General features: G+C 71.4%; 52 protein-coding genes, 1 rRNA gene and 1 pseudogene (1 of these 54 only partly in view). 19 read left to right on the top strand and 35 right to left on the bottom strand.

Going from position 1 to position 56,340, the window contains the following annotated elements; genetic code table 11:
* The 3 genes from ACWCRJ_RS23325 to ACWCRJ_RS23315 form a co-directional block, all read right to left on the bottom strand.
* Positions 1–137: the 5' end (the start) of a histidine phosphatase family protein gene (locus tag ACWCRJ_RS23325; protein ID WP_450941084.1), read on the bottom strand. Its footprint begins 538 nt before the window's first position; 137 of the gene's 675 nt are visible here — the first part of the coding sequence; the start codon lies at positions 135–137; its stop codon lies off the left edge, out of view.
* Positions 134–1,453, bottom strand: coding sequence for a glutamate-1-semialdehyde 2,1-aminomutase (gene hemL, locus ACWCRJ_RS23320; protein WP_450941083.1), 1,320 nt, complete (start codon positions 1,451–1,453; stop codon positions 134–136). Before hemL ends, ACWCRJ_RS23325 begins: the two co-directional genes overlap by 4 nt.
* Positions 1,454–1,940: 487 nt before the next feature.
* Positions 1,941–2,225, bottom strand: coding sequence for a hypothetical protein (locus tag ACWCRJ_RS23315; protein ID WP_450941082.1), 285 nt, complete (start codon positions 2,223–2,225; stop codon positions 1,941–1,943).
* Between the two features lie 204 nt (positions 2,226–2,429).
* Between ACWCRJ_RS23315 and ACWCRJ_RS23310 the strand changes: the two genes are divergently transcribed.
* The 4 genes from ACWCRJ_RS23310 (at position 2,430) to ACWCRJ_RS23295 (ending at position 5,863) form a co-directional block, all read left to right on the top strand.
* The gene (locus tag ACWCRJ_RS23310; RefSeq protein WP_003974483.1) at positions 2,430–2,867 is read left to right on the top strand and encodes a hypothetical protein; all 438 of its coding nucleotides are present in this window, start codon (positions 2,430–2,432) and stop codon (positions 2,865–2,867) included.
* 256 nt (positions 2,868–3,123) lie between these two features.
* Entirely contained in the window at positions 3,124–4,059 is a 936-nt protein-coding gene (gene bla / locus ACWCRJ_RS23305; RefSeq protein WP_450941081.1) for a class A beta-lactamase, read from the top strand.
* A gap of 92 nt (positions 4,060–4,151) precedes the next feature.
* Complete coding sequence (locus ACWCRJ_RS23300; RefSeq protein ID WP_450941080.1) at positions 4,152–5,399, top strand: pyridoxal phosphate-dependent aminotransferase; 1,248 nt, start codon at positions 4,152–4,154, stop codon at positions 5,397–5,399.
* 68 nt (positions 5,400–5,467) lie between these two features.
* Positions 5,468–5,863, top strand: a complete 396-nt coding sequence (locus tag ACWCRJ_RS23295; RefSeq protein WP_005476487.1) for a TOBE domain-containing protein — start codon at positions 5,468–5,470, stop codon at positions 5,861–5,863.
* A gap of 22 nt (positions 5,864–5,885) precedes the next feature.
* Here ACWCRJ_RS23295 and ACWCRJ_RS23290 read toward each other — a convergent pair whose 3' ends face one another.
* Both ACWCRJ_RS23290 and ACWCRJ_RS23285 read right to left on the bottom strand, forming a co-directional pair.
* Complete coding sequence (locus tag ACWCRJ_RS23290; protein WP_450941079.1) at positions 5,886–6,869, bottom strand: phosphotransferase enzyme family protein; 984 nt, start codon at positions 6,867–6,869, stop codon at positions 5,886–5,888.
* Positions 6,870–6,873: 4 nt separating this feature from the next.
* A complete protein-coding gene (locus tag ACWCRJ_RS23285) occupies positions 6,874–7,368 on the bottom strand; it encodes an ATP-binding protein (RefSeq protein ID WP_450941078.1) in 495 nt (164 codons plus the stop codon).
* Positions 7,369–7,800: 432 nt separating this feature from the next.
* On the opposite strand from ACWCRJ_RS23285, the gene ACWCRJ_RS23280 reads away from it, so the two are divergent.
* Complete coding sequence (locus ACWCRJ_RS23280) at positions 7,801–8,550, top strand: transglutaminase domain-containing protein (RefSeq protein WP_450941077.1); 750 nt, start codon at positions 7,801–7,803, stop codon at positions 8,548–8,550.
* A 136-nt stretch (positions 8,551–8,686) separates the two neighbouring features.
* On the top strand, positions 8,687–9,199 hold the full coding sequence (locus ACWCRJ_RS23275) for a hypothetical protein (protein WP_450941076.1): 513 nt from the start codon (positions 8,687–8,689) through the stop codon (positions 9,197–9,199).
* Between the two features lie 51 nt (positions 9,200–9,250).
* Here the strand turns inward: ACWCRJ_RS23275 and ACWCRJ_RS23270 are convergent, their stop codons facing one another.
* Both ACWCRJ_RS23270 and ACWCRJ_RS23265 read right to left on the bottom strand, forming a co-directional pair.
* Complete coding sequence (locus ACWCRJ_RS23270; RefSeq protein ID WP_450941075.1) at positions 9,251–10,849, bottom strand: HAMP domain-containing sensor histidine kinase; 1,599 nt, start codon at positions 10,847–10,849, stop codon at positions 9,251–9,253.
* Between the two features lie 12 nt (positions 10,850–10,861).
* A complete protein-coding gene (locus ACWCRJ_RS23265) occupies positions 10,862–11,596 on the bottom strand; it encodes a response regulator transcription factor (RefSeq protein ID WP_450941178.1) in 735 nt (244 codons plus the stop codon).
* 304 nt (positions 11,597–11,900) lie between these two features.
* Here ACWCRJ_RS23265 and ACWCRJ_RS23260 point away from each other — a divergent pair, with 304 nt between their 5' ends.
* Positions 11,901–13,205, top strand: a complete 1,305-nt coding sequence (locus ACWCRJ_RS23260; RefSeq protein WP_450941074.1) for a glycosyltransferase family 4 protein — start codon at positions 11,901–11,903, stop codon at positions 13,203–13,205.
* Positions 13,206–13,232: 27 nt separating this feature from the next.
* Here ACWCRJ_RS23260 and ACWCRJ_RS23255 read toward each other — a convergent pair whose 3' ends face one another.
* Both ACWCRJ_RS23255 and ACWCRJ_RS23250 read right to left on the bottom strand, forming a co-directional pair.
* On the bottom strand, positions 13,233–13,832 hold the full coding sequence (locus ACWCRJ_RS23255; protein ID WP_005476502.1) for a CE1759 family FMN reductase: 600 nt from the start codon (positions 13,830–13,832) through the stop codon (positions 13,233–13,235).
* Positions 13,829–14,971: an LLM class flavin-dependent oxidoreductase gene (locus ACWCRJ_RS23250; RefSeq protein WP_450941177.1), complete on the bottom strand. Its 1,143-nt coding sequence runs from the start codon at positions 14,969–14,971 to the stop codon at positions 13,829–13,831. Before ACWCRJ_RS23250 ends, ACWCRJ_RS23255 begins: the two co-directional genes overlap by 4 nt.
* 142 nt (positions 14,972–15,113) lie before the next feature.
* On the opposite strand from ACWCRJ_RS23250, the gene ACWCRJ_RS23245 reads away from it, so the two are divergent.
* Positions 15,114–15,932, top strand: coding sequence for a DUF6597 domain-containing transcriptional factor (locus ACWCRJ_RS23245; protein ID WP_450941073.1), 819 nt, complete (start codon positions 15,114–15,116; stop codon positions 15,930–15,932).
* Here ACWCRJ_RS23245 and ACWCRJ_RS23240 read toward each other — a convergent pair.
* Both ACWCRJ_RS23240 and ACWCRJ_RS23235 read right to left on the bottom strand, forming a co-directional pair.
* Complete coding sequence (locus ACWCRJ_RS23240; RefSeq protein ID WP_450941072.1) at positions 15,916–16,086, bottom strand: hypothetical protein; 171 nt, start codon at positions 16,084–16,086, stop codon at positions 15,916–15,918. The genes ACWCRJ_RS23245 and ACWCRJ_RS23240 overlap by 17 nt on opposite strands.
* A complete protein-coding gene (locus ACWCRJ_RS23235) occupies positions 16,086–16,862 on the bottom strand; it encodes an SDR family NAD(P)-dependent oxidoreductase (RefSeq protein ID WP_450941071.1) in 777 nt (258 codons plus the stop codon). Before ACWCRJ_RS23235 ends, ACWCRJ_RS23240 begins: the two co-directional genes overlap by 1 nt.
* Before the next feature lie 103 nt (positions 16,863–16,965).
* On the opposite strand from ACWCRJ_RS23235, the gene ACWCRJ_RS23230 reads away from it, so the two are divergent.
* On the top strand, positions 16,966–17,409 hold the full coding sequence (locus ACWCRJ_RS23230; RefSeq protein ID WP_450941070.1) for an ester cyclase: 444 nt from the start codon (positions 16,966–16,968) through the stop codon (positions 17,407–17,409).
* A 73-nt stretch (positions 17,410–17,482) separates the two neighbouring features.
* Here the strand turns inward: ACWCRJ_RS23230 and ACWCRJ_RS23225 are convergent, their stop codons facing one another.
* Positions 17,483–17,818, bottom strand: coding sequence for a YnfA family protein (locus tag ACWCRJ_RS23225; RefSeq protein ID WP_005476508.1), 336 nt, complete (start codon positions 17,816–17,818; stop codon positions 17,483–17,485).
* A 62-nt stretch (positions 17,819–17,880) separates the two neighbouring features.
* On the bottom strand, positions 17,881–19,074 hold the full coding sequence (locus tag ACWCRJ_RS23220; protein ID WP_450941069.1) for an RtcB family protein: 1,194 nt from the start codon (positions 19,072–19,074) through the stop codon (positions 17,881–17,883).
* Between the two features lie 205 nt (positions 19,075–19,279).
* On the opposite strand from ACWCRJ_RS23220, the gene ACWCRJ_RS23215 reads away from it, so the two are divergent.
* From ACWCRJ_RS23215 to ACWCRJ_RS23205, 3 genes are all read left to right on the top strand, one after another.
* Positions 19,280–20,146: a DUF3558 domain-containing protein gene (locus ACWCRJ_RS23215; RefSeq protein ID WP_450941068.1), complete on the top strand. Its 867-nt coding sequence runs from the start codon at positions 19,280–19,282 to the stop codon at positions 20,144–20,146.
* A gap of 173 nt (positions 20,147–20,319) precedes the next feature.
* Entirely contained in the window at positions 20,320–21,255 is a 936-nt protein-coding gene (locus tag ACWCRJ_RS23210; protein WP_450941067.1) for a hypothetical protein, read from the top strand.
* A gap of 162 nt (positions 21,256–21,417) precedes the next feature.
* Positions 21,418–22,791, top strand: coding sequence for a DUF2637 domain-containing protein (locus ACWCRJ_RS23205; protein ID WP_450941176.1), 1,374 nt, complete (start codon positions 21,418–21,420; stop codon positions 22,789–22,791).
* Positions 22,792–22,815: 24 nt separating this feature from the next.
* On the opposite strand, the gene ACWCRJ_RS23200 is transcribed toward ACWCRJ_RS23205, so the two are convergent.
* From ACWCRJ_RS23200 to lysS, 3 genes are all read right to left on the bottom strand, one after another.
* A complete protein-coding gene (locus ACWCRJ_RS23200; RefSeq protein ID WP_450941066.1) occupies positions 22,816–25,638 on the bottom strand; it encodes an NACHT domain-containing protein in 2,823 nt (940 codons plus the stop codon).
* Complete coding sequence (locus tag ACWCRJ_RS23195; protein ID WP_450941065.1) at positions 25,635–26,333, bottom strand: toll/interleukin-1 receptor domain-containing protein; 699 nt, start codon at positions 26,331–26,333, stop codon at positions 25,635–25,637. Before ACWCRJ_RS23195 ends, ACWCRJ_RS23200 begins: the two co-directional genes overlap by 4 nt.
* A gap of 371 nt (positions 26,334–26,704) precedes the next feature.
* Positions 26,705–28,450, bottom strand: coding sequence for a lysine--tRNA ligase (lysS, locus tag ACWCRJ_RS23190; protein ID WP_450941064.1), 1,746 nt, complete (start codon positions 28,448–28,450; stop codon positions 26,705–26,707).
* 694 nt (positions 28,451–29,144) lie between these two features.
* On the opposite strand from lysS, the gene argS reads away from it, so the two are divergent.
* Positions 29,145–30,914 carry an arginine--tRNA ligase gene (argS, locus tag ACWCRJ_RS23185; RefSeq protein ID WP_450941063.1) on the top strand — a complete coding sequence of 590 codons (1,770 nt, stop codon included), beginning with the start codon at positions 29,145–29,147 and terminating at the stop codon, positions 30,912–30,914.
* A 97-nt stretch (positions 30,915–31,011) separates the two neighbouring features.
* Entirely contained in the window at positions 31,012–31,812 is an 801-nt protein-coding gene (locus ACWCRJ_RS23180; protein WP_450941062.1) for a DUF4253 domain-containing protein, read from the top strand.
* 10 nt (positions 31,813–31,822) lie between these two features.
* Here the strand turns inward: ACWCRJ_RS23180 and ACWCRJ_RS23175 are convergent, their stop codons facing one another.
* Positions 31,823–33,103: an aminotransferase-like domain-containing protein gene (locus tag ACWCRJ_RS23175; protein WP_450941061.1), complete on the bottom strand. Its 1,281-nt coding sequence runs from the start codon at positions 33,101–33,103 to the stop codon at positions 31,823–31,825.
* A gap of 128 nt (positions 33,104–33,231) precedes the next feature.
* Here ACWCRJ_RS23175 and ACWCRJ_RS23170 point away from each other — a divergent pair, with 128 nt between their 5' ends.
* Positions 33,232–34,164, top strand: coding sequence for a phosphotransferase family protein (locus ACWCRJ_RS23170; RefSeq protein WP_450941060.1), 933 nt, complete (start codon positions 33,232–33,234; stop codon positions 34,162–34,164).
* Positions 34,165–34,179: 15 nt separating this feature from the next.
* Here ACWCRJ_RS23170 and ACWCRJ_RS23165 read toward each other — a convergent pair whose 3' ends face one another.
* Complete coding sequence (locus ACWCRJ_RS23165; protein ID WP_450941059.1) at positions 34,180–35,082, bottom strand: SAM-dependent methyltransferase; 903 nt, start codon at positions 35,080–35,082, stop codon at positions 34,180–34,182.
* A gap of 135 nt (positions 35,083–35,217) precedes the next feature.
* Positions 35,218–36,747 (bottom strand): helix-turn-helix domain-containing protein, encoded by a 1,530-nt coding sequence (locus ACWCRJ_RS23160; RefSeq protein ID WP_450941058.1) that lies wholly within the window; start codon positions 36,745–36,747, stop codon positions 35,218–35,220.
* A 277-nt stretch (positions 36,748–37,024) separates the two neighbouring features.
* Here ACWCRJ_RS23160 and ACWCRJ_RS23155 point away from each other — a divergent pair, with 277 nt between their 5' ends.
* Positions 37,025–37,783, top strand: coding sequence for a DUF4232 domain-containing protein (locus ACWCRJ_RS23155; RefSeq protein WP_450941057.1), 759 nt, complete (start codon positions 37,025–37,027; stop codon positions 37,781–37,783).
* A gap of 42 nt (positions 37,784–37,825) precedes the next feature.
* Here ACWCRJ_RS23155 and hemB read toward each other — a convergent pair whose 3' ends face one another.
* From hemB to ACWCRJ_RS23125, 6 genes are all read right to left on the bottom strand, one after another.
* Positions 37,826–38,818 (bottom strand): porphobilinogen synthase, encoded by a 993-nt coding sequence (gene hemB, locus ACWCRJ_RS23150; protein ID WP_450941056.1) that lies wholly within the window; start codon positions 38,816–38,818, stop codon positions 37,826–37,828.
* Between the two features lie 120 nt (positions 38,819–38,938).
* Positions 38,939–40,690: a uroporphyrinogen-III synthase gene (locus ACWCRJ_RS23145; protein ID WP_450941055.1), complete on the bottom strand. Its 1,752-nt coding sequence runs from the start codon at positions 40,688–40,690 to the stop codon at positions 38,939–38,941.
* Complete coding sequence (gene hemC / locus ACWCRJ_RS23140; RefSeq protein ID WP_450941054.1) at positions 40,687–41,655, bottom strand: hydroxymethylbilane synthase; 969 nt, start codon at positions 41,653–41,655, stop codon at positions 40,687–40,689. Before hemC ends, ACWCRJ_RS23145 begins: the two co-directional genes overlap by 4 nt.
* On the bottom strand, positions 41,652–43,415 hold the full coding sequence (locus ACWCRJ_RS23135) for a glutamyl-tRNA reductase (RefSeq protein ID WP_450941053.1): 1,764 nt from the start codon (positions 43,413–43,415) through the stop codon (positions 41,652–41,654). Before ACWCRJ_RS23135 ends, hemC begins: the two co-directional genes overlap by 4 nt.
* Positions 43,412–44,167 (bottom strand): redox-sensing transcriptional repressor Rex, encoded by a 756-nt coding sequence (locus tag ACWCRJ_RS23130; RefSeq protein WP_450941052.1) that lies wholly within the window; start codon positions 44,165–44,167, stop codon positions 43,412–43,414. Before ACWCRJ_RS23130 ends, ACWCRJ_RS23135 begins: the two co-directional genes overlap by 4 nt.
* A gap of 317 nt (positions 44,168–44,484) precedes the next feature.
* Positions 44,485–44,772 carry a glutaredoxin family protein gene (locus ACWCRJ_RS23125; RefSeq protein ID WP_450941051.1) on the bottom strand — a complete coding sequence of 96 codons (288 nt, stop codon included), beginning with the start codon at positions 44,770–44,772 and terminating at the stop codon, positions 44,485–44,487.
* A gap of 197 nt (positions 44,773–44,969) precedes the next feature.
* Between ACWCRJ_RS23125 and ACWCRJ_RS23120 the strand changes: the two genes are divergently transcribed.
* From ACWCRJ_RS23120 to ACWCRJ_RS23110, 3 genes are all read left to right on the top strand, one after another.
* The gene (locus ACWCRJ_RS23120) at positions 44,970–45,905 is read left to right on the top strand and encodes an HAD family hydrolase (protein WP_078531388.1); all 936 of its coding nucleotides are present in this window, start codon (positions 44,970–44,972) and stop codon (positions 45,903–45,905) included.
* 385 nt (positions 45,906–46,290) lie between these two features.
* Positions 46,291–47,067, top strand: a complete 777-nt coding sequence (locus ACWCRJ_RS23115; protein WP_020113793.1) for an ECF subfamily RNA polymerase sigma factor, BldN family — start codon at positions 46,291–46,293, stop codon at positions 47,065–47,067.
* 287 nt (positions 47,068–47,354) lie between these two features.
* Positions 47,355–48,590 carry a DUF5667 domain-containing protein gene (locus ACWCRJ_RS23110; RefSeq protein ID WP_450941050.1) on the top strand — a complete coding sequence of 412 codons (1,236 nt, stop codon included), beginning with the start codon at positions 47,355–47,357 and terminating at the stop codon, positions 48,588–48,590.
* Between the two features lie 277 nt (positions 48,591–48,867).
* Here ACWCRJ_RS23110 and ACWCRJ_RS23105 read toward each other — a convergent pair.
* From ACWCRJ_RS23105 to rrf, 10 genes and pseudogenes are all read right to left on the bottom strand, one after another.
* A pseudogene (locus ACWCRJ_RS23105) lies at positions 48,868–48,963 on the bottom strand (glycerol acyltransferase); the annotation flags it as partial.
* A gap of 103 nt (positions 48,964–49,066) precedes the next feature.
* Positions 49,067–50,146: a lysophospholipid acyltransferase family protein gene (locus tag ACWCRJ_RS23100; RefSeq protein ID WP_097249577.1), complete on the bottom strand. Its 1,080-nt coding sequence runs from the start codon at positions 50,144–50,146 to the stop codon at positions 49,067–49,069.
* Positions 50,147–50,160: 14 nt separating this feature from the next.
* Positions 50,161–51,228 carry an NAD-dependent epimerase/dehydratase family protein gene (locus tag ACWCRJ_RS23095; RefSeq protein ID WP_450941049.1) on the bottom strand — a complete coding sequence of 356 codons (1,068 nt, stop codon included), beginning with the start codon at positions 51,226–51,228 and terminating at the stop codon, positions 50,161–50,163.
* 290 nt (positions 51,229–51,518) lie between these two features.
* On the bottom strand, positions 51,519–51,617 hold the full coding sequence (locus ACWCRJ_RS23090) for a 30S ribosomal protein bS22 (protein WP_003948845.1): 99 nt from the start codon (positions 51,615–51,617) through the stop codon (positions 51,519–51,521).
* A gap of 167 nt (positions 51,618–51,784) precedes the next feature.
* Positions 51,785–51,997, bottom strand: a complete 213-nt coding sequence (locus tag ACWCRJ_RS23085; RefSeq protein WP_004984898.1) for a helix-turn-helix domain-containing protein — start codon at positions 51,995–51,997, stop codon at positions 51,785–51,787.
* 129 nt (positions 51,998–52,126) lie between these two features.
* Positions 52,127–52,942: a phosphatase gene (locus ACWCRJ_RS23080; protein ID WP_450941048.1), complete on the bottom strand. Its 816-nt coding sequence runs from the start codon at positions 52,940–52,942 to the stop codon at positions 52,127–52,129.
* Between the two features lie 201 nt (positions 52,943–53,143).
* Complete coding sequence (locus ACWCRJ_RS23075) at positions 53,144–54,319, bottom strand: acetoin utilization protein AcuC (protein ID WP_450941047.1); 1,176 nt, start codon at positions 54,317–54,319, stop codon at positions 53,144–53,146.
* A complete protein-coding gene (locus tag ACWCRJ_RS23070) occupies positions 54,270–55,487 on the bottom strand; it encodes an MFS transporter (protein ID WP_450941046.1) in 1,218 nt (405 codons plus the stop codon). The genes ACWCRJ_RS23075 and ACWCRJ_RS23070 overlap by 50 nt, the downstream gene beginning before the upstream one ends.
* Before the next feature lie 54 nt (positions 55,488–55,541).
* Positions 55,542–56,186, bottom strand: coding sequence for an HAD family hydrolase (locus ACWCRJ_RS23065; protein WP_450941045.1), 645 nt, complete (start codon positions 56,184–56,186; stop codon positions 55,542–55,544).
* Positions 56,187–56,258: 72 nt separating this feature from the next.
* Positions 56,259–56,340: ribosomal RNA gene (rrf, locus tag ACWCRJ_RS23060) — 5S ribosomal RNA — on the bottom strand; the annotation flags it as partial.

Here is a 56,340-nt window from a genome sequence, read left to right as displayed (position 1 = left end):
AGATGCTCGGCGACCCGGTCGGCCATCCGGCGCCCGAGGTCGGAGAGGTGGTAGCCGTCGAGGCGCCCGTAGAGAATCCCGTCCGGATTGGCGACCTCGCCGTGCCGCATCAGGTGGACGACCGTGATGTCACTCATGCTGCCGAAGCCTCCGCTGCTGCCCGCGCCGCCGCCGGAAGGGCGTCGGCGATCCGCTGAACCGCCCGATCGTCGTGCGCGGTCGACACGAACCACGACTCGAACGACGACGGCGGCAGATAGACGCCCTGCGACAGCATCGAGTGGAAGAACGCGTTGAAGCGGAAGGACTCCTGCGCCTTGGCCTCCTCGTAGTTCCGCACGGGCGTGTCCGTGAAGAACACGGAGAACATGTTGGAGGCGTTCTGCACCGTGTGCGCGACGCCCTCCTTGGTGAGCGCCTCCGAGACGAGCCCCTGGATCCGCCGCGACACGGCGTCGACGACGTCGTAGGCCGCCGCGTCCAGCAGCCGCAGCTGCGCGAGCCCGGCGGCGGTCGCGACCGGGTTCCCGGAGAGCGTGCCGGCCTGGTAGACGGGTCCGGCGGGCGCGAGGTACGCCATCACGTCGGCCCGCCCCCCGAAGGCGGCGGCGGGGAAGCCACCGCCCATGACCTTGCCGAAGGTCATGAGGTCGGGGACGACCCCGTCGATGCCGAACCATCCGGCCCGGCTGGTGCGGAACCCGGTCATGACCTCGTCGGAGACGAACAGGGCGCCGTGCTCGGCACACACGTCCTTGAGGCCCTGGTTGAAGCCCGGCAGCGGCGGTACCACGCCCATGTTGCCCGGGGAGGCCTCGGTGATGACGCAGGCGATCTCGCCGGGGTGGGCGGCGAACGCGGCCCGTACGGCGTCGAGGTCGTTGTAGGGCAGCACGATGGTGTCGGCGGCCTGGGCGCCGGTGACGCCCGGGGTGTCGGGGAGCGCGAACGTGGCGACCCCGGAGCCGGCGGCGGCGAGCAGCGAGTCGACGTGACCGTGGTAACACCCGGCGAACTTCACGACCTTGCCGCGGCCGGTGAAGCCGCGGGCGAGCCGGATCGCGGACATGGTGGCCTCGGTCCCGCTGGACACCAGCCGCACCTGCTCCAGCGGCCCGACCCGGTCCACCATCTCCTCGGCGAGCGCGACCTCGCCCTCACCGGGCGTACCGAAGGAGGTGCCGCGCGAGACGGCCTCCTGAACAGCGGCGATGACCTCGGGACGGGAGTGCCCGAGGATCATGGGACCCCACGAACACACAAGATCTACATACTCGCGGCCGTCGGCGTCCGTCAGATACGGACCGGTACCCGACACCATGAACCGGGGCGTACCGCCCACGGCGCGGAAGGCGCGCACGGGAGAGTTCACGCCGCCGGGCGTGACGGCCGCCGCGCGCTCGAAAAGAGTCTGCGAAACTGGGGCTTCGTACGGATAGCTCACACAGGCCATGGTGTCAGAGGCTCCGGAGATCCCGCCGACTGGTGTTTGCGCACACGTTTCGGCGAGCGGTCGCGGGGGAGGTCACTGACACGATGATCGGGTTGCGCGGCGGGGGTCACGCGGCCCAGAAATGCGTTCGGGTGGAGATATGCATCGCGGTGGCGGACTGGGCGACGGGACCGGTGACCTCGGTCCTCGTCGTGCCCGGCGGGGCAGGCACCGACGCGAGGCGGAGGAGGCCGCGGAGACCCGGCAGGAGCGCGGCGCGTCCACCGACCGGGGCGCCTCGGCCGACCGCGGCGGCCCTCCGGACCGCGCCGCGCCCACGGAGCGGAGCACACCGGGTGAGCTGACCGGATCGGCGACGCCCGGTCCGCAGGTCCCGACGCCGGTGCCGCCTTCCGCACCCGTCGTTCCCGTGGTGCCCCCCGTACCTCCGGTGCCTCCCGTGCCGCCGGCCCCGGTCGCACCACCCGCGCCCTCGGGGTCATCGGGGTCACAGCCCCCGTACACCCCGCAGGGTCGGCCGGGCGTGTACGGTCCGCAGGGTGCACACGGCACCCACGACGCACACGGTCAGCAGGGCGACGCCGACCGTACCGACCACACCGAGCGCAAAGCGGCGGATACCGACCGCTCCGAGACCGGTGGCGACCGTATACAGAGCGGTTCCGACCGGGTCCCGTCCAATGGCTCCGACCGGATCCAGAGCGGTGGGCCTGAGCGGATCGGGCGCCGCAGCCGTATGGACGGTATGGACCGTATGGATCGTGCCGATCATGTGGATCGCGTCAATCGTGTGGACGGAATGGATCAGACGGACCGGATGGACCGGCCTGACCTGGTGGATCGCAGGAGTCGCGCGGAGCGCAGGAGCCGCGCGGACCGCAAGGACCGTACGGACCGCATCGAGAGTGCGGACCGGGTGGACGGCCTGGACCACGTGGTCAACCGGCTCCGGGCGGGGAGCGGGAATGGTGGTCGGGTGGGGGTGACGTACAAATACTTCGGCGCGCCCGACGGCGCGACCGCGGCCCGTGTCCCGATCTCGATGCGCCCCGAGGAACTCGGCGGCGACGAACTCGGGATGAACGGCATGTTCACCAAGATCAAGCCGGAGACGATGGCCGCGATGGTGCTGACCGGCATCGAAGGCGTCCCCCTGCACAAGGTGCCCCCGCTCGAACTGGTCGTCCTGCACCCCGACTACGCCGTGGTGAAGCTCCCGATGACCGTCGTCGACCCGCTCAGGGGCATCGGCGAGGAAGCGGTCGGCGCGGCCGCGTTCATCTGGTCGACGGTCCCGGACCGGGGTGGCCCCCGCGACGCCTTCAACGTCTACCAACTCCTCCACGAGTGGCAGGACTTCAGCCACCGCCTGCACGAGGCGGGCCACCAGCCGTACTGCCTGGTCTGGCCGTGAGCTGACCTCCACGAGGTCCGGGCGGGGTTCTCGCGACCCCGCCCTCGTCATGTGCCGGATCGGCGCGCCCGCGGCCGGTCGGCTCCGCGGCGGCCGGGTCGGGCGGAGCGGCATCCCGGCGGCCAGGGCCGTCCGGGCCGGGACCACCGGTCTGGGTGCGTTCCGCGCGCCCGCCCTGTGGTGAGGGGAACCCTGTGTGGCGGGAGTGACGTCTCCGGAGTCGGGACAGAGATCACGACCACGTAGGGAGAAGACCTTGGAAAGCAAGGGATCAGGCCTCCGCCGTCGCACGGTGCTCGGTCTGGGCGGCTTGAGCGGTCTGAGCGCCGTGGGTGCGCTCGGCACGCTCGGTGCCGGGGCGGCGCACGCCTCGGCGCCGGGCGGTACGGGGCTCGCGGGCCGACTGGGCGAGCTGGAGCGGGAGTACTCCGCGCGGCTGGGGGTCTTCGCCCACGACACGGCCACCGGGCGCACGGTGGCGTACCGGGCGGACGAGCGGTTCCCCCTCTGCTCGGTGTTCAAGACGCTCGCGGCGGGGGCCGTGTTACGGGACCTCGACCGCGACGGCGAGTACCTCGCCCGGCGGATCCACTACACGAAGGAGTACGTCGAGGCGGCGGGCTACCACCCCGTCACGGGTACGGCCGAGAACGTCGCGGCCGGTATGACCGTCGGGGAGCTGTGCGCCGCGACCGTCTCGCACAGCGACAACGGGGCCGGCAATCTGCTGCTGCGCGAGCTGGGCGGGCCCACCGCGATCACCCGCTTCTGCCGCTCGCTGGGCGACCGGACGACCCGCCTCGACCGCTGGGAGCCCGAGCTGAACACGGCGGAACCGTGGCGGACGACGGACACCACCACCCCGCGGGCGATCGGCGGGACCTACGCGCGGCTCCTCCTGGGACGGGTCCTGCCGGACGCGGACCGGGACCTGCTGACCGGCTGGCTGGTCGCCAACTCGACGAACGTCGAGCGGTTCCGGGCCGGTCTCCCCGCCGACTGGACGCTCGCGGACAAGACCGGCGGCGGATCGGCGTACGGGGTCGCCAACGACGTCGGCGTCGTCCGGCCGCCCGGCCGCCCACCCCTCGTCCTGTCCGTGCTGTCGACCAAGTACGACCCCGAGGGCCCCACGGACAACCCGCTGGTGGCCAGGGCGGCGGGGCTGGTCGCGGGGGCGCTCACGGCGTAGCCGCGTCCACCGGCCGGGGGTCGGGCCGGCGTGCCGTCCGACCCCCGGCCGCCGCTGGCCCCGAGCCCCCTGTGGGCCGCAGCATGAGGGGCATGAGCGATGTGAACGACGCGAGCGGCATCAGTGACATGAGCGGTACGGGTGGTCCAGGAGGCGTCGGCGGCATGCGGGTCTCGCGGCGGGCCCGCGCCGTCGCCCCCTTCTACGCCATGGAGTTCGCCAAGCAGGCCGCCTCGCTGACCGCGCGGGGCCATGACGTCGTCAAACTCAGCCTCGGGGAACCGGACTTCGGCGCTCCCCCGGCCGTCGTGGCGGCGATGCGGGACGTCATGGACGGCCGGCCGATGACGTACACCGCGGCGCTCGGACTGCCGGCCCTGCGGGAGGCCGTCGCGGGGTTCTACCGCGATCAGCACGGCGTCGAGGTCGACCCGGGCCGGATCGTCGTCACGGCGGGCGCCTCGGCCGCGCTCGTGCTGGCCACCGCCGCCCTCGTGGACCCCGGTGACGAGGTACTCATCGGCGACCCCTCCTACCCCTGCAACCGGCAGATCGTCGAGAGCTTCGGCGCCGAGGTCACCCTCGTGCCCACCACCGCCGCGAGCCGGTTCCAGCTGGACGCGGCGGCGGTGCGGGCGCACTGGACGGACCGTACGCGCGGGGTGATGGTCGCCACCCCCTCCAACCCCACCGGCACCTCCGTCCCCGCCGACGAGCTGGCCGCGCTCTGCGACCTGGCCCGTGAGCGCGACGCCTGGCGACTCGTCGACGAGATCTACCTCGACCTCGGCGACCACGACGAGCGGGGCCGCCCGCCGCGCAGCGCGCTGTCGTTCGACCCCGGGGCCGTCGTGATCAACAGCTTCTCGAAGTACTTCGGCATGACCGGCTGGCGGCTCGGCTGGTGCGTCGTCCCCGAGGCCCTCGTACCGGCTCTGGAACGCCTCGCGCAGAACTACTTCCTCTGCGCATCCGCCCCCGCCCAGCACGCCGCCCTCGCCTGCTTCACCCCCGAGTCGCTGGCGGTCTGCGAGGCCCGCCGGGTGGAGTTCGGCGCGCGGCGCGCGCTCGTCCTGGACGGGCTGGCGCGGATCGGGCTGCCGGTCCCGGTGCCTCCCGACGGAGCGTTCTACGTCTACTTCGACGTCAGCGGGACCGGCCTCACGTCCTGGGAGTTCTGCGAGCGGGCGCTGCGGGAGGCGCACGTCGCGCTGACGCCCGGCCGGGACTTCGGCACGCACACCGCCGACACCCACGTCCGCCTCTCCTACGCGGCCTCGGCGGACGAGCTGCGCGAGGGCATCGCCCGGCTGGGGAAGTTCCTGACGACGCTGCGGTGACCGGGGCGTCCGTCCGGTTCACCGGTGGCGGGGCCGAGCGGGCGTCCGGCGGCGCATATCTTGGCGCCATGCAGTCCTACACGATCGGTCAGGCCGCGCGGCTGCTGGGGATCAGCCCCGACACCGCGCGGCGATGGGCGGACGCGGGCCGGGTGGCGACCCGCCGCGACGAGAACGGCCGGCGGCTCATCGACGGCAGGGACCTCGCCGCCTTCTCCGTGGAACTGGCCTCGGACACCGCCGACGAGGCCGACGCCCCGTACACGTCGGCCCGCAACGCCTTCCCCGGCATCGTCACCGCCGTGAAACTCGGTGACGTGGCGGCCCAGGTCGAGATCCAGGCGGGCCCGCACCGCCTGGTCTCCCTGCTCACCCGGGAGGCCGTGGAGGAGCTGGGCCTGGAGGTCGGCATGGAGGCCACGGCCCGCGTGAAATCGACGAACGTGCACATCGACCGCACCTGAACGAGCCCTCGACGGGCCGGCCTCACCACTCGGGAGCCAGCGCCTCCACCAGCCGGGAGACGGCAGCCGGGTCGGTCAGCCTCCCCAGCAGGCCCACGACCTGCTCGCTCGCGAACGCCCGCTGCGCCTCGGTCACCTCCGGATCGACCGCGCACGCGGCCTGCACGCGGACGTAGTTCAGCTCCGTCGCGAAGAGCATGGAGAACGACTCCGTCCCCCGGACGACCGCGCGGCCCCCGGCCTCCCGGTAGCCGCGCACCAGCCGCCGGGCGGCATCGGCGCGGAAGTCGTTGCCGCCGGCCCACACGTGGACGGCGCGGGCCAGTTCGCGCTCCGCCGACACGGGCCCCGCGTTGTCCCAGTCGAGGAGGACCGGCCCGGACCGCCCCACCAGCACGTTCTGCGGCCGCATGTCGAGATGCGAGGTCACCATGTCACCGCCTTCGGAGGGGGTGACGTACGCCGCCAGCTCCGTCGCCGGGCCGGCGACGAACCGCTCCAGCGCGTGTGCCCAGGGCACCCGGGCCCGCCCGACCTCCTCGCACAACGCGGCCCAGTCGCCCTCACCGGGACAGCGCTCGTACCACCCGTCGGGCGTCTCCTTCGTCCCCTCCCCGGCCCGGTGCAGCAGAGCGAGCGTCCGCCCGCACCACTCCAGTACCTCCGGATCGGCCGGGTCCGCCTCGCTCCCGTCGACCCAGTCGTACACCTTCACGTACGCCCCGCCCATCGAGTCGGGCAGCCGTGACACATACGCCCCGTCCCGGTCCGCGAAGAGCCGGGGTGCGGAGATCCCCAACTCCTCGGCCGCGTCCCGTAAGGCCGCCTCCCGCCCCACCTGCTCCCCATCACACCCGAACAGCAACTCCTTCACCGCCCACGATCCCCCGCCGCCACCCGACAGCCTCCAGACCTGGCCCAACGCCCCCCGGGCGACTGGCACCATGTCCCACGCCCGGCCCTCGAGGCCATACACATTCGCGACGAATCCCGCTCTGCTTCGCATGGGATCACCCCAGCACGGACCGGCCCGGCGCCGCCAGGTCGAACCACACCGCCTTGCCGTCGGGGTGGGTGAGGCCGTCGCCCTGGGGGACGGTGGTGGACGTCCCCCAGTGGCCGTCCGTGAGGGCGTCGACCAGGTAGAGACCGCGGCCGCCCTCCTCCCAGCCGCCCGGGGTCAACTCCCGCATGACGGGCGGGTTCTCGTCGCCGTCGTAGACGATGACCCGGACCCGCCAGGACTCGACCGTCAGCCGGAGCACCGACCCTCCGCCCTTGGCGTGCACACAGGCGTTCGTGACCAGCTCGGATGTGCACAGGGCGGCGGCGTCGACGAGGGTGTCGAGGCCGAGGGCGCGCAGGACGGTCGCGACGAAGTCGCGGGCGATGTGGGGGGAGGTGTCGAGGGAGGGACAGGAGAGGGTGTAGGTCGTCGCCGCGGGCGAGAGCCAGGGGGCGGTGTCCGGGATCGGGGCGGCGACGTCTGGGGCGGTTTCGGTCATGGGCGATCAACTCCGTTGCGACGAGAAGGGATTGCTCGGCTCCCTACCGCGTCGGTGGCTCCTCCTCGGGTGTCGACGGCCCGGGGTGCGCTTTCAACTTGCGGTACGCAGGGGATGGAGTCTGAGTGTTCCAGTGCAGGGCTCGGTACAGGCAGGATGTGTCTGAGTAATCAGATGCGCACTCTCCGTGAGGGCAGGTACGACCGTAGTCGGCGTGTTCGCGGCGCCGCAATGGGGTCGATGGAAGTACTACGAAAGCGCGCCGCCGGGACCCCCGGCGGCCGCGGCCCCGGCCGCCGCCCCGCCTCCCCCTCCTGAGTGGCCCGCGGTGTCGCCGGGCCGTCGTGTGATGATGGGCGCCGGGCGCCCGTAGGGGACGGGCGGCGCTCCCCGGGGGAGCGGAAACCGAACGGGCACGGGGACGGAACTGTCATGACCAGTCGACTGCTCATGTCGTACAACGCGCAGGCCAAACGGGCCGGGGTGCCCGCCCGGGAGTCGGCGGGCGTGGCGGGGTCCACGCGGGCCACGGCGATCCTGGACCACGACGATCCGCTGGTGGGCGCCCTCGCGCGCCGGGTGCTGAGCGAGGCGACGCCGCGTGACGCGCTGCGGACCGCGCACCGGATCATCGCGCGGGACGTCCGCCCGGTGTACTCGGTGGAGGACCGCCGGCGCGTGTCGCGGACGCTGCGGCTGCGGCGCGGCTCGTGCAGTCAGCGGATGGCCGCGCTGGAGGCCGTCGCCCGGGCCGTACGCGTACGCACACGGGTGCGCGGGCTGCTGGTGGACGGGACCTTCTGGTATCCGAGGTTCCCGCGGCTGAAGCCGTTCGTGCCGGAGCAGGTCCTGCTGGCCTGGCCGGAGTTCAGGATCAGCGGCGCGTGGCTGCCGATCGGCGACCTCTTCGACGCCCCCGCCCCGGGCGGCGACGGCTTCGCCAACCGGGGCGGCGAGACCCTCTTCGACGCGATCGCCCGTACCGGCGTCCAGTGGGACTCCTGCGGCACGGCCCCCGGCGCCTGCGACCTCTCCGCCCAAGTGGTCGCCGACCTCGGCCACTTCGACGACCGCGACGAGCTCTTCGCGCGCCACGGCCAGACCCTGTGCCGGACGGCCCGCACCCTCGGCGAGCCGGTGCTCGGCCGCTGGAGCGCGGGGGCGACCCGGCCCACCGCCTGACGCGGCACCCCGGCCTGCCGGCGTTGCGGCACCGCGCCCACGCCGGTCACGGAACGGCCTCCTCTCCCCCACTTCCCCCACATCCGGCGCCACCGGGCACTACGGTCACTCCACCCGAAACGCCCAGGGGGACGAGATGACCAACCCGTACACCAGCCCCATACCGTCGGCGCCCCGCCCGCCCGGCACCCGCCCGCTGCACAAGCGGGTCCTCGTGTGGATCGGCGGCTCCGCCCTGCTCATAGCGGGCACGCTCATCGGGTCCGCCGGGGGCGACGGACAGGAGGGCGTGCAGGCCGCCGCCAAGCCCCGTACGACCGTCACGGCGACCGTGACGGCCACACCCGAGCCCGGTCCCACCGTCACCGAGACCGTCAAGGCCAAGGCGAAGCCGCGCCCCACCGTCACCGTCACCGAGACCGCCGTCGCGAAGGCGGCCGACAGCGGCAGCGACACGGACGACGGCAGTGGCGACACCGGCGGCCAGGACTCCGTCGGCACCTGCTCGATCGTCTCCAACTCCGGCAACTGCTACTCGGCCGGTCAGTTCTGCCGCAACAGCGACCACGGGGCCGTCACCACCACCGAGGACGGCACCGAGATCACGTGCGCCTACCGCTCGAACGCCTGGCGCTGGACCTACGCCTGACCGGCCCGGACCCGGCCGGACGGTGCCGGCGGGCCGAGTGGCCGGCCCCGGTCACCCACCCGCGACCCGCACCGTGAACCCGGTCACCAGCCCCCCGCCCTCACGCCGGAACGCGAACGGCGCGCCGCCGTGCGCGGCCGCCACCGCGCGCACGATCGACAGCCCGAGCCCGGACCCGGGCAGGCTGCGGGCGTCCGGGGCGCGATAGAAGCGGTCGAAGATGCGTTCGAGGTCACAGTCGGGGACACCGGGACCCCGGTCGAGGACCTCGACGCGGACGACATCCGAACCGGCACCCGCCTCACGCGCCCCACCCGAGGCGCGCAAGCCACTCGATTCCCGCGCGCCACCGGGATCTCCCAGGCTCCCCGGCCCCCTCTGATCCCTCGCCCCCGGCTCCCCCCGCTCCCCCCACTCCTCCAGCCCGCCCAGCTCCCCCAGTTCTCCCGCCGACCCCCGCGCCACGACCACCACGATCGCCCCGGACCCCGCGCGGTCGAACTTCGCCGCGTTCTCCACCAGGTTGGAGATGGCCCGCTGGAGGGCCCCGGGCCGCCCCTCGACGGTCGTGTCACCGGCCACGCGGACGAGGACCTCGCGGCCGGTGCGGCGGCGTGCGGTCCCCGCGACCTCCTCCGCCAGGTCCGCCAGGTCGACCCGCTGCACGGGTTCGGTGCTGGACTGCCCGGCCGCGAGGTCGACCAACTCGTTGACCAGATCGGTCAGTTCGAGAGCCTCCTGGGAGAGGTCGTCGACGAGTTCCGCACGCATCCGGGGCGGCAGCTCGTCGATGCGCCGCAGCAGCGAGATGTTCGTCCGCAGGGAGGTCAGCGGGGTGCGCAGTTCGTGCCCGGCGTCCTGGACCAGCCGCCGCTGGTCCTCCTCCGACTGGGCGAGGCGGACCAGCATCCGGTCGAAGGAACGTCCGAGCCGCCCCACCTCGTCCCGGCCCGCGACCGGCACCTGGATGCCCAGCCGCCCGGTCCGCGCCACGTCCTCCGCCGCCCCCGCCAGCTGCACGAGCCGCCGGGTCTGCCGCCGCGCCAGCCACCATCCGAACAGCCCGGCGGAGATGACGATGCCGGACACGAACAGCAGGGTCCGCTGCTGCAGCTCCCGCAGCAGATCCTCCGTATCGCTGAACTCCTGCGCCACCTGCACGGCGCCCCGGCCGCCGCCGAGGGCGACGGTCACCACCCGGTAGCGGTCGTCGCCGACCTCGACCTCACCGTGCTCGACCATCACCCCGGGCAGGGCCGTGTCGGCCGTACGGCGGTCCGCGTCGCGTACGGGCAGGCCGGGGGCGCCCTTCTCCAGGATCTCGCCGTGCGGGCCGAGCACCTGCACGTCGGTGCGGCCGGAACGGATCAGGTCGTCGCGCGGGCCGCCGCTGCCGCTCGGCGCGAAGTCCTCCGGGGTCAGCCGGTCCTGCTCGACCAGCTCCCGCAGATCACGCACGACCTCGGCGAACACGGTCTGCTCGTCGACCCGCACCAGCCGCGCCGCCGCGCTGTAGCTGAGGATCCCGACGAGGACGGTGACGACACACGCCACCGCCACGAACGACACGGTGAAGGTCGCCCGCAGCGACGGGACCGGCCGCAGCCGGGCGAGCAGCCGGGACAACGCCCGGACGGGACGCGGCGGCACCGGGCGCCGCCCTCAGTCTTCCCGCAGCGCGTACCCCACACCCCGCACGGTGTGGATCAGCGCCGGCGCCCCGGGCTCGTCGAGCTTGCGGCGCAGATAACCGACGTAGACGGCGAGGTTCTTGGAGCCGGGGCCGAAGTCGTAACCCCAGATGCGGTCGTAGATCGTCGCGTGGTCGAGGACGATGCCCGCGTTACGGACGAGCAGTTCCAGGAGATCGAACTCGGTGCGGGTCAGCTCCAGTTCGCGCGTCCCGCGCCAGGCCCGCCGCGCCTGGACGTCCATCCGCAGCCCGGCGGCCGTGAGCAGCCCACCGCCGTCCGGGGCCGCCGCCCCGGCGGGACCGGCCGCCACGCCCGCCGGTGGCGGGAGGGGGCGGGCGAAGCCGTCGTTGCCCGTCCTGCGCAGGAGTGCGCGCAATCGCGCGAACACCTCTTCCACGTCGAACGGTTTGACGACGTAGTCGTCCGCGCCGGCGTCGAGCCCGGCGATCCGGTCGGCGGTCTCCACGAGCGCGGTGAGCATCAGGATCGGCGTCCGGTCACCCTCCGCGCGCAGCACACGGCACACCTGGAGCCCGTCTATGCCGGGCATCATCACGTCCAGCACGAGCACGTCGGGCCGGGTGCGGTGGGCCTGGGCGAGCGCCTCGACGCCGTCGGCGACCGCCGTGACCTCGTACCCCTCCAGGGTCAGCGCGCGTTCCAGGGCATGGCGGATGGCGCGGTCGTCCTCGGCGAGCAGCACGTTCTGGGGCACCCCACCAGTCTGCCAAGGTCACCGGCGCCCACCACCTCGCCGGGGCCCCAGGCGGGCCCTTCTTACCGGCCTCTCACCCCGACCGCCCGCCCGGCTTACCCCTCCGGAGCAGCGTGTCCGTGTGACACCCGCCCGCACGGGAACCCGACCGGAGCGAACAGATGGAGTACAAAGGGTCCGAACCAGCCAAACCACCATGAGCAGTTGCATCACCGGACAACCGTGCCACCTTCGCACAACCGCATCACCGCACCCCCCACACCGTCGGGAAGGCAGGGCCTTGAGCCGCCGCATGAAGATCGTGTTCCTGCTGCACAACGCGTACGCCATCGGCGGCACCGTCCGCACGACGCTGAACCTGGCGTCGGCGCTCGCGGACCACCACGACGTGGAGATCGCCTCGATGGCCCGTCACCTGGACGCACCGCGTTTCACGGTCGACCCGAGGATCACGCTCGTTCCCCTGGTGGACATCCGCCCGTACAGCCCCGACCTGCGCGATCCCGCCCAGGTGCAGCCCGCCGTGGACTTCCCGGCGCAGGACAAGCGGCACCGCCAGTACAGCCGGCTCACCGACCTCCGGGTCCGCGCCTATCTGGCCCGCTGCGGCGCGGACGTCGTGATCGGCACCCGCCCCGGCATCAACGTCTACGTCTCCCGTTTCGCCTCCCGCCGCGCCCTGCGCATCGGCCAGGAGCACCTGCGTCACGACGCCCACGCCAAGCAGCTCCGCAAGGTCCTCGCCCGTCACTACCGCACCCTGGACGCGGTCGTCACGACCACGGCGGCGGACGCGGCGGTGTACCGCGCGCGGATGAAACTGCCGGGCGTTCGGGTGATGTCGGTGCCCAACATCGTCCCGCCGGCCACGGTCGCCCCGTCGGACGTCACGGCCCCCGTCATCGCGGCCGCCGGCCGCCTGGCCCGCGGCAAACGCTTCGACCTTTTGCTGGAGGCGTTCGCGAAGGTCGCCGCGAAGGAACCGGACTGGCAGCTGCGCATCTACGGCGGCGGCAAACAGAAGGACCGGCTGGAGTCCCTGATCGAGGACCTCCGCCTCGCCGACCGGGCCCATCTGATGGGCCCGCACACGCCGATCGAGGAGGAGTTCGCGCGCGCCTCCATCGTCGTCAGCGCCTCGGACGCCGAGTCCTTCGGCATGACCCTCGTCGAGGCCATGCGCTGCGGCGTGCCCGTCGTCAGCACCGACTGCCCGCTCGGCCCCGCCGAGATCATCACCGACGGCACCGACGGCCGCCTCGTCCCCGTCGACGACCCCCACGCCCTCGCCGAGGCCGTTCTCGACCTCACCGCCGACCCGGACCTGCGCCGCGCCATGGGCCGGGCCGCCCTCGCGAGCGCCCACCGCTACGACCCGGCCCCGATCGTCGCCGAGTACGAGCGCCTGTTCGCCGACCTGCGCGCGACGAGGGCACACCGCGCCTGGGAGCGGGAGGTGACGCGGGTGCGGTCCTGGCTGGGGAGCCGGCTGCGTTCCTGGAAGAGGGCGACGCCGGCATTCCTCAGGGCCGCGGGACTGTCACAGCCCCGGCTCCGCCGTGCGGGTGCGGGCAACCACGAACAACCCGTGGCCTGAGGCCGCACCGCCCCCCGACGGCGAGGCTCAGCCCCGCAGTGCCGCCAGTTGTTCGGCGAAGGGGACGACGACGAACTCCTCGGGCTCGGCCGGCGTGGCGGCCGCCTCCCGGGACAGCCCGCCCATCAACCGGCTCAGCTCCGCGGCCGCCCGCTCGATCCGCCCGGCCAGCCCCTGCGCACCCCAGTCCTCGGAGGCGGCGTACACCCCCGTGGGCACGACCACGGCCCGCAGGTACGCGAACAACGGCCGCATCGCGTGCTCCAGCACCAGTGAGTGCCGGGCCGATCCCCCGGTGGCGGCGATCAGCACCGGCTTCCCCGCCAGCGCGTCGCGGTCGAGCACGTCGAAGAACGACTTGAACAACCCGCTGTACGAGGCGGAGAACACCGGTGTCACCACGACCAGCCCGTCGGCCCCCGCCACCGCGTCCAGCGCGGCGGCCAGCTTTCGGCCGGGGAACCCGTTGGTGAGGTGGTGCGCGATCTCCACGGCCAGGTCGCGCAGTTCGACGACCTGGACCTCCACCGAGGCGTCGTGCCCGGCGACCGCCGCGGCCAGCCGGTCCCCCAGCAACCGCGTGGACGACGGCACGCTCAGCCCCGCCGAGACGACGACCAGCTTCATGCCACGCTCTCCTTCTTCTCCGCGCGCTTCGCGTCCTTCGTGCCCGCGTTCTGCGTCCCCGCGTCCTTCTCCGCCGCGGCCAGCAGCGACGCGTGCGTCGGCGCGTCCGGCACCTGAGCCGGCCGCCCCTTCGCGAACTCCGCGCGCAGCACCGGCACGACCTCCTCGCCGAGCAGGTCGAGCTGTTCCAGGACGGTCTTCAGGGGCAGCCCCGCGTGGTCCAGGAGGAACAGCTGCCGCTGGTAGTCACCGGCGTACTCCCGGAAGGCCAGCGTCTTCTCGATCACCTGCTGCGGCGAGCCGACGGTGAGCGGCGTCTGGTCGGTGAAGTCCTCCAGCGACGGCCCGTTGCCGTACACCGGCGCGACGTCGAAGTACGGCCGGAACTCCCGCACCGCGTCCTGCGAGTTCCTGCGCATGAACACCTGGCCGCCGAGTCCCACGATCGCCTGCTCGGGCGTGCCGTGCCCGTAGTGCGCGTACCGCTGCCGGTACAGCTCGACCATCCGCTTGGTGTGGTCGGCCGGCCAGAAGATGTTGTTGTGGAAGAAGCCGTCACCGTAGAACGCGGCCTGCTCGGCGATCTCGGGCGAGCGGATGGAGCCGTGCCAGACGAACGGCGGTACGTCGTCCATCGGGCGGGGCGTGGAGGTGAAGCCCTGGAGCGGCGAGCGGAACTTGCCCTCCCAGTTGACGACGTCCTCGCGCCACAGGCGGCGCAGCAGCGCGTAGTTCTCGACGGCGAGGTTGATGCCCTGCCGGATGTCCTGCCCGAACCAGGGGTAGACGGGCCCGGTGTTGCCGCGCCCCATCATCAGGTCCACCCGGCCGTCGGCCAGGTGCTGGAGCATCGCGAAGTCCTCGGCGATCTTCACCGGGTCGTTGGTGGTGATGAGGGTGGTGGAGGTGGACAGGACCAGCTTCTCCGTGCGCGCGGCGATGTAGCCGAGCATGGTCGTGGGCGACGAGGGCACGAAGGGCGGGTTGTGGTGCTCGCCGGTGGCGAAGACGTCGAGCCCGACCTCCTCCGCCTTGAGCGCGATCGCGACCATCGCCTTGATGCGCTCGCGCTCGGTCGGCGTCCGGCCCGTGGTGGGGTCCGGAGTCACGTCTCCGACACTGAAGATCCCGAACTGCATCATCGCTGCCACCCTCCCAGGTTGTTTATGATTCAACTATACCCGTGAACGAGGGTCACCTCTCCACTATTCCTCCGGAGCATTCCTCCGGGGCGAGAGCACGAGCCGGGCCACTGTCAGTGGTCGTCCTTACGATCTCCTCATGGCCGCCCCACGCCGTGACACCCGAGGCATCGTCGACGCCCCGGAGCTCTTCGCCCGGGTCCGCTTCCGCCGCCGCGAACCCGCCGAGCCGCTCCGCCCGTATCTGGAGCACTACTGGCTGATCGACTGGGACCTGCCCGAGCCGTACGTCTCCCAGGTCGTCCCGCACCCGTCGGTGAACATCGTCTTCCAGCGGTACGAGGGGCAAGAGCCCTACGCCGAGATCTCGGGCGTCGGCCTCGGCCTCTTCACCCGGAAACTGGAGGGCAGGGGCCGGGTCTGCGGCATCCAGTTCCGGCCGGGCGGCTTTCGTCCGTTCGCGCCGGACACCTCCGTGTCCGACTGGACCGGCCGGAGCGTACGACAGCCCGAGGCACTCCCCGACACCGACCCGGCCGCGATCCTCACGCCCGACGACGAGGACGCCCGCGTCGCCGCCCTCGACGCGTTCCTGCTGGGGCTCGACCCGCGCCCCGACCCCCGGGCGGACCTCGCGATGGCCCTGGTCGACCGCATCCGCACCGACCGCAGGATCCTCCGCGTCACCGACTTCGCGCGCGCCGAGGGCATGTCCGTACGACTGCTGCAACGCCTCTTCGCCGCATATGTGGGCGTCGGGCCGAAGTGGGTGATCCTGCGCTACCGCATCCACGAAGCACTGGAACGCGCCGAGACCGACCGCGCGGTGGACTGGTCGGCACTCGCCGCCGACCTCGGCTACGCCGACCAGGCCCATCTCGTACGCGCCTTCACGACGACGGTCGGGGTCCCGCCCACGGCGTACGCGGAGGCCGTGACGCCTACTTCGCGTGCATGACCGCGTAGATCATCACGAACGCGACGATGTGGATGCCGAAGAGGAAGTACGCGAGGTACCACCACACGTACCGCTCGTTCTTCCTCTCCTCGGCGAGGCGGCGCTTCTCGGGCGTCAGGGCGCCCTCGGGTGCCGGGCCGCCCTCGGGTGCCATCACAGCTCCCGGTGGACCTTGGTGTTGGAGGCCTGGGCGCGCGGGCGCAGGACGAGGAGGTCGACGTTGACGTGGCTGGGGCGGGTGACCGCCCAGGTGATCGTGTCGGCGACGTCGTCGGCGGTCAGCGGCTCCGCTACGCCCGCGTAGACGCTCGCCGCCTTCTGCGCGTCGCCGCCGAAGCGGGTCAGGGCGAACTCGTCCGTCTTCACCATCCCGGGCGCGACCTCGATGACCCGGACCGGCGTGCCGACGATCTCCAGCCGCAGCGTCTCGGCGAGGACGTGCGCGCCGTGCTTGGCGGCGACATAGCCCCCGCCGCCCTCGTACGTCCCGTGCCCGGCCGTCGACGACACCACGACCACCGTGCCGTCACCGCTGGCGGTCAGCGCGGGCAGCAGGGCCTGGGTGACATGGAGCGTGCCGATGACGTTCGTCTCGTACATCGTGCGCCAGTCGGCCGGGTCGCCGGTCGCCACCGGATCGGCGCCGAGCGCGCCACCCGCGTTGTTGACCAGCACACCGATCTTCTTGAACGCGGACGCGAACTCGTCCACCGCCGCACGGTCCGTGACGTCCAGGGGGTACGCGGTGGCCTGCCCGCCCCCGTCGTTGATCTCCTCGGCCAGCGCCTCGATACGGTCCTTGCGGCGCGCGGTCAGCACCACGCGGTACCCCGCGGCGGCGAGCTGCCGGGCCGTGGCGGCGCCGATCCCGCCGCTCGCACCGGTGACGACGGCGATGCGGGAGGCGGCGGACGGTGCGGCGGTGGCCATGAGCTGCTCCTGGGGCGGTACGGAATCGAACGGTCTTCGCCCGGCCAGGATAGGCGGGCGGTGAGACAATGAGACGGGTGATCCCCTGCACAGGAGGTGGATCATGGGACAGGCGCGCGAGCTGATGGACCAGCTCACCGAGGCGCTCACCACACACCAGGACCCGAAGACCCTCGCGAACCTCTTCGCGGAGGACGCGGTCGCCCACACCCCCGACGGCGGAGAACTCCACGGCCGGGACGCCATCGGCGAGTACTGGCGGCAGATGACGGATGCCGTGCCCGAGGCCAGATACGAGTCCCTCGCCTCGTTCGAGGTCGGCGACACCGCCATCGACGAGGGAATCTTCAGCGGCAGGAACACCGGCCCGATGGCGTTCCCCGACGGGACGACCCTCCCCGCGACCCAGCGGGACATCAGGATGCGCGGCGTGGACTTCGCCACCGTCCGGGACGGGCAGATCACCAGCTACCGGCTCTACTTCGACCAGCTGGACTTCCTGAACCAGCTCGGCCTGCTGCCGGAGGAGCTGGCCCAGCCGTCGTAGCGGCGCCCAGCCGTCGTAGCGGCGCCCAGCCGTCGTAGCGGCGCCCAGCCGTCGTAGCGGCGCCCGTCCGCCGTCACCCGCCCCGCGGCGCGTACATGATCACCGCCATGCCCGCGAGGCAGATCAACGCGCCCGACACGTCCCAGCGGTCGGGCCGGTAGCCGTCGGCGACCATCCCCCAGGCGATCGACCCGGCCACGAAGATCCCGCCGTACGCGGCGAGGATCCGCCCGAAGTGCGCGTCCGGCTGGAACGTCGCCACGAACCCGTACGCCCCCAGCGCGACGACCCCCGCCCCGATCCACACCCACCCGCGATGCTCCCGCACCCCCTGCCACACCAGCCAGGCCCCACCGATCTCGAACAGCGCGGCAAGCACGAACAGGGCGGCGGAGCGGGCGATGACCATGCCGTCAGCCTCGCACGGGGCCGGGGGCCTTCATCGGGAGCGGTCCTGGTCGCGGCGGGGTTTCAGCCCTTCACGCACACGACCTGCTTCAGCTTCGCCACCACCTGCACCAGGTCCCGCTGCTGGTCGATGACCTGCTCGATCGGCTTGTAGGCACCCGGGATCTCGTCCACGACGCCGGAGTCCTTGCGGCACTCCACGCCCCGCGTCTGCTCCTCCAGGTCCTTCGTCGAGAAGCGCCTCTTCGCCGCCGTCCGGCTCATCCGCCGACCGGCGCCGTGCGAAGCCGAGTTGAAGGCCTTCTCGTTGCCGAGGCCCTTCACGATGTACGAACCGGTGCCCATCGAGCCGGGGATGATCCCGTACTCCCCGGAGCCCGCGCGGATCGCGCCCTTACGGGTCACCAGGAGGTCCATGCCGTCGTAGCGCTCCTCGGCCACGTAGTTGTGGTGCGCGCTGATCTCGGGCTCGAAGACCGGCTTCGCCTTCTTGAACTCCTTGCGCACGACATCCTTGAGAAGCGCCATCATGATCGAGCGGTTGTACTTCGCGTACTCCTGCGCCCAGAACAGGTCGTTGCGGTACGCCGCCATCTGCGGGGTGTCCGCGACGAAGACGGCGAGGTCCCGGTCGACCAGGTTCTGGTTGTGCGGGAGCTTCTGGGCGATGCCGATGTGATGCTCCGCCAGCTCCTTGCCGATGTTCCGGGAGCCGGAGTGCAGCATCAGCCAGACAGAGCCGGTCGAATCCGTGCAGACCTCGACAAAATGGTTGCCTCCGCCGAGCGTTCCCATCTGCTTCCCTGCCCGGTCATGACGGAACTTGACCGCGTCCGCCACCCCGTCGAAGCGCCCCCAGAAGCCGTCCCACCCGCCGGTCGCGAACCCGTGCAGCTGTCCCGGATCGACGGGGTCGTCATGCATCCCCCGTCCCACCGGAATCGCCTGCTCGATCTTCGAGCGCAGCCGGGAGAGGTCGCCCGGGAGGTCATTGGCCGTCAGGGAGGTCTTCACGGCGGACATTCCGCAGCCGATGTCGACACCGACCGCCGCGGGACACACGGCCCCCCGCATCGCGATGACGGACCCGACCGTCGCGCCCTTGCCGTAGTGGACGTCCGGCATGACGGCCAGGCCCTTGATCCAGGGGAGGGTGGCGACGTTGCGGAGCTGCTGCAGTGCGCCCTCCTCGACCGACGCGGGGTCGGTCCACATGCGGATGGGTACCTTCGCGCCCGGTATCTCGACGTACGACAAAACGTCCTCATTCCCCCGAAGAACAGATGAAAGTCTCAGAACGCAAAACCGGCGCCAAGGGCGGTGAAAAGGGATGCCGGACCGGCGTCCACGGCAGTGCGTGCGATACACATGGTGCCCGGGGGTCACCCCCGGGCGGCAAGTGAATAACCACAGGCAGGACAGCGCAGGCGTCCCGAGGGACCCCGTCGAGAGGAGCCCCACCGTGCAGCGGAAGGCGTACGTACCCGGCGTCGCCGTGCTCCTCGCGGCACTGCTGGCCGCGTGCACGGGTTCGGACGACGGCAGTTCGGACGACGACCCCCGCCCGGGCGAGGTCACCGCGTCGGCGACCGTCGCCCAGCCCGGCCGCTACGACACGCTCCCCGAACCCTGCGGCTCGGTCGACACCGCCACCCTCGACACCCTCCTTCCCGGCATCCGCCAGCTCCCCGGCGCGACCCAGCGCGAGCAGGCGTACGAGGGCGAGGCCACACAGACGTACGACACGGACCACATCGCCGGGTGCCGCTGGAAGGTGGAGTCCGCGGACGCCACCCACTATCTGTTCGTCGACTTCGAGCGCGTCGGGTCGTGGGACAACGCGGCCAGCGACGACAGCAAGGCGCAGGAGGTCTACGGGGGCAAGGTCGAGGCGGCCGACCTCCCGGAGCCGACGCCGAGCGCCTCCGAGGAGGAGACCGAGGGGACGGACGAGGAGAGCGGCGAGCCCGCCCAGACGGGAACGGGCACCGCCGAGCCGTCGGCGAACCCCTCCGCCTCCGCGTCGCGCACGGCCTCCCCCTCCGGCTCCTCCCCATCCGCCGGCTCCTCCTCCCCGTCCCCGTCCGGCACCCCCGCCTCCCTCCTGCCCCGCACGCTCGACGGTCTCGGCGACGAGGCGTTCCTCGACGACACGCTCGGGACGAGCAAGCAGCGGACGGTGACTGTGGTCTTCCGCACGTCGAACGTGATCGTGACCGTGGAGTACGAGGAGCAGCCGGCGACCACGACGGTGGTGCCGGACAGTGAGGAAATGCAGGACAGGGCCCGGAATCTGGCGGACCGGCTGGCCGCCGCGTTCGACGACTGAGGGGCGCTCGGGGGTGATTCGGGCGGCGTTGTGAACCCCCTGATTCAGAACCGCACTTCTTCTTCACCGCGTACGGTGGCCTCTCGGAGACCCGATCCGATTGTGAAGGAACCATGCAACGAGCCGCAGAGTCAGATCAGCATCAGTCGCCGCGCGTCGCGCGTCCGCCGCGGATGACGCGCGTCGGACACCTCGGGCGTCCGGGCCGGGCCCGGGTCCTCGTCGGCGCGGCGGTCGTGCCGGTGATGCTGCTGGCGGTCGGCTGTTCGTCGGACTCCGGCTCGGACAGCGCCTCCGGTGACGACACCCCGGCGGGGCTGGACCGGTCGGCGACGGAGAGTGCCACGCCCGAGGTGGTCGCGGGGAAGTACGCCTCGCTGCCGGACGCGTGCGAGGTGTTCTCCGACAAGACGCTGAAGTCGGTGGTGCCGAAGGGCGTGAAGTCCGGGAAGGCCATCAACAAGGCCGAGGCGAACGTGACCGGCGACTGCCGCTGGATCAGCCTCGACAACAACGGCGTGGACGGCTCCCAGTACCGCTGGCTGAGCGTGTCGCTGCACCTGCTGGCCTCGGACGAGGCGAACGGCCCCGGTGAGGACCGCGCGGCCAAGGCGTTCGAGTCGAAGGTGACCGCGGCGAAGGCCGTGGACGGGGCGAAGAACGTCAAGACGGAGCCGCTGACGGGCACGGGCGACCAGGCGACGGTGGTCAAGTACGACCTGAAGAAGGACGGCGACACCTTCAAGCAGCAGACGATCGTGGTGCGCACGGCGAACGTGGTCATCACGCTCGACTACAACGGTGCCGGTCTGGCCGGCGACAAGACCCCGGACCCGGCCGCGCTGCTGAAGTCCGCGAAGTCCGCCGCCGAGGAGGCCGTGGAGGCGATCGAGGACGCGAACGACGGCACGGACGCGTCGGCGTCCCCGTCGAAGAGCGCTTCGAAGACGCCCTCGAAGGACGCCTCCAAGGCTCCCTCGAAGGACGCGACGAAGTCGTCGTCGTCCGGCGGGTCGGGCGCGGATGTGAGTTCCGACTCGGGTGGTGGCTCGGATTCCGATTCGGACTCGGGTTCGTCCTCGTCCGGCACCCGGAAGACCAAGTCGTAGCCTCGTTCCACCTGCGGTTTCACCGGAGCCCGGCCCCCAGGGGGGTCGGGCTGCGCAGAGCCTCCGGCAATCCGTTCGACGTACGTATGTGCCACTCTGTTGCGCGCAACAACACGCAAGGGGAGGGGAGTACGGGTGGCCGCGCCAATGCAGCTGACTCGAATGCACCGCGTTCTCATCGGCGTGGTCGTGTTCGGCGCCGTCATCATCGCCGGGATCGGCTTCGCGGGTTCCTACGCGGCGGTGCGCGAGCTGGCCCTCCAGAAGGGCTTCGGGAACTTCAGCTATGTCTTCCCGATCGGCATCGACGCGGGTATCTGCGTCCTGCTGGCCCTGGACCTCCTGCTGACCTGGATCCGCATCCCCTTCCCCCTGCTCCGCCAGACGGCGTGGCTGCTGACGGCGGCGACGATCGCGTTCAACGGCGCGGCGGCCTGGCCGGACCCGCTGGGCGTGGGCATGCACTCGGTGATCCCGATCCTGTTCGTCGTCTCGGTCGAGGCGGCCAGGCACGCGGTCGGCCGGATCGCCGACATCACCGCCGACAAGCACATGGAGGGCGTCCGCCTCACCCGGTGGGTCCTCTCCCCCGTGCCCACGTTCCTGCTGTGGCGCCGTATGAAGCTGTGGGAGCTGCGCTCCTACGAGCAGGTCATCAAGCTGGAGCAGGAACGTCTCGTCTACCAGGCCCGCCTCCGCTCCCGCTTCGGCCGGGCCTGGCGCCGCAAGGCCCCGGTGGAGTCCCTGATGCCGCTGCGCCTCGCGCGCTACGGCGTCCCCCTGGCGGAAACGGCCCCGGCGGGCCTGGCGGCGGCGGGCATAGAGCCCGCGGTGCTGCCGCCGGCGGAGATCACCCCGGCCGCGGATGTCCGTCCCGGCACGGCCCGTGCGACCGCGGCGGCGCCTCCCGGCGAACAGCGCCCCCAGCTGGAGAGCGCCCCCACCGAGCAGCACCCGGAGTACGCCGAGCAGCACGCACCGGCGCGCGCCGAGCAGGAACCTCCGGTCGACGAGAGCCCCTGGCTCCACGCCCGCCACCCCCAGGAGGTCCCCTACCAGGGTGGCTACGACCCCTCGTACGACCCCGAGGAACAGTACGAGGAGTGGTACGAGGAGCAGGCCCCGGACCAGTACCAGCAGTACCCGGGGTACCAGCAGTTCGAGCCGGACCCCCGTGACCCCCGCTACCAGCAGCAGCAGCGGTTCGAGGCACCCGACCTCCGGAACGCCGAGCAGCAGGCCTCCCCGGAACCCTCCCCGGAGGAGACCGGCAGCTTCCCCATCCCGGCCGGCCCCGGCCGCACCCGTGAGCTGGGCGAAGGCGGTGGCCCCCCGGAGCCGGCCGCCCCGGACGAGGAGTCGTACTACCAGGTCTTCAAGAAGTCGATCAACGGCAGCTATCCGACGCCGCGTGAGTTGATCGACAACGTGGAGGCCGAGTTCGGCGTCACCCTTCCCGCCGAGGAGTCGAAGCGCATGGTGAACCGTTTCACCAACCGTCACACGGCGGAGCTGGAAGAGGACCACATCGCCTAGTCCGGCTGGAGTGCCGGGACTCGCCTAGGGTTCGCCCGGGGCCGATGAGGCCGGGCCGGATGCGGGCCAGCGGGCACCCGCGAACCGTGCCAGGGCCGCTCCCAGATCGGCCGGTACCGCGGGACTCAGCGACATCAGCGGCAGGACGACGTAGCGTCGCTCGCCCACCCGGAGCTTCCGGTGAGGGCTGGGCACCCCGGGATACAGGGTGATCACGACGCCGTAGGTGGCGCCCTTCCAGCCCCGGTGGGACAGCTTGGACACCTCGACGCGCGCGGTGTCACGCCAGGGGACGACGCCCTGGTGACGGCCCACCGTATAGGTCAGGCGGTCGTGCGTCAGCTGAAGATCAAGCGTCAGTGGTCTTCGCAGCAGGCCGCTGAGTGTCACGGCCACACCTACCGCGAGCCAGAACAGCACGAACCGGAACCCGGTGCGCCAGTCTCCGTACGCGGCGAAGAGGACGAAATGGAGAGGGGCGGCCAGGGCCACCGTGTTCCAGTGCCCCAGCACGAGACCCCGGTGGCGTCCCCACGCGCGGAACCCGTGCTCGTCCTCCCGCACCGCCCAGTTGGGCCGCCCCGCCAGGGGTTCCTGTTCGGCGTCGAAGAGCGACCGCCCGGGTGCGATCAGCGGCTTCCCGTACCCCCGCCGGGTCACGGAGAAGACGTGGCGACCGGTGGGGGTCGCTTCCCGCGGGGCGGGGTTCCGGGAACTCCGCGCCGAGGCGTGTCCGTCGCGCCGGGCACGCCTGTCGCTTCCGCCACGCCTGTCGCGTCCGCCTCGTCCGCCTCGTCCGTCATGCTTGTCGCGCCCACCAGGCCCGTCGCGTCCGCCTCGTCCGTCGCGCCGCGAGAAGTGCTCCTGGAGTCGCTGGTTGCGGAACCGGTAGACGCCGCCGGAGCGTTGCAGCAGTCCGGCTCGGTGCGCGTGGCGCAGGAACTCCATCAGCGACCACGGCACCCGGTCCAGTGCCGCCAGGGACGCCTTCGCCAGCAGCCATCTGCTCCACGGGCTGAACGGCACGAGCACCACGGCCGCGCCGAACCAGCCGAGCAGCGCCCACACCACCCCGGCGCCCGACACCTCGGGCAGCAGCCAGTCCATGGCGCCCTGTCCCACGCCGATGAGCGGGGCGACCGTGACCAGCGAGCACACCAGGGCCCTGCGTTCGTCCCGCAGCAGTTCGTCGGGGCTGTTCGCGTCCTCGGTGTCCGACGGTGCGGAGATCGCCACGAGCAGGAGGGGCGAAAGGAGCGTGGAGCACACGGCCATCGCCACGAGCGGTGCCGCGAACGGTGTCGTCAGCGCCCACCCCGACAGCACCAGCGTCGGCAGGGCCACCACGGAGGCGGCCTTCAGGGCCCTGCCCAGCGAGGTGGCCCGGCCGGCCGAACGAAGGGCGGCGCCCAACCGGAACGGGTTCGCCAGCCGCCGTGGCCGCCCGTCGCGGCGCCTGAACCACAGCCTCTGGAACAGCAGGAGCAACCCCGTGAGCACCAGTGCCGTGGCGAAGGGCAGTTCCGCCCCGGCTCGCGCCAGGTCCGACGCGGACCCGGAGCGGTCGAGGACCGCGCCCGACGCCCCGACGATCCAGGCGGTCACCGCACACAGCGCCGGCACGACGAGCACGGTGAGGACACGCACCAGGGGGTGATGGTGCAACCGCCACCACGCGAACCCGGTCCGATGGCGGTCGGTGAGGAAGGCCGCCAGGAACGCCAGGTGGCGTCGGGCGCGGACGGGGTCCCAGGCGCCGGGGGCGTGCAGCCGGTCCGGAGCGTGCGGCAGCGGGCTGAAGACGGCGGGCACGATGTGCTCCAGCAGGTGTTCCTCGATCGAGGAGGAGGTGGGCAGCCGCGTCGTGTCGGTCAACTCCGCCGGGTTGGTGTGCGGTTGTGCGTACCCGCGGCGGGCCAGCCAGAGCATCAGGGGGTTCGACAGCGCGAGAGCGACCGGCTCGGGCGGGCTTTCCCGCAGTTCCTCGAAGACCGGCCGCCAGCGGTCCAGATGGAGGGGTGAGGTGCCGCTCTCCAGGTAGGCGACCGCGTCCTGGCCGCGGACCGGCAGTGCCTCGACGACCGCGGCGGCGGAGATGCCGCGCATGTCCCGCAGTACGTCACGGTATTCGGCGGTGCGAGAGGTGAGGATCAGCGGGTCGCCGTCCCTCAGCGCGTGGTTGAGGGCTTCGACGGCGAAGGCCCGCCGATGCGCGGGCAGTTCGTCCAGCCCGTCCAGTACGGGCAGGATCAGGCCGTCGGAGACCAGACGCTCGGCCGGATGGCGGCCGTCGACCCGCGGCAGGCCGGGGTGGTCCTCGGCGATGCGCCGCGCCAGCCAGGTACGCAGATGATCGCGCTCGGCCTGCCAGGTCTCCAGGGAGAGGAACACCGGCACCGGCCCGCCGTCGGCCCCCCGGAGCCGACGGGTCAGCAGGTCCAGCGTCAGCAGGACCGCCAGGGTCGTCTTGCCCGCTCCGGCCTCGCCCAGTACGACCAGGCGCCGCTGCCGGAGCGCCAGGAACGCCTCGGCCATGGTGCCGACCCGGTCGCCCTGCCCCGCCACCTCACCGCCGACGTTGTACGGGTGGTCGGCGTCGGGCCAACTGGCTCTCCAGCGCACCCGTATCGGCTCCGGCTTGGCGATGTCCCAGGCGTTGGCCTCCTCGCGCCACTGCCGGAACACGTTCTTGGCCAGCGTCTGGGCGGCCAGCTCCAGCGCCTCGACCGGTAAGGGGGCCTGCTGGACGAACTGGAGGACGGACGGTCCGTTGATCACACCGATCTGGACCAGGGTCCCGATCGTGCTGTCGACGACGATGTTCTGGACGGGTGAGGACGAGGTCAACTGCCGGGCCCGTCGGCCGGGGGACGCTGCGGGGAACCGATGATCACGTTCCCCGCGATCTCACCTGCCTGCACGACGGTGCCGGACACGATGCTTCCCTCGACGCTGTTCGTCACGGTGGGCGGCCTGTGTCCGGACGCCTTCCCTCCGGCACCGGGCGCGTAGGACGCCGGGTTCGCCGCGGGCGTCGGGGCGGCGGCCGGGCCCGCCGCGGACGCCGCTTTGCCGGTGGCGCCGCCCAGCCCCTCGACCAGTTTCCGCAGCTCCTGAGCCACCCGTCGCCACTCCCTCGCCGCGGCGGCTCCCTGTTCCGTGACGGATCTGCCGCTGGGGATCCACTGGAGTTGCCGCAGGGGGGAGCGCTCCGTCAGGTCGAAAGGCGCGACATTCACCGGGAAGACCCGGCATTCCCCGGCCTTCCACCGCCGCAGCGCCCGCGGCACCTCCTGCTCCATGCAGAAGTCGGACGAGACGTAGTTCGACGACAGGAGCAGCACGATGATGTCGGCGGACTCCAGTTTGCCGAAGAGGGTGGCCTCCCACGGGGCGCCCGGCGGGATGTCCTGGTCGTCGAAGAACTCGACGCCGCTTCGTTCGAGGTCCGCCACATGCCTGCGGAAGGTCTTCCGGTGGTGCTGTTCCGCACGGGAGTAGGTGATGACGACGCGGCACAGGGGATCTGGCGTGACAGACATGGCTTCCCGTTGACGTCTGCGGGACGGCACCCGAACCATCCTGACCGGGAGTGACCGACCCGTGAGGCGGAGTTGCTGCGAGGAGACATGACGGCACGACCCGGAAGTGACCGCCGATTCGTAGCGTACGGGTGATGCGTGATGATCGGGACTGTTTCCGCAGAACGGCTGTCCGACTCCCGCGACGACGACCGTCCGCCTCCCGCGACAACAGGCGGGTGGCGACCGGGACATGACGAAGGGGGCGCCCGGTGATGATCACCGGGCGCCCCCTTCTCGCAGCAAGCCGTGGCACGACGCACCACGGCGTCACGGAGCGCTGCCGCGCACTGCCGCGCACTGCTGTGTGCCAGGACTGCCGGGACGCGGCCTTACTCCCCGAGCAGGGCCCGCACCCGCTCCTGCCCCACCGCCAGCAGCAGCGTGGGCAGTCGCGGACCCGTGTCCCGGCCCACGAGCAGGTGGTACAGCAACGCGAAGAACGACCGCTGGGCCGTCTTGATCTCCGCCGGCAGTTCCTTGGGCGTGGCGTCCGCCGCGAACCCGGCCTGCACCTTGGGCACGCCGTAGACGAGATGCGTGAGCCCGTCCAGGGACCAGTGCTCGGCGAGCCCGTCGAGGAGCAGCCGCAGCGACTGCCGGGACGGCTCGTCGAGCGACTTCAGCAGCTCACCGTCGGCCTCCGCGCGCACGATGGTCCGCTGGTCGGCGGGAACCTGCGTGTTGATCCACGCCTCGGCCCTGTCCAGCCGCGGCCGTACCTCGTCGAGGCTGGACAGCGGGTCGGTGGGGTCGAGTTCGCTGAGGATGCGCAGGGTCTGGTCCTCGGCGCCCGCGGTGATGTCGGCGACGGACGCGAGGGTCCGGTACGGCATCGGGCGGGGCGTGCGCGGCAGCTCACCGGCGGCGGTGCGCACCGCGCGCGCGTGGGCGGCCACGTCGCCGGGCAGGGCGGAGCCGTCCGCGACCTTGGCGTCGAGCTTGTCCCACTCGTCGTAGAGCCGCTGGATCTCCTGGTCGAAGGCGATCTTGAAGGACTGGTTGGGCCGGCGGCGGGCGTAGAGCCAGCGCAGCAGCTGCGGCTCCATGATCTTCAGCGCGTCGGCGGGGGTCGGCACGCCCCCCTTCGACGACGACATCTTGGCCATGCCGGAGATGCCGACGAAGGCGTACATCGGGCCGATCGGCTGCTTGCCGCCGAAGATCCCGACGATCTGGCCGCCGACCTGGAAGCTGGACCCGGGCGAGGAGTGGTCGACCCCGCTCGGCTCGAAGACGACGCCCTCGTACGCCCACCGCATCGGCCAGTCGACCTTCCAGACGAGCTTGCCGCGGTTGAACTCGTTCAGCGCGACGGTCTCGGAGAAGCCGCAGGCGGTGCAGGTGTAGGTCAGCTCGGTGGTGTCGTCGTCGTAGGCGGTGACGGTGGTGAGGTCCTTGCCGCAGCTCCCGCAGTAGGGCTTGTACGGGAAGTACCCGGCGCTGCCGGAGCTGCCGTCGTCCTCACCGGCGGCGCCGGAGCCCTCGGCGGCCTCCAGCTCCGCCTCGTCCACCGGCTTCTGCGCCTGCTGCTTCTTGGCCGGGGCCTTCTTGGTGCGGTACTGGTCGAGGATCGCGTCGATGTCGCCGCGGTGCCGCATGGCGTGCAGGATCTGCTCGCGGTACACGCCGGAGGTGTACTGCTCGGTCTGGCTGATCCCGTCGAACTCGACGCCCATCTCGGCGAGCGCGGCGGTCATCGCCGCCTTGAAGTGCTCGGCCCAGTCGGGGTGGGCGGAGCCGGGCGGGGCGGGCACGGAGGTGAGCGGCTTGCCGATGTGCTCGGCCCAGGAGCCGTCGACGCCGTCGATGCCGTTCGGGACCTTGCGGAAGCGGTCGTAGTCGTCCCAGGAGATCAGGTGCCGGACCTCGTGGCCCCGGCGGCGGATCTCGTCGGCGACGAGGTGCGGGGTCATGACCTCGCGGAGGTTGCCGAGGTGGATCGGGCCGGAGGGGGAGAGCCCGGACGCGACGACGACCGGTTTGCCGGGGGCCCGACGCTCCGACTCCTCGATGACCTCGTCCGCGAAACGGGAGACCCAGTCGGTGGTCTCGGTGCTCTGAGCCACGATCGGCACGTCCTCTTTTTCTGAAGGTTGTCCATGGCCGCCGGTACGGTCCCCGGCCGACGGCCCCATCCTCCCAGCCTTTCACTCCGTGGGTCGAACCGGGCGCCCAATAACTCGGGGGTGCGGGTGCGGTCGGCGGGTGCGGGTGCGTCGTGGTTGCTCGCGCAGTTCCCCGCGCCCCTGAAAAGCAGGGGCTACCCCCATGCTTTTCAGGCCCGCAGGGGCCCGGTCTTTCAGGACCGAGGGAGCCTGGCCGTGCAGGCCCGTAGCGGCCCGGCCGTTCAGGCCCGAGGGAGCCTGGTCTTTCAGACCCGCAGCGGCCCGGCCGTTCAGGCCCGCAGAAGCCTGGTCTTTCAGGCCCGCAGAAGCCTGGTCTTTCAGGACCGAGGGAGCCCGGCCGTTCAGGCCCGCAGCGGCCTGGTCTTTCAGACCCGCAGCGGCCCGGCCGTTCAGGCCCGCAGAAGCCTGGCCGTGCAGGCCGCAGCGGCCCGGCCGTTCAGGCCCGCAGAAGCCTGGTCTTTCAGGCCCGCAGGGGCCTGGTCTTTCAGGGGCGCGGGGAACTGCGCGAGAAGCCCCACCGGACCCGCACCCGCCCACACCCCCGAACCGACCCCCACCCCCGAGGCGCCTAAGAAAAACCCCTTTACCCCCCGTGGGATACTGGCGGCATCCACCCGTACCCCAAGGAGAACGGCACCCCCTGATGGCTTCGGTCACGTCCCTCACCGCCTCCGTCCACCAGCGCCTCGCGACCGCCCTCTCGGCCACCCTGCCGACCGCGGACGCGGACCCGCTGCTGCGACGCAGCGACCGGGCGGACTACCAGGCGAACGGGATCCTCGCCCTCGCGAAGAAGGCGAAGGCGAACCCGAGGGAGCTGGCCGCCCAGGTCGTCGCCCAGGTGGAGTCCGGCGAGCTGATCGGGGAGATCGAGGTCTCCGGCCCCGGCTTCCTCAACATCACCCTCACCGACCGGGCCATCATCACGAACCTCGCGGAGCGCTACGCGGACGCGGACGCCCGCCTCGGCGTCCCCCTCGCGGCGCACCCGGGCACCACGGTCATCGACTACGCCCAGCCGAACGTGGCCAAGGAGATGCACGTCGGCCACCTCCGCTCCGCCGTGATCGGTGACGCGGTCGTCCAGATCCTGGAGTTCACCGGCGAGAACGTGGTCCGCAGGCACCACATCGGCGACTGGGGCACCCAGTTCGGCATGCTGATCCAGTACCTGGACGAGCACCCGCACGAGCTGGACCACAAGGACGCCCAGGTGAGCGGCGAGGAGGCGATGTCGAACCTCGACCGCCTCTACAAGGCCGCCCGGAAGCTGTTCGACTCCGACGAGGAGTTCAAGACGCGGGCCCGGCGCAGGGTCGTCGACCTCCAGGCGGGGGACCCGCACACCCTCGCCACCTGGCAGAAGTTCGTCGACGAGTCGAAGATCTACTTCTTCTCCGTCTTCGAGAAGCTGGACATGGAGGTCCGGGACGCGGACATCGTCGGCGAGTCGGGTTACAACGACATGCTGGACGAGACGTGCCGCCTCCTGGAGGAGTCGGGGGTCGCGGTCCGCTCGGAGGGCGCCCTGTGTGTCTTCTTCGACGACATCAAGGGCCCGGACGGCAACCCGGTCCCCCTGATCGTCAAGAAGTCCGACGGCGGCTACGGCTACGCGGCGACCGACCTCTCCGCGATCAGGGACCGCGTCTTCCACCTCAAGGCCAACTCCCTGCTGTACGTCGTGGACGCCCGCCAGTCCCTGCACTTCAAGATGGTCTTCGAGACCGCGCGCAGGGCGGGCTGGCTGAACGACGACGACGTCAAGGCGTTCCAGCTCGCCTTCGGCACGGTCCTCGGCAAGGACGGCAAGCCGTTCAAGACCCGTGAGGGCGAGACGATCCGGCTGGTCGACCTGCTCGACGAGGCGATCGACCGCGCCACGGCCGTGGTCCGGGAGAAGGCCGAGAAGGTGGGTCTGACCGAGGAGGAGATCGTCGAGAACGGCCGGTACGTCGGCATCGGCGCGGTGAAGTACGCCGACCTGTCGACCTCCGCCGTACGGGACTACAAGTTCGACCTGGACCAGATGGTCTCGCTCAACGGCGACACCTCCGTCTACCTCCAGTACGCGTACGCCCGTATCCAGTCGATCCTCCGCAAGGCGGGCGAGGCCGACCCCACCGCCCACCCGGAGCTGGAACTGGCCCCGGCGGAGCGGGCGTTGGGGCTGCACCTGGACCAGTTCGGCGAGGCGGTGGCCGAGGTCGCGGAGTCGTACGAGCCGCACAAGCTGGCCGCGTACCTCTTCAAGCTGGCGACCCTGCTGACGTCGTTCTACGACCAGTGCCCGGTCCTCAAGGCCGACACCCCGGCCCAGGTGGAGAACCGCCTGTTCCTGGTCGACCTGACGGCCCGCACCCTGCACCGGGGCATGGCCCTGCTGGGCATCAGGACGCCCGACAAGCTCTGACCGCTCACGGCGAACGGACTGCCCCGGCGGCCCGGCCCCTCGTGCTCCGGCGCGATCGGCCGGGCCGCTGTCAGTGGCTCCCCCTACAGTCGCTCGCATGGCGACCCTTCCCAACCCGCTGCCCCAACTGGCGGCCGACCCGAGCGGGCGTGTGCTCGGGCTTGAACTCCCGCTTCCGCAGGGGCGGCTGATCGACGCGACGGACGACGGCCCGTGGCACGAACCGCTGTTGTGGTGCGCGGACGATCCGGCCGCGCCCGGCGCCTGGGCCGCGGTCCTGCCCGCACGCCGTACGGCCGGCCTGCTCCCGGTGCTCCTGGACGTCGGCGGCGGCCAGGGCGGGCCGGAGGCGTGGGAGCTGATGCCCGGCGAGACGTCCTACCCGGGCGACCACGACGCCGACGAGGTCCTGGCCGAGTTCTGGGACGCGTACGCGGGCACCGAGGACCCCGACTGGCCCGGCCTCACCGAGGCCCCGGCCCGGCTCCCGGCCGACCCCGACGCCCTCGCCGCCACCACCGCCGACGCCCTCGTCGAGGACCCCTCCCGGCTGAAGGACCCCCGCCTCGCCCTGGTGCCCGCCCGCCGCAGCGCCGACATCCCGGCGGCGATCGGCTGGACCGGCCCGGTCAACCACGAGAACGACGTGGCGAGGCTCTGCGCGGTCCTGCGCTCCTGGGAGGACCGCTTCGGGATACGGGTGGTCGCCCTCACCTTCGACCAGCTCGTCCTCTCCGTCGCCGCGCCGCCCACCACCGAGGCCGAGGCCGAAGCCGTCGCCGCCGAGCACTTCGCCTTCTGCCCCGACAACATCTGGCAGGGCACGACCGACGGCACCCGTGGTTCCTACGCCCGCACCCTCCTCGGCGCGCCCCTGTGGTCCTTCTGGTGGGACTGACGCGGCGGCGTCAGTCCCGCAACCCCGCCCCCAGCCTCCGCAGCCCCTCCCGGATCTCCTCCGGCGTCTGCGTCACGAAGCAGAGCCGCAGGGTCGACCGGTCCGGCTCACCGGCGTAGAAGGGCGCGCCGGGCACGTACGCCACGTCCTGCTCGACGACCCGCGGCAGCAGGGCGCCGGTGTCGTAGGAGGCGGGGAGGCGGGCCCAGAGGAACATGCCGCCCTCGGGACGGTTCCAGGTGGAGCCCTCGGGGAGCGCCGCGGCGAGGCCGTCGAGCATGGCGTCGCGGCGCTCACGGTAGGCGGCGGCGACCCGGACGACATGGGCGTCCAGGTCACGGTCGGCGAGATAGCGGGCGGCGGCCAGCTGGTTGACGGTCGGGGTGTGCAGGTCGGCCGCCTGCTTGGCGACCGCGCACGCCCGGCGCAGCTCTGCCGGCGCGCGCAGCCAGCCCAGCCGCATCCCGGGGGCCATCACCTTGGAGAAGGAGCCCAGCAGCGCCGCGCGGTCCTCGGCCCCCGGGTACGAGGCGATCCACGGCACCCGGCCGCCCTCGAAGCGGAGTTCGCCGTACGGGTCGTCCTCGACGATCCACAGCCCGCGCCGGACGGCGACCGAGGCGATGGCCGCCCGCCGCTCGGCGGGGAGGGTGCGCCCGGTCGGATTCTGGAAGGTGGGCACGGTGTAGAAGAGCTTGGGGCGCAGCCGCGCCACCAGGTCCTCCAGCGCCGCCGGGTCCACGCCGTGCCGGTCGCCGGGCACGGCCACGACCCGCGCCCCCGCGAAGCGGAACGCCTGAAGTGCCGCCAGATAGCAGGGATCCTCGACCAGGACGACGTCGCCCGGCTCCAGCAGCGCGGTGGCGAGCAGCGACAGCGCCTGTTGCGACCCGGTGGTGACGAGCACCTCGTCCGCGCCGGTCGGCAGTCCACGCGCCCTGTACCGCGCCGCGAGCGCATCCCGGAGCACCGGCTCGCCCTCGGTCGTCGCGTACTGCAGGGCGCGCCCCGCCGACTCGGCGAGCACATCGCGGTAGGCGGCCGCTATCCCCTCGACGTCGAACAGCTCGGGGGCGGGCAGTCCACCCGCGAAGTTGACGACTTCGGGACGCGAGGTGACGGCGAGGATATCCCGAACGGGGGAACCCCCGACCGCCGTGACCCGTCCGGCGAAGCGAGGCACGGCCGCCCCGCCGCCGCCCGCGGCCGGGCCCCCCGAAGCGTCCCCGCCCTCCGTCTTCGCGACAAACCCCACGTCATACGCGGCACGCACGGCATCCACGGCACCCATCCCACGGCTCCCTCGCCCCTCGCGGACGGTCCGATCCCGCCCCTGCCCGCACCCTAGCCAGGTGCATGCCCCCTACACCCACCATTTCCGCGATGCGGACCGTGCTCCGCACCCCCTAGGCTGCGCGCATGCTGCCCAGCGTGGACACGAACGACGAGTTGCGAGAAGTCGTCGGTGACGAGGCGCTGCTGCGACCTGCTGCCCAGGATCTCTGCGGTCAGCTCGGTCTCGCAGGCGCGCGAATCGTACGTTTCCCCGAGGGCTCGCTGCCGGTGTACGCCGTCGGCGACGCCCTCGTCCTCAAGCTCTATCCGGGTTTCGAAGCGACGGAAGCCGTCCGCGAGGCCCGCCTGCTGTCGATACTGTGGGGCAAACTCCCCATCCCCACGCCCCGGTTGCACTCGGCCGACCAGTACAAGAACGGCTGGCGCTATGTGCTGATGTCCCGGCTGCCCGGCGAGGACCTCAACGAGGCGTGGCCCCGGATCCCCCGGGCCGACCAGGAACGGGTCGTCGTCGAGGCCGCCGAGGGCCTCGCCGCCCTGCACGCCCTGGACGCCACCCCGGTCGTCCCCCTCACCGGGCCCACGGACTGGGGCAGGTTCATCGCCGCACAGCGCGCGGCGGCGGTCGAACAGCAGCTCAGCGGCGGGCTCTCGGGCCCCTGGCTGGAGCAGATCCCGGACTTCCTGCGCTCCGTGCCCCTGAACACCCGGCGCCGCCCGGTCCTGCTGCACACCGAGTACATGCGCGAGCACCTCACCGTCGACCCGCACGACGGCTGGCGCCTCACCGGACTCTTCGACTTCGAGCCGGCCATGGTCGGCGATCCCGCCTACGACTTCGTCAGCGTGGGCCTGCTGCTGACCCGCGCCGATCCCACCCTGCTGAAGCTCTTCTACGAGGCGTACGGCCACCCACCGTTCGACCCGCGCGAGTTGATGGCGTACACCCTTCTGCACGTCTACAGCGACCTGGAGTGGTACCTGCGCAGCCTGCCGGCTCCGCCGCGCCAGAACTTCGAGTCACTGGCGGAGACCTGGTTCGGCACCGGCGGGTGAGGACGCCGGCCGTCGTCACCCCTTGCGTCCCGTCGCCACGTACACGTTGATGTCCGCGTCGGTCACGTCGTTGATGTCCCGGTACCGGACCTTCTCGATGTCGTCCATCCCGGCCAGTACATGCGGTTCCACGCCCGCCGGCACCGGGGCGCCGCCCTCGAACCGCCAGTGGTGCGCCGGCACCACCCCGGGCTCGTCCAGCACGAGGTCGCTCTGCTCGAAGAAGCGGGCGACCTCGTCCCGGGACCGCAGCACGAAGGTGAACCCCCGCTCGGTGTAGGTCTTCTGGACGGCCCGGATGCTCGCCGGGTTGAGGTCCTCGGTCAGATGGCTGAGGACCAGCCGGCTCCCGGCGGGCAGCGCGTCCACCAGCTCCCGCACCACGGGGTAGGCCTGCCCGTCCTCCACGAAGTGCAGGACCGCCACCAGGCACAGCGCGATCGGCCGGTCGAAGTCGAGTGTCTTCGCGGCCGCTTCAAGAATCCGCTCAGGCGACTTCAGGTCGGCGTCGATGTAGTCCGTGACGCCCTCGGGCCCGCTCGTCAGCAACGCGCGCGCGTGCGCGAGCACCACCGGGTCGTTGTCGACGTACACGACCCGGCTGTCGGGGGCGATCTCCTGGGCGATCTGGTGGACGTTCTCGGCGGTCGGCAGCCCGGTGCCGATGTCGAGGAACTGCCGGATGCCCTCGTCCCCGGCGAGCGTGGTCACCGCGCGGCGCATGAAGTCCCGGTTGTGCCGGACATCGAGATAGCCGCGCGGATTGGCCGCCAGCGCGGCAGCGGCCGCGTCCCGGTCCACGGGGTAGTTGTCCTTGCCGCCGAGGAAGACGTCGTAGACCCGTGCCGGGTGCGCCCTGGTGGTGTCGATCCTCTTCCGCAGCTCGGCGGGGTCCTGGCTGAGCGCGTCGCCGGCCATGCAACTCTCCCTAAGGGGGCGGGTCATCGAATGAGCAACAACCTAACCCGCAGGGCAAGTTGGCGCCGCACGGATCCGGAAGCCCGCCCACCGCCCCCTGGGGGCCGCCCCTCTGAGAGCGGCAGCCGACCGGCCCTACCCCTCCGTGTCCGCGCCCAGCGTCGTCCCCTCCTTGACCCACTTCGGCCCGCCCAGCGGATACTCGTACGCCGGACGCCCGTTGTTGCCGCTCGTGCGGAACGGCGCACCGTCGTCGTTCAGCGTCAGCGTGCCGCTGCGGGAGCCGCTGCTCCACTTCAGCTCCAGGTACCAACTGACGTAGTACGCCGAGGCGTCGGCGGTGATGTAGTAGACCTCCGGGTCGGACTCGCTGACGGAGTACGGGAAGTTCCTGCTGCCCGCCTTGGGCTTCACGTCGGGGCGCGCGGCGTCCAGGGCGATCGTGAAGGACCGGGTCGGGACACCGGCCCCGCAGCCGACTCCGGGGTAGCCCATGGCGTAGTCGTTCCAGGCGAGGGGCGACCGCTTGTCGACCATACGGACCGTCAGGCTCCGTACGACCACGGTCTCCTCGCCGGACCCCTGCACGGTGAGCGTCAGAAACTGCTGCCCCGAGGACACGGCCCGCTCCGACGACGCCCAGGCCGCCGCGTCCTGCTCCAGCGGGGGCGGCCCCACCTCGGCCGGCGCACGGTCGGCCAGATACCGCTGGGAGCAGGGGGACTCCCAGGTGTACGGCTCCACCTTCACCGACAGCGGCGCCGGGAGGGACGCATTCTCACCGCCCCCGCCCGCCGCACTCGTACGGGTCGGGTCCGTACCGGCGGAGGGCCCGCTCCCCCGGCCGGCTCCCTTCCGCCTCCCGGCACCCGACTCGCTCGCGGAGACGGACGGCGAGGCACCGGACGGTACGGCCGATCCCGGTTCGTCCCGCTCCTCACCCCGGAACTCCTTCTCCCCCACGGACACGTCCCCGGCCCACCGCGCGGACCCGTCCTCCTCCCCGGCGGACGGCAGACCCACGGCAAGCGTGACCGCACCGAGCACGGCGGCGACCGCCAGCCCGGCCACCAGTGCCGTCCGCGAACGCTGTCCGGTACGCGACCGGTTCCGCGCACCGCCGGAGACGTCGCGCCCGATCACCGTCTCCCCCACCGCGCCCTCCCCCGAGCGCCTCACAGTCACGCCATCGGCCCCGCCCGCAGCGCCACCGGACCCGGCCGAAGCGCCACCCGGCCCGCCCGCAGCGCCACCGGACCCGTCCGAGGCGCCATCACGCCCCGCCCCCGCGCCGACGGTCGCCGCCTCCCCGGCCCCGGTCTCCGCCCCCGTATCCGAGTTCGGCTCGGCCGCCGCGGCGCCCGAGGCCGCCGCGGCCTTGGTGGACACCGCTCCGCCGGCCGCCCCGGCGGAGTCGTTCCCCTTGCGCCGCCGCGTCGCGTCCGCGAGCACCCACGTGCGGTGCAGTTCGACCAGCTCCTCCGGCGTCGCCTTGCACAGCCGGGCCAAGCGCTCCACGGGCGCGTAGTCGGCGGGCACGGCGTCCCCGTTGCAGTACCGGTGAAGCGTCGACGTACTCATGTGGAGCCGCTTGGCGAGCACCCCGTAGCTGAGCCCCGAGCGCTCCTTCAACTCCCTCAGCGCCTCGGCGAATTCAGCCCCCATGCCGTCCCCGGCACCACTCCCCGACACAGCGTCCTCCGTCCCCCATACGCCCCCCGCGTCCCGTCCGGCGTTCCAGGGGATTGACGTTCTTCCAGGTCAAAGCCGTTCTGGGCATTCCAGCGTCCCTGATCGTCCGCCGAGTGTGGCGGCCGGGACGGTTCACCCCGCAAGCTCTGGTCATCCAAGCACGCCGCTCCCGGAAACCCGGTCGAGCGGCACGGCTTCGACCACTTGTTCTCAGCCCCGGCAACCGGCTTTGTCCGAAAAGGAATTGATCATGCGCACGTTCCGTACGGCCCGCCCCGCCCGTCTGCTCGCCGCGACCGGCGTCGCGATCGCCGCCCTCGCCCTCACCGCCTGCGACAACGGCATGGGCCCCCGGGACGAGGGCCGTGCGAGCGACTCCACGTCGACCTCGCAGACCTCCGGTTCCACAGGCGGCTCGGGCTCCACGACCGGCGGCACCGCGACGACCACGGGCGGCACCGGCTCCACCGCCGGCGGCTCGGGCTCCTCCGCCGGCGGCACGGCGACGACCGACCAGGCCTCCTCGAAGACGGGCACCGGCACCGGCAAGTCCGCCGCGTCCGACCCGTGGGACCCCGCCAACCGCGTCACCTGCAACGGCTCCAACACCACGGTCACCGCGAAGCCGGCGCCCCGCCCGATCAACCACCTGCTGGTCACCGTCAAGAACACCGGCTCGAAGTACTGCGACCTCTACTACTACCCGACGGTCCGCTTCGACCAGGCCCAGTGGGCCCCGGCCGTCTTCGAGGAGTTCCAGCCCCAGGCGGTGGTGACCCTCGCCCCCGGCGAATCCGGCTACGCGGGCGTCCTTCTCTCCTCCGCCGACGGCAGCGGCCAGAACGGCACCACGGCCAAGAAGGTCACCATCGGCTTCCAGGGCAAGAAGGCGGGCAGCAACGGCGGCGCCGTCGCCGCCCCCGCCCTGCCGGCCAAGGGCGTCTACTACGACAGCTCCCTGACCGTCACCTACTGGCAGTCGTCGATGGACGACGCCCTCATGTACTGAGCCCGGGCAGCGGAACAGCACGAACCGGGCCGTCGAGGCGCCTCAGCGCACCATACGAGCCGCCTCGACGGCCCAGTACGTGAGGATGTTCTGCGCACCCGCCCGCTTGATCCCCGTCAGCGTCTCCAGGATCGCCCGGTCCCGGTCGATCCACCCCTTCTCGGCGGCGGCCTCGACCATCGAGTACTCCCCGGAGATCTGGTAGGCGGCGACCGGCACGTCCACGGCGTCCGCGACCCGCGCGAGGATGTCGAGGTAGGGACCGGCCGGCTTCACCATCACCATGTCGGCGCCCTCCTGAAGATCGAGGGCCAGCTCCCGCAGCGACTCCCGGGTGTTCGCCGGATCCTGCTGGTAGGTCTTGCGGTCCCCCTTCAGCGAGGAGGCGACGGCCTCCCGGAAGGGCCCGTAGAACGCGGAGGCGTACTTGGCGGTGTAGGCGAGGACGGCGACGTCCTCGCGCCCGATCCGGTCGAGCGCGTCCCGGACGACCCCGATCTGGCCGTCCATCATCCCGCTGGGCCCGACCACATGGGCTCCGGCGTCGGCCTGCACCTGGGCCATCTCCGCGTACCGCTCCAGGGTCGCGTCGTTGTCGACGCGACCCTGCGCGTCCAGCACCCCGCAGTGCCCGTGATCGGTGGTCTCGTCGAGACAGAGATCGGACATGACGAGCAACTCGTCCCCGACCTCGGCCCGCACGTCACGGATGGCGACCTGCAGGATCCCGTCGGGATCGGTCCCCGGCGTGCCGAGCGCGTCCTTCTTGTCGTCCTCCGGCACCCCGAACAGCATGATCCCGGAGACCCCGGCCTCGACGGCCTCCGCGGCGGCCTTCTTCAGACTGTCCCGCGTGTGCTGCACGACCCCCGGCATCGCCGTGATCGGCACCGGCGCGCTCACACCCTCCCGCACGAACGCGGGCAGGATGAAGTCCGCGGGATGCAGCCGCGTCTCGGCCACCATCCGCCGCATCACGGGCGTCGTACGAAGCCGGCGGGGCCGCGTACCGGGAAACGATCCGTACTTCGACATACACCTACGCTACGCCCGCCCCACCGCCCCCTTTGCCGACGGCCCGTCGGCGGACGCCACCCGGCGAACACGACAAACCCCCCGAGCGCGCGAGCACTCAGGGGGTGAAGGGCCCCGCCCTTACGTCGTCGTCCTCCGCCGCCGCGCCCCCGGCCGCCGCTCGCTCGGCCGGGTCACGGGATCCCCCGCCTCGACCGCCGCGGCCCGCCGGCGCAGCCCGAAGTCCGCCAGCGCCTCCGCCAGCTTGTGCACGGACGGCTCGGGAGCCATCACGTCCACCCGCAGCCCGTGCTCCTCGGCCGTCTTGGCCGTGGCGGGCCCGATACAGGCGATCACCGTCACGTTGTGCGGCTTCCCGGCGATCCCCACCAGGTTCCGCACGGTGGAGGAGGACGTGAACAGCACGGCGTCGAAGCCGCCGCCCTTGATCGCCTCCCGCGTCTCGGCCGGCGGCGGCGAAGCCCGCACGGTCCGGTACGCGGTGACGTCGTCGACCTCCCAGCCCAGCTCGATCAGCCCGGCGACCAGCGTCTCCGTGGCGATGTCGGCCCGCGGCAGGAACACCCGGTCGATCGGGTCGAAGACCGGGTCGTACGGCGGCCAGTCCTCCAGCAGCCCGGCGGCCGACTGCTCACCGCTCGGCACCAGATCCGGCTTCACACCGAACGCGATCAGCGCCCTGGCCGTCTGCTCACCCACCGCCGCGACCTTGATCCCGGCGAAGGCACGCGCGTCGAGCCCGTACTCCTCGAACTTCTCCCGCACCGCCTTGACCGCGTTCACCGAGGTGAAGGCGATCCACTCGTAGCGTCCCGTCACGAGCCCCTTCACGGCCCGCTCCATCTGCTGCGGCGTCCGCGGCGGCTCGACCGCGATCGTCGGCACCTCGTGCGGTACGGCCCCGTACGAGCGCAGTTGGTCGGAGAGCGAGGCGGCCTGCTCCTTCGTCCGCGGCACGAGGACCCGCCATCCGAAGAGCGGCTTGTTCTCGAACCACGACAGCTGGTCGCGCTGGGCCGCCGAGGAACGCTCGCCGACCACCACTATCACCGGCCTGCCGCCCTCGGGGGAGGGCAGCACCTTGGCCTGCTTCAGCGTCTGCGCGATCGTGCCGAGGGTCGCGGTCCAGGTGCGCTGCCGGGTCGTCGTACCGGCGACCGTCACGGTCATCGGCGTATCGGGCTTGCGGCCCGCCGCGACCAGCTCACCGGCGGCCGCGGCCACGGTCTCCAGCGTCGCCGAGACGACCACGGTCCCGTCCGACGCCCCGACCTCCGCCCAGCACCGGTCGGAGGCCGTGCGCGCGTCGACGAACCGCACGTCCGCGCCCTGCGCGTCCCGCAGCGGCACACCGGCGTACGCGGGCACGCCGACGGCGGCGGCCACGCCGGGCACCACCTCGAACGGCACGCCGGCGGCGGCGCACGCCAGCATCTCCTCGGTGGCGTACGTGTCGAGTCCGGGGTCCCCGGACACCGCACGCACGACCCGCCTGCCGCCCCGTGCGGCCTCCATGACAAGATGTGCCGCATCCCGCACAGCGGGTGCACCAACGGTTGTTGACGTGCCGTCAACGACCGTCAGCTGAGGCGTGCCTGTGCCCGAGAACGTATCCGCTGAAGTAGCCGCGGAAGAGGCAGAGGGCGCCGCAGTCAGAGCCGACGGCGGGCTCGAGTCGGTGTCCAGTAGGGCGACGCCGGCGCGGGCGTGCGTACGCACCACGTCGAGCACATCGTGCTCGGCGATGAGAACGTCCGCGTTCGCCAGGGCCTCGACGGCGCGCAGTGTCAGCAGTCCCGGATCCCCGGGTCCGGCACCGAGGAAGGTGACGTGACCGTGGTCCGGACCGGCGGGAAGGGTGGTGGGGCTCAATGTGCTCGCTCCCCCATCAGACCGGCCGCGCCCTTAGCGAGCATCTCGGCGGCGAGTTCACGGCCGAGCGCCATTGCTTGGTCGTACGTCTCGGGCACGGGACCGGTGGTGGACAGCTGCACCAGCGTCGAGCCGTCGGTCGTGCCGACGACGCCGCGCAGGCGCATCTCCTTGACAGTCTGCCCGTCGTCCAGAAGGTCGGCGAACGCACCCACAGGTGCGCTGCAACCGGCCTCCAGGGCGGCGAGCAGGGATCGCTCGGCGGTCACGGCGGCCCGGGTGTCCGGGTCGTCGAGTCCGGCGAGCGCGGCGATCAGCTCCGCATCGGCTGCGGCGCATTCGATCGCCAGTGCCCCCTGGCCGGGGGCGGGCAAAACAGTGTCGACCGGGAGGAAGTCGGTCGCTTCGTCGATCCGTCCGATCCGGGTCAGTCCGGCGGCGGCCAGGACGACGGCGTCCAGCTCGCCCTGCCGTACGTATCCGATCCGCGTGTCGACGTTCCCGCGGATCGGCACCGTCTCGATCGTGAGCCCGTGGCTGCGCGCGTACGCGTTCAGCTGGGCCATCCGGCGCGAGGAGCCGGTACCGACCCGGGCACCCTCGGGCAGCCGCTCGAACGTCAGTCCGTCCCGGGCGACCAGGACGTCCCGCGCGTCCGCGCGGACCGGCACGGCGGCCAGGGCCAGCTCGTCCGGGTACGTGGTCGGCAGGTCCTTGAGGGAGTGCACGGCGAAGTCGACCTCGCCGCGCAGCAGCGCCTCGCGCAGCGCGGTGACGAAGACGCCCGTGCCGCCGATCTGCGCCAGCTGCTCGCGGGAGACGTCGCCGTACGTCGTGATCTCCACGAGTTCGACGGGCCGCCCGGTCAGCCGGCGGACCGCGTCCGCCACCTGCCCGGACTGGGCCATGGCGAGTTTGCTTCGCCTGGTCCCGAGCCTCAGGGCCCTGTTGTGCGGCTCACTCATGATCGCCCTCGGTTCTCGGCGTTCGCTCCGACGAATCTGTCGTCGGCTCTGCGCTGGTCGCTGTCCACGGCCCGGGACACGGCGGTGACCGTCTCCTGGTCCAGGTCGAACAGGGTCCGCAGCGCGTCCGCGTACCCGGCGCCGCCGGGTTCGGCCGCGAGCTGCTTGACCCGTACGGTCGGCGCGTGCAGCAGCTTGTCCACCACGCGCCGCACGGTCTGGGTGATCTCGCCCCGGTGCTTGTCGTCGAGGCCGGGCAGCCGGCCCTCCAGGCGGGCGATCTCGCTCGCGACGACATCGGCGGCCATGGCGCGCAGCGCCACGACGGTGGGTGTGATGTGCGCGGCCCGCTGAGCGGCGCCGAAGGCCGCCACCTCGTCCGAAACGATCCTCCGCACCAGGTCGACGTCGGCGGCCATCGGCGCGTCGGCGGAGGCCTCGGCGAGCGACTCGATGTCGACCAGCCGGACGCCGGCCAGCCGGTGCGCGGCCGCGTCGATGTCGCGGGGCATCGCCAGGTCCAGCAGCGCCAGCACGGGCGCGGGCCGGGGCACCTCGACGACCGCCTCGGGGCGGCGCAGCTCGGTGATCCGTCCGGCGACGGAGACGGCCGCGACGAGCGCGGCGATCAGCTCGGCGTCGGCGGCGGGCGTGTGCGGGGCCTCGCGCTCCGGCGTACGGCGGCTCACGCGCCGGTCCACGGTCGCGTTGTCCACCCAGGCCGCGTGCTGTTCCAGGGTCGCCGCGTCCATCCCGGCGACCGCGGCCTCCCCGTGCACGGAGAAGCCGCCGCCCTGGACGGCGGGCAGGTCGAGCGGGCAGTCGTCGTCGCTGCCGAGGGAGATCGGCGCCAGGGCCGGACGTATGCCGGTGCGGGTGTCCGGGCGGCTCTCCGGCCCGGCGGGAACGCCCTCGGGCACCCGGCCCTCGACGGCAGCCGCGACCATCTCGGCGGTGAGGACCAGGCCCGTGGCGCCCGTACAGGAGACCGCGACGTCGGCACGTGTCAGCTCGGCCGGCACCGAATCCATCGGTACCGCGCGGGCCAGCACGTCCGTTTCACCCTGTTCGGTGAGGATCTGCGCGAGCCGTTCGGCCCGGTCGTGCGTCCGGTTGGCGATCACGATCTCGCCCACGCCGGCGCGCGCGAGGGTCGCGGCGGCCAGCGAGGACATGGAACCCGCGCCGATCACCACGGCCCGCTTGCCCCGGGCCCAGCTCTCGACGTCCGCACCCGCGGTGAACTGCTCCAGACCGAAGGTCACCAGCGACTGTCCGGCCCGGTCGATCCCGGTCTCGGAGTGCGCCCGCTTGCCGACCCTGAGGCTCTGCTGGAACAGGTCGTTCAGCAGCCGTCCGGCGGTGTGCAGCTCCTGGGCGCGGGCCAGCGCGTCCTTGATCTGCCCGAGGATCTGCCCCTCGCCGACGACCATCGAGTCGAGCCCGCAGGCCACGGAGAACAGATGGTGGACGGCGCGGTCCTCGTAGTGCACGTACAGATACGGCGTGATCTCGTCGAGCCCGACGCCGCTGTGCCGCGCGAGCAGCGTGGACAGCTCGGCGACGCCCGCGTGGAACTTGTCCACGTCCGCGTACAGCTCGATGCGGTTGCAGGTGGCCAGGAGCGCGGCCTCGGTGGCCGGCTCCGCGGCGACCGTGTCCTGAAGCAACTTGATCTGCGCGTCCAGGGACAGCGCCGCCCGCTCCAGCACGCTCACCGGAGCGCTGCGGTGACTCAGTCCGACGACCAGGAGACTCATGCCGGCATCACCGCGGGGACATCCCCGTCGGGCCCTTTCCCGGACTCCCGGGGAAGCGGCGCAACGGCAGCGGCCTCGGCCGCCGCCTCCTCGCCGGCCTTGCGCTGCTCGTGGAACGCGAGGATCTGCAGCTCGATGGAGAGGTCCACCTTGCGGACGTCGACGCCGTCCGGCACGGAGAGGACGGTGGGCGCGAAGTTGAGGATCGACGTGATCCCGGCGGCGACCAGCCGGTCGCACACCTGCTGGGCGGCGCCGGCGGGCGTGGCGATCACGCCGATCGACACGCCGTTGTCGTCGATGATCTTTTCCAGCTCGTCCGTGTGCTGCACCGCGATACCCGCGACCGGCTTCCCCGCCATCGCCGGATCGGCGTCTATCAGAGCGGCCACCCGAAAGCCGCGGGAGGCGAACCCGCCGTAATTGGCCAGCGCGGCGCCGAGATTACCGATACCGACGATCACGACCGGCCAGTCCTGGGTCAGCCCCAGCTCACGCGAGATCTGGTAGACGAGATACTCGACGTCGTACCCCACACCCCGCGTCCCATAGGAACCGAGGTACGAGAAGTCCTTGCGCAGCTTCGCGGAGTTGACCCCGGCGGCGGCCGCGAGTTCCTCGGATGAAACGGTGGGTACCGAACGCTCGGAGAGCGCGGTCAGGGCACGGAGGTACAGCGGAAGTCTGGCGACGGTGGCCTCGGGAATCCCTCGGCTACGGGTCGCCGGTCGGTGAGTTCGGCCAGTTGCCACGGTGCTCCTGCGGGTAGAGCGGGGCTGCGGGCGGTCATGCGTCCCCAGACCGCCCCGTCGACAGCAGGCTATGTCTTTGTGAACGCGTGCACAAAGATGGTGTCCGATTTGCCCGGCCAACGTGACCGGGGTCACGCACACGCGACGCACGCGTGGGGAACCGGCACACAAGCACCGTCGTTCCTCACCGAATGCCTTGCACGACAGGGGCAAAACCGCACACTCTCCTCACGAATCCCGCCCCCGAGACCAACCAGCCCATCGATCCTAAGCGACTATTGGGACCAGTTGGACTGGTCGGTCAGGTCACATCATCGTCACCTTGGTGCGAGGGCTTTGCGAAGGCGCTCCTCGTTCACCCGCCAGAAGGTGTGCTGAGCGCCGTCCACGAGCACGACCGGAATCTGCTCCCAGTACTGCCGGTGCAGTTCCGCATCCTCGGTGATGTCCTTCTTCTCCCAGGGAACGCCCAGCTCACCGCAGACCTTCCCGATCACCGCCTCCGCGTCGTCGCACAGATGACAGCCGGGTTTTCCGATCAGTGTGACGAGACGCTCACCGGAATTCTTCGGCGTCCGCCGGAACATGGCACTCATGTCGGCCATTGTCGCTCCCCACCCGATGTCCACACCTCCTCCTCACCACACGGCGCACGACCTGCTCTTTTCCCCACCGGTTCCGCCGCGTTCCGTACCGGGACACGCCGTGCGCGTCCCTTCTTTAACGACACGGTCGCGGAGAGTTCACAGCCCGCAAACCTCGGGACTCCGGAACCACCGAACAGACTGGCTATGCTCACGCCATGGCCGCTCTCGGATGGCTCACTCCCCGTAGGCGCTCCGCCACGGCGCGGAGCGTTTTGGCAGGCGAGGCCTCTGCGGAGGCAGCGCGCAAGTCCTCCCAGGAGTTGGAGGACATCTCCCCCGCACCCGACGCCGTCCAGGAACCGGTGTTCCCGGTCCTCGGCGACGACAGGGCCGCCGCGTTCTTCGACCTCGACAACACCGTCATGCAGGGCGCCTCGCTCTTCCACTTCGGCCGGGGCCTGTACAAGCGGAAGTTCTTCGAGACCCGCGACCTCGCCCGATTCGCGTGGCAGCAGGCGTGGTTCAGGCTGGCGGGATCCGAGGACCCCGAACACATGCAGGACGCCCAGAACTCCGCGCTCTCCATCGTCCAGGGCCACCGCGTCGCCGAACTGACGATCATCGGCGAGGAGATCTACGACGAGTACATGGCCGAGCGCATCTGGCCGGGCACCCGCGCCCTGGCCCAGGCGCACCTCGACGCCGGCCAGAAGGTCTGGCTCGTCACGGCCGCGCCGGTGGAGATCGCCCAGGTGATCGCCCGCCGTCTGGGCCTGACCGGCGCCCTGGGCACGGTCGCCGAGTCCGTCGACGGCGTGTACACCGGCAAGCTGGTCGGCGAGCCGCTGCACGGTCCCGCCAAGGCCGAGGCCGTACGCGCCCTGGCCACCGCGGAGAGCCTGGACCTCTCGCGCTGCGCCGCGTACAGCGACTCCCACAACGACATCCCGATGCTGTCGCTCGTGGGTCACCCGTACGCCATCAACCCCGACAGCAAACTCCGCAGGCACGCCCGGGACATGGACTGGCGGCTGCGGGACTACCGCACCGCCCGCAAGGCCGCCAAGGTCGGCCTCCCCGCGGCGGCGGGCGTGGGCGCGGTGGCCGGCGGCACGGTGGCCGCGATCGCCCTGCACCGCCGTCGCCGCTGAACTGAACTGTCTGTCGTTCTTCGAACGCCGGAGGGGCTGGGAGACCAGCCCCTCCGGCGTTCGTGCGTCGGGCCCGCGGCCAGCGCATTCCAGCGGTCCTACCCCCACTCCACCCACCTCAGTCACGCCGTCCGCACCCGACCACAACACGCCCCACACCCAGACGGAACACGAACCCAATCGATCAACAACCGATCACGGACCTGTACTTGAGCAGCCGTCAATCAGTAACAGAAGCGACGTAATCGATGATTTGAGCAACTGGGTGTAGCAGTGCCTGCACGAAGCGTTATTCTCCTCAAACGCAAACCGGTACCCCTCCGTCGCTACGACGGGTGAAAGGTTCCGCACTGCACGTGATGGAAGCTCTGCCTCTGGGAGTCCCGTGTACCCACACGTCGGGGTTGACGCCTCGGGCCTGGCTACGCTGCGCGCGACGGTCAACCAACTGTTGCGCGGCTTCGTCCCCACCGCGTACGCCGTCCCCGCCCTCGCCACCTCCGCCGCGCCCGTCGGCCCGTGCTACGCACTGGCCGACGGCAGCGCGGCGGTAGGCAGACGAGGCCGTTCGGGATCCACCGCCACGACCACCCGCCGTCCCGCCGCGGACAGCGACAGCGCCCGCATGATGGACCTCGTCGAACGCGCCCAGTCCGGCGAGGCCGACGCCTTCGGTCGCCTGTACGACCAGTACAGCGACACGGTCTACCGCTACATCTACTACCGCGTCGGCGGCAAGGCGACCGCCGAGGACCTCACCAGCGAGACGTTCCTGCGCGCCCTGCGGCGCATCGGCACGTTCACCTGGCAGGGCCGCGACTTCGGCGCCTGGCTGGTCACGATCGCCCGCAACCTGGTGGCCGACCACTTCAAGTCCAGCCGATTCCGGCTGGAGGTCACCACCGGCGAGATGCTCGACGCCAACGAGGTCGAGCGCTCCCCCGAGGACTCCGTCCTGGAGTCCCTCTCCAACGCGGCCCTCCTCGAAGCCGTACGCCGCCTCAACCCCCAGCAGCAGGAGTGCGTCACGCTCCGCTTCCTGCAGGGCCTCTCCGTCGCCGAGACCGCCCGGGTCATGGGCAAGAACGAGGGCGCGATCAAGACCCTCCAGTACCGCGCGGTCCGCACCCTCGCCCGCCTTCTCCCGGACGACGCCCGCTGACCCCCGCCGACCGGGACGGCCACCCCCTGAGCGACACCCGCGCCCGGCGCGCCGATCGCACACGCTCCGCGATCCTCAACTCACCCGCTGTCAAAGTCCGTTGACTTCCCCGCCCGATCATCCGCCGTCCGTAACCCAAGTGCCACGCCGCTCGTTGTGCGGGATACAGGCTCCCTGTGGTCGCGCCTGGCCGACACCGATCACTCGATCGTGTGGACCGGCCAGGGACGTGCAACCCTCAGGACCCCCTGGGGAGTCGACCGTCATGACGAGAGGAGGTGCCGCCAGTGATCGCGAACGTATCGGCGCACCGGCGGGCGAACGCCTTCGCCCAGGCCCTGGAGGAGCTGTCCGACCGGGGCACGGCGGCCGAGCGGCCCGAGGGATCGGCACCGGCCCCGGCAGCGCGACAGACCGAGCAGGACCACATGCTGGCCCTCACCACCGGTCTCGACGAGCTGCCCAAGCCAGTGCTCGACCCCGAGGTCAAGGTCGTCCATCGCGCGCAGTTGGTGGCCGCGATGGAAGCCATGCTGCGGGACGGCACGCTGCCGGGGCGCGAGGCGTCGGACCCTTCGGTGCCCGAACAGCGATCGGGCAAGGCGCGGGGCGCGCACCGGGCAAGTCCGCTGGGCAAGCTGCGACCACGGTCCCGCCTGACGAAGGGTCTCGCCGCCGGCGGGCTCAGCGTCGGCGTGGCCGCGAGCGCCTTCGGCGGTGTGGCGGCCGCCAGCTCGGACGCCCTGCCCGGTGACTCGCTCTACGGCCTCAAGCGCGGCATCGAGGACGTGAAGCTCACCCTGGCCGACGACACCGACGACCGGGGCCGGCTCTATCTGGACCAGGCGTCGACCCGCCTCAGCGAGGCCCGCCGCCTCATGGAGCGGGGCCGGGGCGGACAGCTCGACCACGAATCCCTCGGCGAGATCCGCCGCGCCCTCACCGGGATGCGGCACGACGCCTCCGAGGGCCACCGTCTGCTCCACGAGGCCTACGAGCGAGATCCGCAGTCCCTGGGCCCCATCCAGGCCCTCTCGGCGTTCTCCCGGTCCCACCGTGAGGCCTGGGGTGCCCTGCGCGACCGGCTGCCCGTGCAGCTCGGAGACGTGAGCCAGCAGGTCTCGTCGGTCTTCGACGCCATAGACGACGAGGTCGCCCCGCACTCCTCGCTCCTGCCCCCGCCCCCCACCCCGGGCGGCGACGGCCGGCAGCGCTCCACGGGCTCCGGCACACCCGGCACCACCGACCCCGGCCACCCGGCCCCGAGCGCCACCGGCGGTTCCGTCGGCGGCGACAGCGAGGACACCACCGGCAAACCGAAGCCGTCCACCTCGGACGGCGGCGGCGAAGGCCTCGTCGGCGGCACCACCGGCGGCCTCCTCGACCCGCCCCAGCAGGACACCGCCAGCACCTCCCCGTCCACCGGCAGGTCCACCGAGGCCGAACAGCCCGACGTCACCCTCCCGCCCCTCCTCCCGGGGCTCCTCCCGGGCCTGGGCATCGACGGCCAGAACAGCGACTGACCCCGTACGACGGTGGGGCGCCCTTCGCGAGAAGGGCGCCCCACCGTCGTGTCCACCGCCGCGAAAGCCGCGCGACGGCTAGAAGAACACCGACCGTCGCTGCACCAACAACTTGTACAGGGTGTGCTGGATCTGCTCCCGCACCTGGTCCGTCAGGTTGAACATCAGCATCGGGACCCATCTACATTGCCGCCCTCGCGACGCTTCGCGGGCTTCGGACGGCTGCGCCGAACTCCGTCCGACGGCACAGGCACCCCGAATCCGCACACCTGACCCCTCAGAAGAACACCGACCGTCGCTGCACCAACAACTTGTACAACGTGTGCTGGATCTGCTCCCGCACCTGGTCCGTCAGGTTGAACATCAGCATCGGGACCCATCTACATTGCCGCCCTCGCGACGCTTCGCGGGCTTCGGACGGCTGCGCCGAACTCCGTCCGACGGCACAGGCACCCCGAATCCGCACACCTGACCCCTCAGAAGAACACCGACCGCCGCTGCACCAACAACTTGTACAACGTGTGCTGGATCTGCTCACGCACCTGGTCCGTCAGGTTGAACATCAGCATCGGGTCCTCGGCGGCCTCCGGCGGATAGCCGTCCGTCGGGATCGGCTCGCCGAACTGGATCGTCCACTTCGTCGGCAGCGGCACCGCGCCCAGCGGACCGAGCAACGGGAACGTCGGCGTGATCGGGAAGTACGGGAAGCCCAGCAGCCGGGCGATCGTCTTCGAGTTCCCGATCATCGGGTAGATCTCCTCCGCGCCCACGATCGAGCACGGGATGATCGGCGTACCGGCGCGCAGGGCGGTGGAGACGAAGCCGCCGCGGCCGAAGCGCTGCAGCTTGTAGCGGTCGCCGAAGGGCTTGCCGAGGCCCTTGAAGCCCTCCGGCATGACCCCGACCAGCTCGCCCTGCTGCAGCAGCCGTGAGGCGTCCTCCGCGCACGCGAGGGTGTGGCCGAGCTTGCGGGCCAGCTCGTTGACCACCGGCAGCATGAAGACCAGGTCCGCCGCGAGCAGCCGCAGATGCCGCCCGGTGGGGTGGTTGTCGTGCACGGCGACCTGCATCATCAGGCCGTCCAGCGGCAGCGTCCCCGAGTGGTTGGAGACGATCAGGGCGCCGCCGTCCGTCGGGATGTTCTCGATGCCCTTCACCTCGACCCGGAAGTACTTCTCGTACACCGGCCGCAGCAGGGACATCAGCACCTGGTCGGTGAGTTCGGCGTCGTAGCCGAAGTCGTCGACCTCGTAGTCACCGGTGAGCCGCTTGCGCAGGAACGCGAGACCGCCCGCGATCCGGCGCTCCAGGCCGCCGCCGTCCTGTGCCTCGGCGGCCTCTTGAGGCGGCTCCGGCTTCTCCCGTGTCACAGGAACATCATCGGTGCTGGTCGGCCGTCCGGGGAGGGCCTGGACCTCGCCGGATTCACGAACATCCCGGACGACCGCGTTGTCGCCCTTGCGCCGGCTCCCCGTACTCCGCCGGCGCGGCGGGCGCTGCACGGCGCCCCCACGCGTCCGGTCGTCGTCGAACGGAATGACCTTGGCATCCGCCATCGTTGATGCGCTCCTCAGTTGGCGCTCTGCGTCGGGGGGTGGCCGCCGACCGGCGTGGGCACGGGCAGGGCGGCGATCCGGTCGATGGCCCCAGCGAGGGCCTCCGGGGGCAGGAGGCCGGGGCCCCTGCTGCGGGCGAAGTCGGCGAAGGTCTCCGCGGTCGTGTACCTGGCCCGGTAGCCGAGAGTCTCGCGCATCTGGTTCGTCGACACGACCCGCCCGTGGGTCAGCAGCCGCAGCTGCTCCGGCGAGAAGTCGGTGAAGCCCAGCGTGCGAACCATCGAACCGACCCAGCTGACCGCCGGCATCAGCAGCGGCACCGTCGGCCGGCCCAGGCGCCGCGCGCACTGCGAGAGCAGCAGGACGCCGTCACCCGCGATGTTGAACGTGCCGCTGTTGAGCGTGCCCCGCGCCGGCTCGTGCGAGGCGATCCGCAGCACCTCGATGACGTCGTCCTCGTGCACGAACTGCAGCCGCGGGTCGTAGCCCAGCACGGTCGGCAGCACCGGCAGCGAGAAGTACGAGGCGAGCGGGGAATCCGCGCTCGGCCCGAGGATGTTCGCGAACCGCAGCACGCACACGGCCACGTCGGGCCGCCGCCGGGCGAACCCGCGTACGTACCCCTCGACCTCGACGGTGTCCTTGGCGAAGCCTCCGCTGGGCAGCGATTTGGGCGGCATCGTCTCGGTGAACACGGCCGGGTCGCGCGGCGCGGACCCGTACACGTTCGTACTGGACTTCACGACCAGCCGCTTGACCAGCGGGGATTTCTGGCAGGCACCGAGCAGCTGCATGGTGCCGATGACGTTGGTCTCCTTGAGCGTGGCCCGGCCGCCACTGCCCAGCGGGGTGCCCGTGACGTCCATGTGCACCACGGTGTCCACGGTGTGCTCGGCCAGCAGACGGGCTATGGCCGGCTGCCTGATGTCGGCCTGCACGAAGTCCGCGCCGCCCAGATGATGTCCCGGTGGCACCGCGTCGACCGCGATGACCCGGTCGACCTGCGGGTCACGCTGGATCCGCCGCACGAAACGGCCCCCCAGCTGACGGGCCACCCCGGTGACGAGCACGACCTTTCCCAAGATCAGCGCCTTCCTTCCAGACATCCGCTCACATAGGCATAACTCTGCTCGTACTCTGCCGCGTTCCCCGTGTGCGGCCACGTTAGCGGTTCGATGTTGCGGTGTGGTGACCGCGACCCCGTCAATGACCGGCAAAAACAATGGACGCCGAAAACACTGTGGCCCCCCACCGCATTCGGTGGGGGGCCACAGCAACGCGCTCTCAACAGCGCTCGCGCAAGAAAGCAAGGCGTGCGGCCCCCTTACGCGAGGGGGGCCGGCCAGGACCCCGTTCCCGGGGCCGGACCGCCTTACTTCTTGTTGCGACGCTGAACGCGGGTGCGCTTGAGCAGCTTGCGGTGCTTCTTCTTAGCCATCCGCTTGCGCCGCTTCTTGATAACAGAGCCCACGACTACCCTCGCTCACTTCTCATCACTCGGCGTTTGGGCGCCATGGGCCCATACGACCTACGAGGGGCCAGCCTACCGGTCCGAGCGCTGAGGTCGTAATCGAGGGGGAGCGGGGGGATCCCGGAGGTACCGCAGGTCCTCCGGAAGCCCCTCTGCCCCGATGGCCGTCAGGCCGTCTCCACCCCCACATAGCTCTCGCGGAGGTACTCATGTACCGCTTGCTCCGGCACCCGGAAGGACCTGCCCACCCGGATCGCCGGCAGATGACCGCTGTGCACCAAGCGGTACACGGTCATCTTCGACACTCGCATCACCGAGGCGACTTCCGCCACGGTCAGGAACTGAACCTCGTTCAGAGGCCTCTCGCCAGCTGCAGCCATGACACACCTGAACCTTCCGCACTCGACGGTCACCGGCTTCCCCTTCCGGTGACTCTTCGTCGTTGCGTGCTCACTCCCCAATGTAGGGGCGGGTGATGCGAGTGGGGAAGAGGGGATGCCGTCGGCGGCCTACTGTGACAGACACGCCCGATTGAGTACGTAGCGGGTCAGTGGTCGGTAGTAAGCAGACCGCACACCGTCATCAAGTGGAACGGCGACGGACACCTGCCCCTCCGTCTCGCCCACGAAGAGAGCCGGATCGTCCGTATCGGCGAGCCCGATCGCCTCGAACCCCAGCTGACCTGCCCCGCAGACCCATCCGTGGTCCCCCACGACGAGTTCCGGGAGCGGCCCGCCGGCCTCCGCCGCGGCCGCCAGAACCATCCGAACCGGGAGCGGAGAATGGGTGTGCACGCCGGTCGCACAACCGGAGCGCAGGGCGGGCGCCTCACGGACGACGGCGACTCCTCGTACGTAGTCGAGATGGTGTGTGCGTAGACCGAACCGGGTCGTTATGTCGACACGTCTACCCGTCGCTGGGGTGAGAACCTCACATCCTGCCGCCGACATGGCGTCTGCCAATGCGCCGTAGAAACCGATCAGCCGATGCGGGTGCCCGGTCCCGAAGAGGACCGTCCCACCACGGCGAGCGACCGCCGCGACACGTTCCGCGAAGCGGTCCAGCGCACCCATCGTGCGCTCGGGGTCAATGACATCCTGCCCTGAGGTGCACCCCGGATCGGCCGAAACGCCACACTTCTCCGCCATCAGATCGAGCACATCCCGCTGCCGCCAGGACAGTTCGGGATCAAGTCCGATCAGAAACCGAGGGTCCCGGGCCGCGAACAACCGATAACTCCGCAGACTCGCCTCCCGGGCGGTGGCGACCCGCCCGGCGAGCCCGCAGGCCACCAGATGCTCCCGCAGCGCCGCACCACTCACCACGCCCCGATGCTGACGCACCGACCGCCCCCGAACACCAAATCCCGCCTATGACCACACAGTTGGCCTAGCGCTTCCTTTCAGGGCGCGGGGAACCGCGCGAACGGGGTCCGGGGCGGAGCCCCGAGTCTTTGGGGGGGCCAAAGGGGGCGGGCAGCCCCCTGAGGGATGGGACGGGTAGGGCGGCCGGGGGCGAGGAAATCCCTACGGCAACAGCCCCCGCAAGGGAAACACCGCCTTCCGCGCGGCGAGCACCGCCTGGTCCAACCGGTCCGCGGGGTCATACCCCGCCTCCCAGTCCGCCCAGGACACCGGCCACCGCCCATCGGTCATCCGCGCCGGCGCCAGCTGCCGTGTCCGGGCGAACACCTGCTGCCGCCACTCCTCGGGGATCACACTCTCCGGCGCGATCTCCCGCCCCGCCGCGATCGCCACCAGATGCGTCCACGACCGCGGCACCACATCCACCACCGCGTACCCGCCCCCGCCGAGCGCGACCCACCGCCCGTCGGCGTGCTCATGGGCCAGCTCGTGCAACGCCACCTGCACCGCCCGCTGCGCGTCCAGCGACACCGCCAGATGCGCCAGCGGGTCCTCGAAGTGCGTGTCGGCCCCGTGCTGGGTCACCAGCACCTGGGGCCGGAAGTCCGCGATCAGCTCCGGCACCACCGCGTGGAACGCCCGCACCCATCCGGCGTCCCCGGTCCCCGCCGGCAGCGCCACGTTCACGGCCGACCCCTCCGCGCTCGGCGAGGCCCCCGTCTCCTCCGGCCACCCGGTCTGCGGGAACAGGGTCCGCGGATGCTCGTGCAGCGAGATCGTCAGAACCCGCGGGTCCTCCCAGAACGCCGCCTGCACCCCGTCCCCGTGGTGCACGTCGACATCCACGTACGCGACCCGCTCCGCCCCCAGCTCCAGCAGTCGGGCGATGGCGATCGACGCGTCGTTGTAGATACAGAACCCCGACGCGCCGCCGGGCATCGCGTGGTGCAGCCCGCCCGCGAAGTTCACCGCGTGCAGCGCGTCCCCGCGCCACACGGCCTCCGCCGCCCCGACCGACTGCCCCGCGATCAGCGCGGACACCTCGTGCATCCCGGCGAAGGCCGGATCGTCCATGGTCCCGAGCCCGTACGCCCCGTCCGCGCCCTGGGGATCGGCCGACGCGGCCCTGACCGCCGCCACATAGTCCTCGCGATGCACGAGCCGCAGGGTCGACTCCCCCGCCGGCTTCGCCGAGACGACGTCCATCTCCCGGTCGAGCCCGAAGGCGCTCACCAGGCTCCGGGTCAACGCCAGCCGGACCGGATCCATCGGATGGTCCGGACCGAAGTCATAGCCCGTTACTGCCTCGTCCCACATCAGCTGTGCGCGGCCGCTCATGCCCGCCACCGTATCGGTCCGGTTCGGTCTCGAACGACCGGGCGTACACCAACGTCACCAGCACCAGAACCATCGGTACGAGCATCGCCCCGCGATAGCTCCAGAGGTCGCCCAGGGCCCCCACCAACGGAGAACCGATCAGGAAACCGACGTAGTTGAAGATGTTCAGCCGCGCGACGGCCGCGTCCGAAGCTCCGGGGAACAGGCGCCCGGCCGCCGCGAACGTCTGCGGCACCAGTACACACAGCCCGAGCCCCAGCAGCGTGAACCCGAGCATCCCCACCCAGGCCCCCGGCGCCCCCGCCACCACGGCGAAGCCGGCCGCCGCCACCACCGCACCGGCCCGCACGACGGCCACGGCCCCGAACTTCCGCACCCCGAAGTCCCCGATGAACCGCCCGATCAGCGTGGTGACCATGTAGACGTTGTACGGAACGGTCGACAGCTGGTCGGAACTTCCGAGCACGTCCTGCAGATACTTCGCACTCCAGTTGGAGACGGTCGAGTCCCCGATGTACGCGAAGCACATCACCAGGCAGAGCGGCAGCAGCAGCTTGAAGGCGACGTTCCCGCCCTCTGCGGCGGCTGTTGGGGCCTTGTCCTCCGGCCCACCCCCGTCGACGTACCACCGGCTCGCCGCCAAGGCCGCCGGCAGCAGCGCGATCACCACCGGCAGATACAGGGGCAGCAGGGCCACGTCCCAGTGCGCCCCCACCCACGCCAGCGAGGCCCCGGCTATCCCACCCAGGCTGTACACGGCGTGGAAGCCGAGCATGATGCTCCGCCCGTACGACCGCTGCAGGCTCACCCCGAGCATGTTCATGGACGCGTCCAGCGCACCGACCGCGAGCCCGAAGGCCGCGAGCGACGCACCCAGGACGACCATCCGGTCGCCCGCTCCCACGCCGAGCAGCGCCAGGAGCACGACGGGCTGGGACCACCGGAGCACCCGGCTCGGCGGAATCCTCTTCACGAGATGTTCGGTGCAGACGCTGCCGACTCCGGCGAGGACCGGCACGGCGGCGAGGAAGGCGGGCAACAGTGCGTCGGAGACCCCGTACCGGTCCTGGATGGCCGGAATCCGCGTCACGAGCAGCGCGAAGGCGACACCCTGGGCGAAGAAGCTGAACGCCAACGCGGCCCTACCGCGCCGCAGCACATCTGTCATGGCGGCACAGTAGGGGGCACGGCCTACTCATGGGTAGAGGAAGTTGAATACTGCTCAACTAAGCAGGTCGAGCAGCTCCCCCATGTCCGAAAAGTACCCCCTGGCTCCGGCCAGCTTCCCGGCGGGCGTCATCGCCGTATAACCGTACACATCCATCCCGGCCGCGAGCCCCGCCCGCACCCCGAGGGGACTGTCCTCGACGACGGCACACCGCTCCGGGGCGACGCCCATCCGCTCGGCCGCGTGCAGGAAGAGGTCCGGAGCCGGCTTGCCCCGCCCCACATCCTGCGAACTGAACACGAGCCCCGCCCCGAACCACCGGTCGAGCCCGGTCTTGCGATGCCCCACCCGGATCCGCTCATGACTTCCGGACGACGCCACGCAGTACGGCACCCCGTCCGCGACCAGCTTCTCCAGCACCGCGACCACACCCGGCACCGGCTCCAACTCCCGCTCGAACCCGGCGAACACCCGCTGATGGAAGACGTCGTCGAAGTCCCCCGGCAGGCTCTTCCCGGTCCGCTCCAGCACCACTTCGTGAACCCGGTGCATGGCCGACCCCATGTAGTCGCGGATGGAGTCCTCGTACGAGGTCGGGTGACCCAGTTCGGTGAGGTACTCGGCGAGGAGCCGGTTGGAGATGGGCTCGCTGTCGACGAGGACGCCGTCATTGTCGAAGATCACGAGGTCGTAGCGCATGCTCCGACCCTAAACGAAGCCCAAACGCAGAAAACCCCCGCCGGTTTCCCGGCAGGGGTTTTCTCAATATTTGTTCGGCGGCGTCCTACTCTCCCACAGGGTCCCCCCTGCAGTACCATCGGCGCTGTAAGGCTTAGCTTCCGGGTTCGGAATG

The sequence above is a fragment of the Streptomyces sp. NPDC002324 genome, assembly GCF_053593335.1.
Note: the sequence above shows the minus strand (reverse complement) of the source record. Positions and strands in the feature narration are given on the sequence as shown.

Bases quoted from the DNA above. Each gene is read 5' to 3' on its own strand.
- ACWCRJ_RS23100 (WP_097249577.1), bottom strand. From the start codon at position 50,146: ATGGCGGATGCCAAGGTCATTCCGTTCGACGACGACCGGACGCGTGGG.
- ACWCRJ_RS23315 (WP_450941082.1), bottom strand. From the start codon at position 2,225: ATGATCGGCACGATCCATACGGTCCATACCGTCCATACGGCTGCGGCG.
- ACWCRJ_RS23255 (WP_005476502.1), bottom strand. From the start codon at position 13,832: ATGAAGCTGGTCGTCGTCTCGGCGGGGCTGAGCGTGCCGTCGTCCACG.
- ACWCRJ_RS23275 (WP_450941076.1), top strand. From the start codon at position 8,687: ATGACCAACCCGTACACCAGCCCCATACCGTCGGCGCCCCGCCCGCCC.
- ACWCRJ_RS23290 (WP_450941079.1), bottom strand. From the start codon at position 6,869: ATGCGAAGCAGAGCGGGATTCGTCGCGAATGTGTATGGCCTCGAGGGC.
- ACWCRJ_RS23285 (WP_450941078.1), bottom strand. From the start codon at position 7,368: ATGACCGAAACCGCCCCAGACGTCGCCGCCCCGATCCCGGACACCGCC.
- ACWCRJ_RS23165 (WP_450941059.1), bottom strand. From the start codon at position 35,082: ATGGCCGGCGACGCGCTCAGCCAGGACCCCGCCGAGCTGCGGAAGAGG.
- ACWCRJ_RS23065 (WP_450941045.1), bottom strand. From the start codon at position 56,186: ATGCGCTACGACCTCGTGATCTTCGACAATGACGGCGTCCTCGTCGAC.
- ACWCRJ_RS23160 (WP_450941058.1), bottom strand. From the start codon at position 36,747: ATGGGGGCTGAATTCGCCGAGGCGCTGAGGGAGTTGAAGGAGCGCTCG.
- ACWCRJ_RS23300 (WP_450941080.1), top strand. From the start codon at position 4,152: ATGAGCGATGTGAACGACGCGAGCGGCATCAGTGACATGAGCGGTACG.
- ACWCRJ_RS23070 (WP_450941046.1), bottom strand. From the start codon at position 55,487: ATGACAGATGTGCTGCGGCGCGGTAGGGCCGCGTTGGCGTTCAGCTTC.
- ACWCRJ_RS23120 (WP_078531388.1), top strand. From the start codon at position 44,970: ATGGCCGCTCTCGGATGGCTCACTCCCCGTAGGCGCTCCGCCACGGCG.
- ACWCRJ_RS23210 (WP_450941067.1), top strand. From the start codon at position 20,320: ATGACGCGCGTCGGACACCTCGGGCGTCCGGGCCGGGCCCGGGTCCTC.
- ACWCRJ_RS23230 (WP_450941070.1), top strand. From the start codon at position 16,966: ATGGGACAGGCGCGCGAGCTGATGGACCAGCTCACCGAGGCGCTCACC.
- ACWCRJ_RS23250 (WP_450941177.1), bottom strand. From the start codon at position 14,971: ATGCAGTTCGGGATCTTCAGTGTCGGAGACGTGACTCCGGACCCCACC.
- ACWCRJ_RS23225 (WP_005476508.1), bottom strand. From the start codon at position 17,818: ATGGTCATCGCCCGCTCCGCCGCCCTGTTCGTGCTTGCCGCGCTGTTC.
- ACWCRJ_RS23195 (WP_450941065.1), bottom strand. From the start codon at position 26,333: ATGTCTGTCACGCCAGATCCCCTGTGCCGCGTCGTCATCACCTACTCC.
- ACWCRJ_RS23135 (WP_450941053.1), bottom strand. From the start codon at position 43,415: ATGAGTCTCCTGGTCGTCGGACTGAGTCACCGCAGCGCTCCGGTGAGC.
- ACWCRJ_RS23180 (WP_450941062.1), top strand. From the start codon at position 31,012: ATGGCGACCCTTCCCAACCCGCTGCCCCAACTGGCGGCCGACCCGAGC.
- ACWCRJ_RS23205 (WP_450941176.1), top strand. From the start codon at position 21,418: ATGCACCGCGTTCTCATCGGCGTGGTCGTGTTCGGCGCCGTCATCATC.
- hemL (WP_450941083.1), bottom strand. From the start codon at position 1,453: ATGGCCTGTGTGAGCTATCCGTACGAAGCCCCAGTTTCGCAGACTCTT.
- ACWCRJ_RS23260 (WP_450941074.1), top strand. From the start codon at position 11,901: ATGAAGATCGTGTTCCTGCTGCACAACGCGTACGCCATCGGCGGCACC.
- ACWCRJ_RS23170 (WP_450941060.1), top strand. From the start codon at position 33,232: ATGCTGCCCAGCGTGGACACGAACGACGAGTTGCGAGAAGTCGTCGGT.
- ACWCRJ_RS23155 (WP_450941057.1), top strand. From the start codon at position 37,025: ATGCGCACGTTCCGTACGGCCCGCCCCGCCCGTCTGCTCGCCGCGACC.
- ACWCRJ_RS23295 (WP_005476487.1), top strand. From the start codon at position 5,468: ATGCAGTCCTACACGATCGGTCAGGCCGCGCGGCTGCTGGGGATCAGC.
- ACWCRJ_RS23245 (WP_450941073.1), top strand. From the start codon at position 15,114: ATGGCCGCCCCACGCCGTGACACCCGAGGCATCGTCGACGCCCCGGAG.
- ACWCRJ_RS23085 (WP_004984898.1), bottom strand. From the start codon at position 51,997: ATGGCTGCAGCTGGCGAGAGGCCTCTGAACGAGGTTCAGTTCCTGACC.
- ACWCRJ_RS23175 (WP_450941061.1), bottom strand. From the start codon at position 33,103: ATGGGTGCCGTGGATGCCGTGCGTGCCGCGTATGACGTGGGGTTTGTC.
- ACWCRJ_RS23280 (WP_450941077.1), top strand. From the start codon at position 7,801: ATGACCAGTCGACTGCTCATGTCGTACAACGCGCAGGCCAAACGGGCC.
- hemB (WP_450941056.1), bottom strand. From the start codon at position 38,818: ATGTCGAAGTACGGATCGTTTCCCGGTACGCGGCCCCGCCGGCTTCGT.
- ACWCRJ_RS23235 (WP_450941071.1), bottom strand. From the start codon at position 16,862: ATGGCCACCGCCGCACCGTCCGCCGCCTCCCGCATCGCCGTCGTCACC.
- ACWCRJ_RS23125 (WP_450941051.1), bottom strand. From the start codon at position 44,772: ATGGCCGACATGAGTGCCATGTTCCGGCGGACGCCGAAGAATTCCGGT.
- hemC (WP_450941054.1), bottom strand. From the start codon at position 41,655: ATGAGTGAGCCGCACAACAGGGCCCTGAGGCTCGGGACCAGGCGAAGC.
- argS (WP_450941063.1), top strand. From the start codon at position 29,145: ATGGCTTCGGTCACGTCCCTCACCGCCTCCGTCCACCAGCGCCTCGCG.
- ACWCRJ_RS23075 (WP_450941047.1), bottom strand. From the start codon at position 54,319: ATGAGCGGCCGCGCACAGCTGATGTGGGACGAGGCAGTAACGGGCTAT.
- ACWCRJ_RS23240 (WP_450941072.1), bottom strand. From the start codon at position 16,086: ATGGCACCCGAGGGCGGCCCGGCACCCGAGGGCGCCCTGACGCCCGAG.